The sequence below is a fragment of the Vibrio sp. VPAP30 genome (assembly GCF_001188205.1).
GTDB lineage: Bacteria > Pseudomonadota > Gammaproteobacteria > Enterobacterales > Vibrionaceae > Vibrio > Vibrio bivalvicida.
Window position 1 is genome coordinate 288,357 of the sequence record NZ_LBLS01000026.1, and the last position, 57,671, is coordinate 346,027.

The 57,671-nt window shown below is 44.3% G+C and carries 49 protein-coding genes (2 of these 49 cut by a window edge); 23 read left to right on the forward strand and 26 right to left on the reverse strand.

The window, feature by feature from the left end:
• The 6 genes from ZX61_RS11750 to deoD all read right to left on the reverse strand — a co-directional run.
• Positions 1-578 carry the 5' portion of an HlyD family secretion protein gene (locus ZX61_RS11750; protein WP_049844807.1) on the reverse strand. 553 nt of this gene lie to the left of the window's left edge, so the window shows 578 of its 1,131 coding nt (coding positions 1-578); the start codon lies at positions 576-578; the stop codon falls past the left edge of the window.
• On the reverse strand, positions 578-967 hold the full coding sequence (locus tag ZX61_RS11755; protein ID WP_049844808.1) for a DUF3302 domain-containing protein: 390 nt from the start codon (positions 965-967) through the stop codon (positions 578-580). Before ZX61_RS11755 ends, ZX61_RS11750 begins: the two co-directional genes overlap by 1 nt.
• Positions 968-1,188: 221 nt before the next feature.
• Entirely contained in the window at positions 1,189-2,769 is a 1,581-nt protein-coding gene (locus ZX61_RS11760; protein ID WP_049844809.1) for a GGDEF domain-containing protein, read from the reverse strand.
• Complete coding sequence (locus ZX61_RS11765; RefSeq protein WP_049844810.1) at positions 2,750-4,237, reverse strand: hypothetical protein; 1,488 nt, start codon at positions 4,235-4,237, stop codon at positions 2,750-2,752. Before ZX61_RS11765 ends, ZX61_RS11760 begins: the two co-directional genes overlap by 20 nt.
• Positions 4,238-4,372: 135 nt before the next feature.
• Complete coding sequence (locus tag ZX61_RS11770; RefSeq protein ID WP_049844811.1) at positions 4,373-5,842, reverse strand: lactate dehydrogenase; 1,470 nt, start codon at positions 5,840-5,842, stop codon at positions 4,373-4,375.
• 61 nt (positions 5,843-5,903) lie between these two features.
• Positions 5,904-6,614, reverse strand: a complete 711-nt coding sequence (gene deoD, locus ZX61_RS11775; RefSeq protein WP_049844812.1) for a purine-nucleoside phosphorylase — start codon at positions 6,612-6,614, stop codon at positions 5,904-5,906.
• Positions 6,615-6,964: 350 nt separating this feature from the next.
• On the opposite strand from deoD, the gene ZX61_RS11780 reads away from it, so the two are divergent.
• From ZX61_RS11780 to ZX61_RS11795, 4 genes are read left to right on the forward strand one after another with little or no spacing between them, the layout of a single operon-like run.
• On the forward strand, positions 6,965-7,918 hold the full coding sequence (locus ZX61_RS11780; protein WP_049844813.1) for a YbgA family protein: 954 nt from the start codon (positions 6,965-6,967) through the stop codon (positions 7,916-7,918).
• Positions 7,908-8,696, forward strand: coding sequence for a MerR family transcriptional regulator (locus ZX61_RS11785; RefSeq protein ID WP_049844814.1), 789 nt, complete (start codon positions 7,908-7,910; stop codon positions 8,694-8,696). Before ZX61_RS11780 ends, ZX61_RS11785 begins: the two co-directional genes overlap by 11 nt.
• 9 nt (positions 8,697-8,705) lie before the next feature.
• Positions 8,706-10,121 carry a deoxyribodipyrimidine photo-lyase gene (phrB, locus tag ZX61_RS11790; RefSeq protein WP_049844815.1) on the forward strand — a complete coding sequence of 472 codons (1,416 nt, stop codon included), beginning with the start codon at positions 8,706-8,708 and terminating at the stop codon, positions 10,119-10,121.
• Positions 10,122-11,027 carry a L,D-transpeptidase family protein gene (locus ZX61_RS11795; protein WP_049844816.1) on the forward strand — a complete coding sequence of 302 codons (906 nt, stop codon included), beginning with the start codon at positions 10,122-10,124 and terminating at the stop codon, positions 11,025-11,027.
• A 49-nt stretch (positions 11,028-11,076) separates the two neighbouring features.
• On the opposite strand, the gene ZX61_RS11800 is transcribed toward ZX61_RS11795, so the two are convergent.
• Complete coding sequence (locus ZX61_RS11800; protein ID WP_049844817.1) at positions 11,077-11,325, reverse strand: Lpp/OprI family alanine-zipper lipoprotein; 249 nt, start codon at positions 11,323-11,325, stop codon at positions 11,077-11,079.
• A gap of 345 nt (positions 11,326-11,670) precedes the next feature.
• Here ZX61_RS11800 and ZX61_RS11805 point away from each other — a divergent pair, with 345 nt between their 5' ends.
• Entirely contained in the window at positions 11,671-13,014 is a 1,344-nt protein-coding gene (locus ZX61_RS11805) for a DEAD/DEAH box helicase (protein WP_049844818.1), read from the forward strand.
• Positions 13,015-13,141: 127 nt separating this feature from the next.
• Here the strand turns inward: ZX61_RS11805 and ZX61_RS11810 are convergent, their stop codons facing one another.
• Positions 13,142-15,079 carry a DEAD/DEAH box helicase gene (locus tag ZX61_RS11810; protein ID WP_049844819.1) on the reverse strand — a complete coding sequence of 646 codons (1,938 nt, stop codon included), beginning with the start codon at positions 15,077-15,079 and terminating at the stop codon, positions 13,142-13,144.
• 475 nt (positions 15,080-15,554) lie between these two features.
• Between ZX61_RS11810 and rnb the strand changes: the two genes are divergently transcribed.
• Both rnb and ZX61_RS11820 read left to right on the forward strand, forming a co-directional pair.
• A complete protein-coding gene (gene rnb / locus ZX61_RS11815; RefSeq protein ID WP_049844820.1) occupies positions 15,555-17,558 on the forward strand; it encodes an exoribonuclease II in 2,004 nt (667 codons plus the stop codon).
• 216 nt (positions 17,559-17,774) lie between these two features.
• Positions 17,775-18,389 carry a porin family protein gene (locus ZX61_RS11820; protein WP_049844821.1) on the forward strand — a complete coding sequence of 205 codons (615 nt, stop codon included), beginning with the start codon at positions 17,775-17,777 and terminating at the stop codon, positions 18,387-18,389.
• Positions 18,390-18,424: 35 nt separating this feature from the next.
• Here ZX61_RS11820 and ZX61_RS11825 read toward each other — a convergent pair whose 3' ends face one another.
• Positions 18,425-18,778: a DUF3024 domain-containing protein gene (locus ZX61_RS11825; RefSeq protein WP_049844822.1), complete on the reverse strand. Its 354-nt coding sequence runs from the start codon at positions 18,776-18,778 to the stop codon at positions 18,425-18,427.
• A 186-nt stretch (positions 18,779-18,964) separates the two neighbouring features.
• On the opposite strand from ZX61_RS11825, the gene ZX61_RS11830 reads away from it, so the two are divergent.
• The 3 genes from ZX61_RS11830 to ZX61_RS11840 all read left to right on the forward strand — a co-directional run bounded on the left by ZX61_RS11830 (position 18,965) and on the right by ZX61_RS11840 (position 22,044).
• On the forward strand, positions 18,965-19,783 hold the full coding sequence (locus tag ZX61_RS11830; protein ID WP_049844823.1) for a phosphate ABC transporter substrate-binding protein: 819 nt from the start codon (positions 18,965-18,967) through the stop codon (positions 19,781-19,783).
• Positions 19,784-19,907: 124 nt separating this feature from the next.
• Entirely contained in the window at positions 19,908-21,278 is a 1,371-nt protein-coding gene (locus ZX61_RS11835) for an NfeD family protein (protein ID WP_049844824.1), read from the forward strand.
• A complete protein-coding gene (locus tag ZX61_RS11840; RefSeq protein WP_049844825.1) occupies positions 21,256-22,044 on the forward strand; it encodes a slipin family protein in 789 nt (262 codons plus the stop codon). The genes ZX61_RS11835 and ZX61_RS11840 overlap by 23 nt, the downstream gene beginning before the upstream one ends.
• A gap of 56 nt (positions 22,045-22,100) precedes the next feature.
• Here ZX61_RS11840 and ZX61_RS11845 read toward each other — a convergent pair whose 3' ends face one another.
• The 3 genes from ZX61_RS11845 to ZX61_RS11855 all read right to left on the reverse strand — a co-directional run bounded on the left by ZX61_RS11845 (position 22,101) and on the right by ZX61_RS11855 (position 27,252).
• Positions 22,101-24,311 carry a hypothetical protein gene (locus ZX61_RS11845; protein ID WP_049844826.1) on the reverse strand — a complete coding sequence of 737 codons (2,211 nt, stop codon included), beginning with the start codon at positions 24,309-24,311 and terminating at the stop codon, positions 22,101-22,103.
• A 75-nt stretch (positions 24,312-24,386) separates the two neighbouring features.
• On the reverse strand, positions 24,387-25,814 hold the full coding sequence (gene melB / locus ZX61_RS11850; protein ID WP_049844827.1) for a melibiose:sodium transporter MelB: 1,428 nt from the start codon (positions 25,812-25,814) through the stop codon (positions 24,387-24,389).
• A 79-nt stretch (positions 25,815-25,893) separates the two neighbouring features.
• Complete coding sequence (locus ZX61_RS11855) at positions 25,894-27,252, reverse strand: alpha-glucosidase/alpha-galactosidase (RefSeq protein WP_049844828.1); 1,359 nt, start codon at positions 27,250-27,252, stop codon at positions 25,894-25,896.
• 305 nt (positions 27,253-27,557) lie between these two features.
• On the opposite strand from ZX61_RS11855, the gene melR reads away from it, so the two are divergent.
• Entirely contained in the window at positions 27,558-28,568 is a 1,011-nt protein-coding gene (melR, locus tag ZX61_RS11860; protein ID WP_049844829.1) for a transcriptional regulator MelR, read from the forward strand.
• A 43-nt stretch (positions 28,569-28,611) separates the two neighbouring features.
• On the opposite strand, the gene malK is transcribed toward melR, so the two are convergent.
• On the reverse strand, positions 28,612-29,730 hold the full coding sequence (gene malK, locus ZX61_RS11865) for a maltose/maltodextrin ABC transporter ATP-binding protein MalK (protein WP_049844830.1): 1,119 nt from the start codon (positions 29,728-29,730) through the stop codon (positions 28,612-28,614).
• Positions 29,731-30,393: 663 nt separating this feature from the next.
• Between malK and malE the strand changes: the two genes are divergently transcribed.
• From malE to malG, 3 genes are all read left to right on the forward strand, one after another.
• The gene (malE, locus tag ZX61_RS11870) at positions 30,394-31,575 is read left to right on the forward strand and encodes a maltose/maltodextrin ABC transporter substrate-binding protein MalE (protein ID WP_049844831.1); all 1,182 of its coding nucleotides are present in this window, start codon (positions 30,394-30,396) and stop codon (positions 31,573-31,575) included.
• Between the two features lie 75 nt (positions 31,576-31,650).
• A complete protein-coding gene (malF, locus tag ZX61_RS11875) occupies positions 31,651-33,225 on the forward strand; it encodes a maltose ABC transporter permease MalF (RefSeq protein WP_049844832.1) in 1,575 nt (524 codons plus the stop codon).
• Between the two features lie 13 nt (positions 33,226-33,238).
• A complete protein-coding gene (malG, locus tag ZX61_RS11880; protein WP_049844833.1) occupies positions 33,239-34,129 on the forward strand; it encodes a maltose ABC transporter permease MalG in 891 nt (296 codons plus the stop codon).
• Positions 34,130-34,466: 337 nt separating this feature from the next.
• On the opposite strand, the gene ZX61_RS11885 is transcribed toward malG, so the two are convergent.
• From ZX61_RS11885 to ZX61_RS11910, 6 genes are all read right to left on the reverse strand, one after another.
• The gene (locus ZX61_RS11885; RefSeq protein ID WP_049844927.1) at positions 34,467-34,712 is read right to left on the reverse strand and encodes a hypothetical protein; all 246 of its coding nucleotides are present in this window, start codon (positions 34,710-34,712) and stop codon (positions 34,467-34,469) included.
• 141 nt (positions 34,713-34,853) lie between these two features.
• Positions 34,854-35,339 carry an acyl-CoA thioesterase gene (locus ZX61_RS11890; RefSeq protein WP_049844834.1) on the reverse strand — a complete coding sequence of 162 codons (486 nt, stop codon included), beginning with the start codon at positions 35,337-35,339 and terminating at the stop codon, positions 34,854-34,856.
• 138 nt (positions 35,340-35,477) lie between these two features.
• Positions 35,478-35,684 carry a hypothetical protein gene (locus ZX61_RS11895; protein WP_049844835.1) on the reverse strand — a complete coding sequence of 69 codons (207 nt, stop codon included), beginning with the start codon at positions 35,682-35,684 and terminating at the stop codon, positions 35,478-35,480.
• A gap of 236 nt (positions 35,685-35,920) precedes the next feature.
• The gene (locus ZX61_RS11900) at positions 35,921-37,357 is read right to left on the reverse strand and encodes a glyceraldehyde-3-phosphate dehydrogenase (protein WP_049844836.1); all 1,437 of its coding nucleotides are present in this window, start codon (positions 37,355-37,357) and stop codon (positions 35,921-35,923) included.
• A 328-nt stretch (positions 37,358-37,685) separates the two neighbouring features.
• On the reverse strand, positions 37,686-38,762 hold the full coding sequence (locus tag ZX61_RS11905; protein WP_049844837.1) for a sulfate ABC transporter permease: 1,077 nt from the start codon (positions 38,760-38,762) through the stop codon (positions 37,686-37,688).
• A complete protein-coding gene (locus tag ZX61_RS11910; RefSeq protein WP_049844838.1) occupies positions 38,737-39,159 on the reverse strand; it encodes a hypothetical protein in 423 nt (140 codons plus the stop codon). Before ZX61_RS11910 ends, ZX61_RS11905 begins: the two co-directional genes overlap by 26 nt.
• Positions 39,160-39,321: 162 nt before the next feature.
• On the opposite strand from ZX61_RS11910, the gene ZX61_RS11915 reads away from it, so the two are divergent.
• On the forward strand, positions 39,322-41,958 hold the full coding sequence (locus ZX61_RS11915) for a hybrid sensor histidine kinase/response regulator (RefSeq protein WP_049844839.1): 2,637 nt from the start codon (positions 39,322-39,324) through the stop codon (positions 41,956-41,958).
• Here ZX61_RS11915 and ZX61_RS11920 read toward each other — a convergent pair.
• From ZX61_RS11920 to ZX61_RS11940, 5 genes are all read right to left on the reverse strand, one after another.
• The gene (locus ZX61_RS11920) at positions 41,955-42,416 is read right to left on the reverse strand and encodes a dCMP deaminase family protein (protein ID WP_049844840.1); all 462 of its coding nucleotides are present in this window, start codon (positions 42,414-42,416) and stop codon (positions 41,955-41,957) included. The genes ZX61_RS11915 and ZX61_RS11920 overlap by 4 nt on opposite strands.
• Before the next feature lie 899 nt (positions 42,417-43,315).
• Positions 43,316-44,593 (reverse strand): cytosine deaminase, encoded by a 1,278-nt coding sequence (locus tag ZX61_RS11925; protein ID WP_049844841.1) that lies wholly within the window; start codon positions 44,591-44,593, stop codon positions 43,316-43,318.
• Between the two features lie 9 nt (positions 44,594-44,602).
• Complete coding sequence (gene codB, locus ZX61_RS11930) at positions 44,603-45,841, reverse strand: cytosine permease (RefSeq protein ID WP_049844842.1); 1,239 nt, start codon at positions 45,839-45,841, stop codon at positions 44,603-44,605.
• A gap of 929 nt (positions 45,842-46,770) precedes the next feature.
• Positions 46,771-47,994 carry an HlyD family secretion protein gene (locus tag ZX61_RS11935; RefSeq protein WP_049844843.1) on the reverse strand — a complete coding sequence of 408 codons (1,224 nt, stop codon included), beginning with the start codon at positions 47,992-47,994 and terminating at the stop codon, positions 46,771-46,773.
• On the reverse strand, positions 47,994-48,317 hold the full coding sequence (locus tag ZX61_RS11940; RefSeq protein WP_049844844.1) for a hypothetical protein: 324 nt from the start codon (positions 48,315-48,317) through the stop codon (positions 47,994-47,996). The genes ZX61_RS11935 and ZX61_RS11940 overlap by 1 nt, the downstream gene beginning before the upstream one ends.
• 108 nt (positions 48,318-48,425) lie before the next feature.
• On the opposite strand from ZX61_RS11940, the gene ZX61_RS11945 reads away from it, so the two are divergent.
• The gene (locus ZX61_RS11945; RefSeq protein WP_200904235.1) at positions 48,426-49,436 is read left to right on the forward strand and encodes an AraC family transcriptional regulator; all 1,011 of its coding nucleotides are present in this window, start codon (positions 48,426-48,428) and stop codon (positions 49,434-49,436) included.
• Positions 49,437-49,444: 8 nt separating this feature from the next.
• Here ZX61_RS11945 and ZX61_RS11950 read toward each other — a convergent pair whose 3' ends face one another.
• On the reverse strand, positions 49,445-50,110 hold the full coding sequence (locus ZX61_RS11950; protein WP_049844846.1) for a pyridoxamine 5'-phosphate oxidase family protein: 666 nt from the start codon (positions 50,108-50,110) through the stop codon (positions 49,445-49,447).
• A gap of 95 nt (positions 50,111-50,205) precedes the next feature.
• On the opposite strand from ZX61_RS11950, the gene pdxR reads away from it, so the two are divergent.
• The 3 genes from pdxR (at position 50,206) to ZX61_RS11965 (ending at position 53,372) form a co-directional block, all read left to right on the forward strand.
• A complete protein-coding gene (pdxR, locus tag ZX61_RS11955) occupies positions 50,206-51,630 on the forward strand; it encodes a MocR-like pyridoxine biosynthesis transcription factor PdxR (protein WP_049844847.1) in 1,425 nt (474 codons plus the stop codon).
• Between the two features lie 41 nt (positions 51,631-51,671).
• A complete protein-coding gene (locus ZX61_RS11960; protein ID WP_049844848.1) occupies positions 51,672-52,430 on the forward strand; it encodes a class II glutamine amidotransferase in 759 nt (252 codons plus the stop codon).
• A gap of 195 nt (positions 52,431-52,625) precedes the next feature.
• On the forward strand, positions 52,626-53,372 hold the full coding sequence (locus tag ZX61_RS11965; RefSeq protein WP_049844849.1) for a substrate-binding periplasmic protein: 747 nt from the start codon (positions 52,626-52,628) through the stop codon (positions 53,370-53,372).
• A 2-nt stretch (positions 53,373-53,374) separates the two neighbouring features.
• Here the strand turns inward: ZX61_RS11965 and yjeH are convergent, their stop codons facing one another.
• Positions 53,375-54,634 (reverse strand): L-methionine/branched-chain amino acid transporter, encoded by a 1,260-nt coding sequence (gene yjeH / locus ZX61_RS11970; protein WP_049844850.1) that lies wholly within the window; start codon positions 54,632-54,634, stop codon positions 53,375-53,377.
• A gap of 204 nt (positions 54,635-54,838) precedes the next feature.
• Between yjeH and ZX61_RS11975 the strand changes: the two genes are divergently transcribed.
• From ZX61_RS11975 to ZX61_RS11990, 4 genes are all read left to right on the forward strand, one after another.
• Positions 54,839-55,285 carry an Lrp/AsnC family transcriptional regulator gene (locus tag ZX61_RS11975; protein WP_049844851.1) on the forward strand — a complete coding sequence of 149 codons (447 nt, stop codon included), beginning with the start codon at positions 54,839-54,841 and terminating at the stop codon, positions 55,283-55,285.
• 10 nt (positions 55,286-55,295) lie between these two features.
• A complete protein-coding gene (locus tag ZX61_RS11980) occupies positions 55,296-56,216 on the forward strand; it encodes a LysR family transcriptional regulator (RefSeq protein WP_049844852.1) in 921 nt (306 codons plus the stop codon).
• A 104-nt stretch (positions 56,217-56,320) separates the two neighbouring features.
• Positions 56,321-56,935 carry a LysE family translocator gene (locus ZX61_RS11985; RefSeq protein ID WP_049844853.1) on the forward strand — a complete coding sequence of 205 codons (615 nt, stop codon included), beginning with the start codon at positions 56,321-56,323 and terminating at the stop codon, positions 56,933-56,935.
• Positions 56,936-57,036: 101 nt separating this feature from the next.
• Positions 57,037-57,671 carry the 5' portion of a Gfo/Idh/MocA family protein gene (locus tag ZX61_RS11990; protein WP_049844854.1) on the forward strand. It continues 367 nt past the right edge of the window, so 635 of the gene's 1,002 nt are visible here — the first part of the coding sequence; it begins with the start codon at positions 57,037-57,039; the stop codon falls past the right edge of the window.

Sequence of the window (57,671 nt, forward strand, 5' to 3'; positions counted from 1 at the left end):
TCTGAGTCGAGGGCTAATTGAGCTTGTTCGACCTTTGCATTCGCCACATTGACTGAAGATTCCGCCGCTTTGTAGGCTTGACGTCTAGTATCTAGTTGCTGCTCAGTAAACGCGCCCTTGTCAAAACCACGTTGGTAACGATCAAACTCTCGCTTAGCTTTATCTCTTTCAGCAACGGCTTTGTTTTTTGCTGCTAAGGCTTCTTGAAGAGAAGAGTCTAACCCGAGTGCACCTTGACTGGCTTCTTTGATTTGTGCTTTTTTCTTAGCGACCTCGGCTTGATAAGGGATAGGGTCGATGGCAAACAGCACATCGCCTTGCTTAAGTTGTTTGTTCGCCTCAACCGGAACTTCAATCACTCGCCCTCGAACTCCCGAAACAATCGGAGTAGTTGAGTAAACCTGATTGCCGATCTGAGTAAATGGGTGGTTGTAGTTCATTAAAAGAATCAGGGTGCCTATCAGAACGACACCGCCTAACACTGCGGTAGGAACTGTCCATTTATTCAAAGGAATATTGAAGATTTTAAACACAGTAATACACAACGCCGCGTAAGTCAGGATGAGTAGTAAGTCCATTATTGCTCCTCCTCATTACGATCTGTGTGTAGATGGATACTTTGCTGCGAGCTAGCGTACTGCTTTAGGTCCGAAACTTCTCTTTGCAGTCGGGTGACTTGATCGATGAGTTCATCGACACGGTGATGGATATCATGTTGTTCTTCTTCAAGTCTTTTGAATCCCCAGCCTCGCTCTTTGCGCCATAAGGTGGCCCATATCCATAAAAATGGCCAAATAGCATGGAGAGTGAACAGGCTTACCCAACCCGCATAATGTATTGCATCTTGATGAGGATGCTCGCGGTCTTTGGCGATTTCATAAGGGATATCGTGAATCACGATAATGCCGTAAAAGATAACGAGTGCGACAAAGATCAACAGACCAAGTGCGAAATAATCGAGAAACATACCAACAATCCTTGTTCATTGTATTTTATACAGATAATGGTGCAGTTCTATTCAGTATAGAAATAAAATCAAACAATTAGGTTTCTTTTGCTTGATCTGGCTAGCAATAATGGCAAGGCTCGAAAATCATGGGTGAGGTCAATAGCCATCTTCACGATATAGCATAAATAAAAAACGCCTAGAGCTTAGGGCAATAGGCGTTTCAATTATCTCTTGGTGCTTTATTCAGTACAGACTTGATTTCGCCCGTTGGCTTTAGCTCGATAGAGGGCTTTGTCTGCACGATAAAATGTTCTTTGCGTATTCTCACCTTCACGGTGCAGTGTAATTCCGATACTGACCGTCAGCCCTCGTTCTCCGAGAATATTCTGCCAGCCAAATTTGAAAATTCGTTCGCGATAGTTCTCGGCGTGCATTTCGGCTTGTTCAAGTGTTGCGCGCTCGATAATGACCAAAAACTCCTCGCCACCAAATCGTACACATGACGCACCACGGAATTTAAAATAGGCGGCGAGTTCGTGAGATACATTGACGATAGCTTTGTCTCCCACTAGGTGACTAAGTTCGTCATTGATAGATTTAAAGTGATCGATATCGACGACCATCAGAGCAAATGGCACGTCGTGAAGTAATAAATCTTTCAGTTTTACATCGAGCCAACGGCGGTTATGCAGCGAAGTTAGTGGATCGGTGAATACATCTTGCTGAAGTTGGGCTACAGCATGCTTTTGGCTTTCTGTTGTTTCTTTTAGTTCACGGTTTTCTTGCTCGGATAGGATTAGCTTTAATTGCAATTCGAAGCGTGAAAGCCTGCGTAATTGGCTAGCGCCTAACTCACCTATTGGAATCTTTTTCATCAGATCGCTTTCAATGCGGTAGGCGCTCTTTTGATATTCGAGTGCCCCTTTGAAGTTGCCTTTTTGCTCACAGATTTCGGCGAGAGAATTGCAAAGTTTTAGGTTGAGAATCGGAGAGGCGTAAAGCTTGATTCGACGACGAGCAGACTCCAAAACCCAGTTAGCAATATGGGGTTTGTTTTGTTCGCTCAGGCAGGCCGCAAGTTCCAAGCGGATCATGTTTGATAACCACGAAGAGTGAATATTTCCTGCTGCATACTGAACATTGCCAAGGCACTGCATGGCCAATTCCATTTGCTTGTTCTGGCGGTAGAGTTTGGCTTGATAAAGCAAAATTTGCCCCGATAGCACCTTGTCACTGACCAGAATACTCAGTTCATCACACTCTTTGATTAAGTCGTTCGCCGCAGTAGTACGCTTTAGCTCAATATAGCAGGAGAGCATATAGAGTTTGTAACGTAGCCGTAGCGAGCGGCTACTAATAGCATGATCGATACTGTCTATTTTCTGATAGTACCTTAACGCACGATTGTGATCGCCATATGCATCACACAGGTTGCCCATGCCCAATACTGCAAGTACGTAAGCGTCAATGTACCCATTGTCTACGGCAATGGTTGATGAGCGAATGTATTCCGTTAACGCGCCATGAAAATCACCATTCTCAACCAACCTATCGGCAAGTCCATTTCTTACTTCTAGGATTAGTTCGGCGTCTTCAGGTAGTGTCAGGTGGCCTAGCGCCTCTTTCAATTCGTCAATACTGGTTTGGAGTTGCTTTAACTCAACGCGGAATTCGGCACTAATGATGAGGCATTGAGCAACTTCCTGAGGGGACGTCGCAACGTGTTGGCGGACGTGGTTCCAAAAGATTATCGCCTCTTCGCCAGACACAGAAGAGGGATCTAAGCCAGAGTCAGAAATTTTATTGAGTAAGACTTCCATGCTGCTGTTCCTGTCGCTGACTATCTTCTAATTGTTCTAAAGTAAATGGGAAGGTAAGAATATCTTGGAAGATGACTTTAGGTAGCACATCATCCAGTCCTTTCCTATGCCAAGGGTATATTTCAATCATCTTGGCTAATACGTGGAATACGTTAACGGCTTCATCCCCTTTGTCGGCAAGCAATATCCCGAGTCGTTCGCTACTCAGGCGAGACAGCATATCGCGCTTATTACACAATGAATGTGCGAGTTCAGTGCATACTTCGAGGTAGTTAGCGTCGCTGTGTTGAATGACGATAACTGCATGGTTAGAACGTTTTAGCTCGGTTTTAAATAGAACAAGCTGTTCCCACCAATAGGTTTCCGACACCATTTGACTCAATTGTTTTTCTGGATCGAACTCATGTTGACCACGAATGCGGTTGATCAGTTTTCTCGCTCGTTGCTCAAGTTGGCGTTTGGAAGCTCGCGCTTTATCATTGCTTACTCGAGCGGTCTGCTCTCTGAGCATGTTAGTGGAGTGACTTCGATACTTTCGGAATGCTTCGAGCGCAGTTTTATAATCCCCGGACTCTTCAGCTACCCGAGATTGTTGAAAGCAGATCTGAGACAATAACTCGCCGTTGTCGAAGGTAACCGCTGATTGTTCCGCATGAATGAGTAACTCTGCTGCTTTTTGTGGTCGTTTGCGGAGCAGTTCAACACGAGCTCGGCTGATAAAAGAGTGTGCTTTCATCCACACTAAGTCGTGCCGCATCGCCAGTTCGTGGGCTTTACTTGTCGCTTCTTCAGCGTCTTCAATACGCTCTAATCCTAACAAAGCTAAGCCTCTAAAATCCCACACTTCCGCTTGCCACGTGTTGTCGCAATGATCTTTTAGGGCTTCGACGGCGCCATCAAGCACAGAGAGCATTTCTACATAGTTGTTCAGTAGGTAATGATCCCACGCAAGCAAGATACGCGCTTTTCCTTCAAGCCAGTTAATACGAGCATTGTTTGCGACAATGACCGCTAATTCGTGTGTTGATTTCGCTAGATGGTACTCGTGAGTAATACGCCAAACATTGCCCAAGCCAATTAGAGACTCTAGTTGAATCTCGACTTCATCAACCAATGCGGATTGTTCTAATGCGTTGATCCAGTACTGTTGAGCGGAGTAGTATCTAGCTTGTCCCCAATACTGAAGCGCATGGATATGAAGGATTTCGGGGAGAAGGTCGTCGGTGTCTAATACATTAAGTTTGCTGTGTGCCTCTTTGATGTACTTGAGACCCTTGCGGTACTCCATCATACACCATGCACAGCGAGACATGATAATGAGACACTGAATCTCCCCTTCGGGATAGAGAATTTGCGCAGCACGTGCTGCACACTGCTCAGCGATTGCCCAAACTTTTTCGGGCTCCGATTCGACCTTGCTTTTTAGCTGATCTATTTCGACCTCGAGAAGTCGCTGGCTTTTATCCAATGAGTCAATCCTTTAACGGTATTACTGCTGAGCACACAACTTAGTATATTTCATTATATGAATAGCGATACGCTAAACTCCACTAAAAGTACTAAAACGCGTGTTGATTAACGGTGCCCGTCACAATACTAATAATTATGAAAGTAGCTCGCGCAGAGTCAAAGGTGATTGAGTAATCTCTAAATTCTGGGCGGCTGTCTTTCCCGTTTTATCTTGGTAGCACAAATTATGCCAAGCGCGGAAAATATCTAGCATTGGCATTAGGCCCCCAGGGCGCAGTTTGCGTCTAGGCTCATTGACAAAGCTTTCGAATAAGGTTTGAAATCGCGCCTGATAAAACTGAGTGCGTCGGATAGAAGCGCTGCGTAACCATTGTTTTGGTTGGTTATTTTTACCTGCAAGATAGCAGATGCCCTTTGAAGAATTGTTGGCAGAAGCAATGGCCCAGCGATCTCGCCACCAGCCCATATGAACTATATCGACCTTGTCGATGGCATTGTCTTCGTTCCATTCGTAATCTTCTTCCACATACATAAGGTCGATATTTTGACGCAAAATGCGCGGCAAACAGACACTAAGCGCTGCAGAACGCAAAACAGGATCTTGCGGCAAATAGATCGACACTTGACGTTCGTCTTGGCATAAATCGAGTACATGCAGGAAGTGCGCGTATGAGGTGTATGGTGGGCGAATCAAAGCACCTTTGGACGGATAGTTAAATACCGTAAGGTTGCCCATAGGGTCTTCAACATTTCCCCGAGCAAGAATCGTTTGGTATTGCTGATCGATTCGTTCCCTTAAAATGGGCGAGGGTGTCGGAGCGGGCATATTTGCTTCAGAAGAGTGATCGCGGGAGACAAAGCGAGCCGGATATTGATAAGGGTCGTGATCGGTATCGCCTTTAGGTTCTTCTGTTGCTGAGTAGTTCACATGCTGGCAAAGAATGTAGCCACTATGTGCTTCACCCGTAGCCATCCATAACACGCCATTATTGCTCTTTGGTTGCAAAGGAACATAAAACGAAGCCAGTTCATAACTCGCCGCATGGTTGACCCAGCGAGCGTCAAACATGGCAAGTTTACGACGGCAACGACTCGCAATATGATCAAGGTGATCATAAAACGTCTTTGGGTTGATTTCTAATTTGCGGCATATCTCGCGTACTGAGTAGCCCATAAAAAGCAAACCAAGGAGGTTTTCTTGAAATTGTAATTTTTTGTTGGCACCAGACCATTTGTCGACGAACGTAGATTGGCAGCATTTGCAGCGGTAGCGCTGACGATCGCCGCTGTATCCGAACGCATGATAGAGGTGTTTGTGGGTGTGGACAGATAAACCAAAATTATCGCATTCGTCATTACGACAAGCAGGAAGGCCATCACTGTGAAGTTGACGAAGTCGGTGAAGCTCATTGAGAACTTCTTGGTTATTAAGTAAGGGGGGGAAAGCGCCACATTCCCGACATACCATCGCAGGTCGCTTAGGGTTAGCATGCTGCACAACGTAACGATGTGCATCACTCAATCCAAAGTTGTCACACGCCAATGTTTTACAAAAGTTGAGCTGTAACCCGTTCGCTTCTTTTGGCAGTTGGCCGGCTGTCACTATCTCCCCCTCGGGATTATTCGGGCCACCAAACCTAGGTTCAGTGGCTAAAAGAATGGAATTAGATGTTGATTGCAGTTTCTAGTGCTACTTTCATCATGTCATTAAATGACTTCTGGCGCTCTTCAGAGCTTAGTTTCTCACCACGAATGATATGGTCAGATACCGTTAGGATCGTCAGTGCTTTAGCGCCAAGATCGGCCGCTACACCATAGATACCTGCTGCTTCCATGTCTACGCCTAGGATGCCGAGCTTTTCCATTTTCTCAAAGATGTCTGCTTCAGGAGTGTAGAAAAGGTCAGCAGAGAATACGTTCCCCACTTTTACCGGAACTTCTTGAGCGCGCGCTTGGCTAACAGCCTCTTCTAGTAGGCCGTAGTCAGCGATTGCTGCGAAGTCGTGATTGTTGAAACGGATACGGTTTACTTTAGAGTCAGTAGAAGCACCCATACCGATAACAACGTCCATTAGTTTTACGTCGTCACGTACTGCCCCACAACTACCTACACGAATCACGTTTTTCACACCGTATTCAGCAATTAGCTCGTGAACGTAGATGCAGCATGAAGGAATACCCATACCGTGGCCCATAACAGACACTTTCTTACCCTTGTAAGTACCTGTGTAGCCGAACATATTGCGAACGTCACATACTTGCTTCACATCATCTAGGAAAGTTTCCGCGATGTATTTAGCGCGTAGTGGGTCACCTGGCATAAGTACTGTTTCAGCGAAATCACCTGGTTGTGCATTAATGTGTGGGGTTGCCATAGTTATTACTCCAAAAAATATTAGTAATTCAAACTGCTGATTACTAATTATGTTGATTTTGAAAAATCTGTTGAGGCAATACTAGCTATATCTGCCAATGCTCCGTGAGAAGTATGTCACAAAAGGTGGGTATTTGATGCTTTTGTTGCTCATTGATAACTAAATTTGTTGAAAGTGGTTGAGCAATCGATTTGTAAAAACGTTTGCTTCATTCAGTGAACCAAAATGCCTTTAATCTCGTAAGTCTTTTACACGTTATACAAACGATTTATTTGTATATCATTCGAGTATTGTGCTAATTCTTATACAACAAATACTTTTGTACAGCATGGCTGGATGAGGAACTTAAAATGAAGCGACAGCAGATTAAAATTGGGATCAGTTCTTGTGTTTTAGGCGAGCGTGTTCGCTTTGACTCAGGCCACAAGATCAGCAAGTTTGTTACCAAGGAGTTGACTCCCTACTTTGAATTTGTCCCTGTTTGTCCTGAAGTGGGCTCGGGAATGCCTGTACCAAGACCAACCATACGATTGATGTCTAATGAGGACCGAATCGCTTTGGTTGAAACTAAAGACCAAACCAAAGAGCATACCCAGACTGTGGTCGACTACTCGAAGCATAAAGTCGCAGAGCTGGAGCGTGAGGAATTATGTGGTTATATCGTATGTGCTAAATCCCCAACGTGTGGCATGGAGCGGGTGAAAGTATACAGAAAGAACAGCGCAGAGAATGTAGGTGTAGGCTTGTATACCAATGAGCTGATCAAAGCAATGCCTTGGCTCCCTGTAGAGGAGGATGGCAGGCTGAACGATCCCGTGCTGAAAGAGAACTTTATTACTCGTATTTATACACTCAGAGATTTTTACGATTCTATCGGTGATGAACCAACTCGAGGAAAAATCGTTGCATTTCATTCTCGCTATAAATTGACCCTAATGGCCCATCATCCTGCATCTTATAAAGAGCTTGGTCAGTTGGTCGCCAACGCGAAGAAACACCATATAAAAGATTTCTATTTTCTCTATAGAGAAGGCTTGATGGAGGCGATAAGTTATAGAGCAAACCGAAAAAACAACACCAATGTACTGATGCACATTCAAGGTTACTTCAAGCGCGATTTAGATAAGACTCAAAAGCAAGAGTTGAGACAAATCATCGATGATTACCGCGTCGGCCTTCTTCCTCTGCTTGCACCATTAACACTTATAAAGCACTATTTGTCAGCTCATCCGGATAGTTATCTGGCTAAGCAAGCCTATTTAGAACCATACCCACAGGAGTTACGTTTAAGATATGGGCTGTGAGAAAAAACTATATGCCATCCGGGAAGTTTCAGAGATTACTGGCATTAAACCTGTCACCTTAAGGGCATGGCAGCGTCGATACAATTTGGTTCAACCACAGCGAACTGAGAAAGGCCATCGTTTGTATTCTGATGAAGATATTGCGTTGATTGGTGAGATACAAGGGTGGCTGAGTAAAGGTGTTCCAATCGGCAAGGTAAAAGGCGTACTAGAGTCTAATGAGCTGAGTAAAGGGGATATATACCTTGCCACCGAACAATTAGTCGAAGTGAATGCGTTCTTACAAGCGCTGGCTGATCTAAATAAAGGTAAAGCTGACTCCATTGTCGCGACTGTTTTTAAAGAGTATCCATTGGATATTGTACAAACGCAGTTTGTTAGGCCAGTAGAGAAAGCATTATCCGTTGTACGAATTGGTCTTCGTGCCTTGCAAAAGGGGTTAATGAATTCGATATTCGTCGCGAAAATCAATTCGATTATTGAGGCTGAAAATAAGGCGACTAAAGCCGGGAAATGCCTATTTATAAACTACGATAATGTTAGCGACGTTCATGCACGCCTTTGGGCATTAAAACTATCGGAATCAGATAATAAACTAGTCATTATCGATGGAGTAGAAGACCTATCTGGCTTAGTCGAGAATGAAGGGTTAGCTGCTTACACTGCGATCGCTATCTATAGTTCACGTCCAGCTACCACAGGGCAAGCAGCCATAATTGAAAGAGTAAAATCATCATTCTCTGGACAAGTGCTGCTTTCAGATTTGGTCGAAGAGTAAAATTTAGCCATGAAAATTGTCTGGTTGCGAAGGGATTTACGTGTTGAAGACAACACAGCCCTGATTCAAGCCTGTAAGAGTGGTGCACCGGTTGTCGCACTCTACGTCGCTACTCCACAGACCTGGAAGGAACAATCACTAGCACCAATTCAAGCTGACTTTATTTATCGCCGTTTGTTTGAGTTACAAATTGACTTAAACAAAAACAGTATTCCCCTTTATTACACGCAAACCGATTCGTTTAAAGACGCTGCCCGATTAGTGGCTGCCGTAGCAGTTAAAGAAGGTGCGAGTAGCGTATATTACAATAAAGAGTATCAAGTGAATGAACGCTCGAGAGATACTTTATTGTCTGAACTTCTTCAACTAGAGGGGATAGCGTATAAAAGCTTTGACGATAAATGCTTACTTAAGCCTGGTAGTGTGATTAACAAACAAGATACCTACTTTAAGGTCTTTACACCGTTTAAACGTGCCTACCTAAAGCAAATGTATCACCAATCTGTTTCGGTAGATAAAGTCACTCCGATGGGCTCAACAGGAAAGTTAGAATCGGGACTAGTAACTGAGTTTTCAAGTCAGTGCCGATTTGACTATCCAAGATTATCGAGCAATAGATACACAGTGGAAACCGAGAAAATAATCCATGCTTTAAGAGACTTTAGCCGTACTAAGGCTGACGATTATCACTCCAATCGAGATTTCCCTGCGATTGATGGGACAAGCGTACTATCACCCTTTTTGGCAATTGGAGCGCTTTCAGTAAGACAGTGTATGGCGAGATTGATATATGCCCAACCCCTTCCTCTAACTGGAGGACGGGAAGTTTGGCAAAGTGAATTGATTTGGCGAGAATTCTATCAGCACCTTTCTTATTTCGAGCCAAAACTCTCGAAAGGGAAGAGTTTCATTCCTTGGGGAGACAATTTAACTTGGGTAAACGCCATCGAAGCTATTGAGGCTTGGAAGAGCGGTAACACAGGTTACCCGATCATAGATGCGGCAATGCGCCAACTCAATGAGACTGGTTGGATGCACAACCGTCTGAGAATGATAGTAGCGAGCTTTTTGATCAAAGATCTGCACGTTGACTGGCGGATTGGTGAACAATATTTCATGTCCAAACTTGTTGATGGGGACTATCCTGCCAATAATGGTGGCTGGCAGTGGTGTGCGTCTACGGGGTGTGACGGTCAACCTTATTTTAGAATCTTTAATCCCATAACCCAAGGGAAAAGGTTTGACCCTGACGGGGTGTTTGTTCTTCGGTGGATTCCAGAGCTCAAAGATGTACCTAGCCAGTTTATCCATCAACCTTGGAAGTGGAGCTATGCTAAAGCTTTGTCATATCCTGAACCGATAGTTGATCACCAGACCGAAAGAGCGATAACCTTAAGTTTATATAAAGAAGCCAAGGAAGTTTAAATGGTGCGTAAGTTTCTCGCATTTCTGTGTTGTGTTAGTTCACCTCTGTTTGCCGCAACCTATGAGTTGCCAGTTGAAGAAAGCAGCATTGTTGGTCGAACCCAGTATCATCAGGTACAAGAAGGGGAGACACTCGCTAACATTGCAAAGCAATATGATGTTGGCTTTCTGTCACTTATGGCGGCAAACAAAGGCGTGGACCCCTTTTTGCCACAAACGGACTATGTGCTGACTATTCCGACTCAAATCATACTACCTAATGTTGAGCGCGAGGGTATTGTGATTAATTTAGCAGAGCTACGGCTCTACTATTTTGAACCCGAATTGAACAAAGTTCATATTTTCCCTGTTGGGATTGGTCGGGTAGGGCGAGATACACCCGAAATGGAAACCACTATTAGCCAAAAGCGCCCAAACCCAACATGGACTCCGCCTGTTTCTATCCGTAAAGATTACCTAGCGAAAGGTATTGAGCTACCTGCCGTGGTGCCAGCCGGGCCTGAGAATCCACTGGGTGAATACGCACTGCGTTTGGCCCACGGGGTAGGGGATTATCTTATCCATGGCACGAACAAAGATTTTGGGATCGGTCTGCGGGTCAGCTCTGGGTGTATTCGCATGGAACCAAAAGACATTGAGTGGTTGTTCCCACAGGTTAAGCTTGGTGAAAAAGTCACTGTAATCAATGAGCCAATTAAGGTTGCTCTCGAACCTGATCGTAGCGTGTTCCTAGAAGCACACGAACCATTAACTCGTAGCGATGGTGTAAAGAAGCAACTAGAGATGCCACTAGAACTGAGTTGGTGGCTAGAGGAGTTCGACCAATCAGATGTAAAAGCAAGGGCTGCTATATTGGCGCAGAATGGTGTGCCAGTTGAAATTGTTGCTCCGACACTAGTCAATTAAGAATAAAAGAAAGGGTCTGCATGCAGACCCTTTCTTTTAGAAGACGTGATTACTTAGTGTAAGACTGAGCAATGTTGTCGATACGTTCGTTGGCGCGAGCTGCTTCTTCTTGTGCTGCCATTGCAGAATCACCAGACTTACGTACTTCTGATTGTAGTGCTTGAACGTCTTGGCTTAGTTGGCTTACTTGATTGCTTAGCTCATCCATTTTTGCCGTAGTCGCTGCATCTGGACCAGACGCACAACCCGCTAGTAGAAGCACAGAAGATGCTGCAGCTGCGATCAACATTTTGTTCATGTTAGAACTCCTTACATAAATAAGTATCAATAATATGTCCTATACCTTTTTATCGTATAGTGACGTCAATCAGTGTAGCCCTAATTTTGTACTTGCTAAAGCAGGCAAAAGTCAAAAAAACCCAAGAATTTAAGTAATTATCAAATTAGTTGAGCTACGTCTCATTGGTGAGAGCAATGGATGTAAGCGCTGTATTGTAGTCACTCTATCTAATGGAGGAGGCATAAGAATATTTTCTGTGATCTCTATCCTCTTTGGGTGAATCCAGTTATCATAGCCTGTTTTTATTATAATTTGTGTTGTTCGGCATAATCGAAAGCCGGATCAACTACGCTGTGTGACCCATTGGAGAATACTTTGCACTTTAAAGATTTAGGTTTAGACAATCGCTTACTTAAGAACTTGAAGCATTTTGACTTTAAGAAGGCGACAGAAATCCAGCAACGCGCCATTCCGGTCGCCATTGCTGGCAAAGATCTGTTGGCTTCTTCTAAAACAGGTTCTGGTAAAACGCTCGCTTTTGTTTTGCCTATGCTGCACAAGTCACTAAAAAACAAAGCATTTTCTGCAAAAGATCCGCGTGCTGTCATCCTAGCACCGACTCGTGAACTTGCTAAGCAAGTCTATGGTGAGTTGCGTTCAATGCTCGGCGGTTTAACTTATGATGCGACACTGATTGTTGGAGGAGAGAACTTCAATGATCAAGTGAAAGCATTGCGCCGCTACCCTAAATTTATCGTGGCGACTCCGGGTCGTTTAGCCGATCACTTAGAGCATCGCTCGTTATTCCTTGATGGCTTAGAGACGTTAGTGCTAGATGAAGCCGATCGCATGCTTGATCTTGGTTTTGCTCCTGAACTGCGTCGTATTCACAATGCAGCAAAACACCGTCGTCGCCAAACTCTAATGTTTTCGGCAACGCTAGATCATGCTGAAGTGAATGACATAGCATTTGAAATGCTTGATGCGCCAAAACGTATTGCAATTGGTGCAGCAAGTGAAGAACACAAAGACATCACTCAGAAATTCTATTTGTGTGATCACCTTGATCATAAAGAAGCGATTCTAGAACGTATCCTAGAAGAAGCAGAATACAAGCAGTTGATCATCTTTACCGCAACGCGTGTTGATACGGAGCGCTTAACTGAAAAGCTTAATGAGAAGAAGCTAAAAGCGATTGCTCTAAGTGGTAGCTTAAACCAAGCTCAACGCAACACCATCATGAGTCAGTTTGAGCGTGCAGTGTTCAAAATCTTGGTCACAACGGATATTGCATCACGTGGTCTCGACATTGCTAATGTGACTCACGTTGTTAACTTTGACATGCCTAAGCACACTGAAGAGTATGTTCACCGTGTAGGCCGTACGGGCCGAGCAGGAAATAAAGGTGACGCGGCTTCTTTAGTTGGTCCAAAAGACTGGGATAGTTTCAAGCGCGTTGAGGCATATTTACAGCAAGACCTTAGCTTCTCAGAGCTTGAAGGTTTAAAAGGTAAGTTCAAAGGTTTGAAGCCGCGTAAACCGGACTACCGCAATAAAGGCAATGCAGAGCAAAAAGCTAAGCCTAAAGCGAAGAAGGTGGCAAAGAAACCAGTCAAGCGTGATAAGAGTTTCCACCAGAATGTTGCCGTAGGTGATAGCGTATTTATTCCTAAGAAGAAGACGCCGCCTAAACCTGATAGCGAATAGTCAAATAATACGAAAACCACTTGGTTCGCCAAGTGGTTTTTTTGTACCTGAGACTGATATATCAGATGCAACAAAAAAGGAGCCGAGTTGGCTCCTTAATTATTCTTAATATCGCTTAGCGTTGTGATTAACCTTCGCTGTGGTTACCACGACCATGACCACGTTCGCCACGGTAGTTACCACGGTGATCACCACCACGGTTGCGATCAAAGCGACGCTCGCCGTCACGACGGCCACGGCCACCTTCACGGTTTCCATCACGGCCGCCTTCGCGATTACCTCGGTATCCGCCTTCACGATTGCCGTTACCTTCACGGTTTCCACGGTAACCACCTTCACGACGAGCACCATCGCGACCACGGCCACGACCGCCATCACGACCACCACTACGACGCGGTTCACGGAAATCATTGAAGTCACAAACTACTGCATCAACTTGTTTCTGACGAATACGTAGCTTACGAAGTTTACCAGCCGTCTCAGAAGACATCGCTTTTGGTAATTGAACGTAAGTCTCGCCTTGTGCAAGTTTGATTGCACCGATAGAGCCTTTAGTTAAACCTAGCTCGTTAGCTAGTGCGCCAACAATGTCTTTTACCTGAACGCCTTGCTCACGACCAACCTGAAGTTGGTATGTATCCCAGTCCTGGCTGTTAAAGTCACGGCGAGCTCCACCATCACGGCCATTTTCACGACGTTCTTTACGACGTTGCTTGTCACGCTCAATCGCTTCAATCATTGGATCTTCGCCAATGTAGAATAGCGGGCGCTTACCTTGTTGGCGCTTAAGCAAGATAGCAGCAAGTGTCGCTGCGTCTAGCTCTAGTGACTCTTGTAGTTTCTCAACCAACCCAGAGAATTTCTCTAGTGATTTGTGTTCTTTCTCTGTTTCTAGCTCAGCGCCTAGTTTCTCTAGACGAGCTTCTGCTACCTTGTCACGGTGCGGAAGTTGGATCTCTTCCATTGATGATTTAGTAACGCGCTCAATAGTGCGAAGCATACGAAGTTGGTTAGTACGAACCAAAAGGATCGCTTTACCTTTGCGCCCTGCACGGCCAGTACGGCCAATACGGTGGATGTATGACTCAACATCGAAAGGAATATCGTAGTTAAATACGTGTGTAATGCGTGGAACGTCAAGTCCACGTGCTACAACGTCAGTTGCAACTAGGATGTCGATAACACCTTGTTTGATGTGATCAACTGTACGCTCACGTAGAGACTGTGGAATGTCGCCATGCAGTGCAGATGCTTTAAAGCCACGTGCGCTTAACCAATCGGCTAGACGTTCTGTGTCTTGACGAGTACGTACGAATACGATTGAAGCGTCTGTCTCTTCAGTTTCAAGCATACGAGACATGGCTTCGTCTTTTTCTACGCCTTTAACAACCCAGAACTGCTGCTCTACTTTGTCTACTGTGTGGTTTTTTCCTGCAACGTCAACCGTTTCTGGATCACGCAGGAAACGCTCAACAATGCTTTTCAGCATAGGAGGCATAGTTGCAGAGAATAGAACGCGTTGTGCTGATTCAGGAGCGTGCTCCATGATCTCAGTTACGTCATCAACGAAGCCCATATTTAGCATTTCATCGGCTTCATCAAGAACAAAGGTATGTACTTCGTCAAGGTGTAGACGGTCACGGTTGATAAGATCTTGAACACGGCCAGGTGTACCAACAACAATGTGAGCACCGCTCTTAAGAGCACGCATTTGATCAACGATAGATGCACCACCGTAGATTTCAAGAACTTTTAGGCCCGAGATGTTCTTACCAAGGTTTTTGACTTCAGCGGCTACTTGAATTGCTAATTCGCGAGTTGGCGCCAGAACAATTGCTTGAGGCTTACGTTGTGCAAGGTCAAGCTTGTTAAGAAGAGGTAGAGAGAAAGCTGCTGTTTTACCAGTACCAGTCTGAGCTTTACCTAGTGCGTCTTTACCAGCCAATAGGTGCGGGATAGCAGCAGCCTGAATTGGAGTTGGTGAAACAAAACCCATACCATCAAGAGCTGAAAGGATAGAGTCGTTAAGCGCTAGATCGCTAAACTGAATTACAGAATCTGTCATTGGGATCCTACTATATAATGTCAACAAAAGGTCCCACGAGCTCTACCAATTCCAATACCAATCCAGTTGAGAGCTGATTCCGTTCAGATGCGGAAAAGTCGTAAATCGCATCAAGCCACTAGGGACGTAAGAATATCGATGCCGCTAACTATTTGCTCATTATGGCAGTGCATGTCAATAAACACATAGTTAGTAGCATCAATATAAGGGTGCGGATTATTCCCTAAAGGCACAAAAAAAGCTAGAAAAAATTGAATTTCATCACAATTTTTTCCTGATGTGAGAATTTTTGTCTACATCTCGTTCACCTAAGCGCTTGGTTAGGGTGAATTATGGTCAATTTCTTTTATTGCTAACTGTTTGAATTGTTCATGAAACACCAGATTGTCATGCTTCTAAGCTAGCAGGGGCATGGGCTGAATGGTATAGTAGGCGCAATTTTTCGGTTAGTGACTTACTCGGTAAAACAAGATAAATGTTTCAAGATAACCCTCTACTGGCTCAACTTAAGCAGCAAATCCAAGAAACTTTGCCTAAAAAAGAAGGCACGATCAAAGCTACTGAAAAAGGCTTTGGTTTTTTAGAAGTCGATAGCAAGACAAGCTACTTTATTCCGCCTCCGTACATGAAAAAATGTATGCATGGTGACAAAGTGAAAGCGATCATCCGTACAGAGAAAGAGCGCGAGCAAGCAGAGCCAGAAGAGCTATTGGAACAAGGTGTTCACCGTTTTATCGGTCGCGTTAAGCTGTTTAAAGGCAAGTTAAACGTGGCACCAGATCACCCTCAACTTAAAAAGTTATCTTTGAAGGCGAAGACGCGCAAAGGGATCAAGAGCGATGATCTAAAAGAAGGCGATTGGGTTGTTGCTCATCTTACGCAGCACCCATTAAAGGGTGATAACGGCTTCTTGGTTGAGATTAGCGAAAAAATCACAGATACCGATGATAAGATCGCGCCTTGGTGGGTAACACTGGCTCAAAATGATTTACCTAACAGCGAACCTGCGGGTATCGATAACTGGGAAATCAAAGATGATGCGGATCTAGAACGTGTTGATATGACGCATGTTCCATTCGTAACCATCGATGGTGCATCAACCAAAGATATGGATGATGCACTGTACGCTAAGAAAACAGAATCTGGTGATTTTGAGCTGACGATTGCGATTGCTGATCCAACGGCTTACATCACACCAGATAGCGAAATGGATAAAGTGGCGCGTGAACGTGGCTTTACGATTTACCTACCAGGTCGCAACATCCCTATGCTGCCTCGTGACCTAGCGGATGAGCTGTGCTCGCTGATGCAAGACGAAGTGCGCCCAGCGCTTTGCTGCACGGTAACAGTGGCTAAAGACGGCGTTATCGCTGATGACATCAAGTTCTTCGCTGCGAACATTAAATCACACGCTCGTCTTGTTTATGATCACGTGTCAGATTGGCTAGAAAATGGCGAATCAACCGAGTGGCAACCAAACGAAGAAATCGCACAAATCGTTCGTGACCTATATGACTTCTCTTTAGCGCGTGCCGATTGGCGTGAACAGAACGCGGTGGTGTTCCCAGATCGCCCAGACTACCGTTTTGAACTGAGTGAAGACAATGATGTTGTCGCGATTCACTCTGATATGCGTCGCAGTGCTAACCGTCTTGTAGAAGAAGCAATGATCACCGCGAATATTTGTGCTGGCCGTACTCTACAGTCGACGTTTAACTCAGGTGTATTCAACACGCACCTTGGTTTTAAAGCAGAGAAAATCGCCGATGTACTGGGCTTTGTTAACCCAGAAGGTGAGTTGCCGTTCACTGCTGAATCTGTCGCAACACTGGAAGGCTTCGCTGAGCTGCGTCGCTGGTTAGGTAAGCAAGAGTCAAGCTACCTTGATAATCGTATTCGTAAATTCCAAGCGTACAGTGAAATTGGTAACCAACCATTGCCACACTATGCGATGGGTCTTGATATTTACGCAACGTGGACTTCGCCAATTCGTAAGTATGGTGACATGATCAACCACCGTATGCTCAAAGCGCACATCCTAGGTAAAGAGCCTATTCAAACCGCTGATGAGACGGTTGGCGAAGAGCTGGCAATTCACCGTAAGCACCACAAGATTGCAGAGCGTAATGTAGGTGATTGGTTATACGCGCGTACTCTGGCTGAAGAGCCTGCGAAAGAGACCAAGTTCAACGGTGAGATCTTTGATATTAACCGTGCAGGCATGCGTATTCGCCTAATTGAGAACGGTGCCGCTGCGTTTGTCCCAGGTACGCTTATTCTAGCTAACAAAGAGCGTCTTGAGTGTAACGGTGAAAGTGGGACAGTCTCTATCGACAAAGAAGTGACTTACCGTTTGGGTGACGTACTCGAAGTGGTACTAACGGATGTTAATCAAGAAACACGTAGTTTAGTTGCCAAACCGACTCAAATCTTTGAAGACGTTAAAATCGTAGAAGAAGCGGCGACACCAACTGAATAGTATGTTTCGATAAGAACTTAAAGGCGCCATCAGAGCGCCTTTTTTAATACCTGGTTAATGAGGGTGATTGATTAAGTAAATAATGAGTTGGTGAAATATATACATTGCCAATTACAAAGCGCGGACAATTCCGTACATTTATTGTAAAGACCCTTATTGAGTATTCCTATAGTTTTGTAGTCGATTCAATCCACTAAGGAATATTAGGTAAGATTTATGAAAAAGGTTATTTTGCTGGCAGCTCTTATTTCACTCCCAACTTATGCCGCACAGAAGGTTGAAGGGTTTTATATCGGTGCAGGTATTGGTGATACAAGTTACGACGATGATGGATTTGGTAAAAGTGTTACTAATGGGACAACTTCAACCGAGACAGATGGTGCTTCGTTTAAACTGATTGGTGGCTACCAGTTTAACCAAATTGCGGCGATTGAAACACAGTATACAAAATACGGCACAGCAAACACTAAATTGTCTAACACCAAAGCTCTAACGATGGACAGTGAATCTCTCATGGTTGCGGCTAACTTAGGTTACACCTTTGATAATGGTCTAAGACCTTATGGCGTTATCGGTGCTGGTATTGTTAGCTGGGATGTGCGAAATGCCGGTGCGACAAACTATTTGGTTAACAAATCTTCAAGTACTTTTGCCGTTCGTGCAGGGTTAGGCCTTGAGTACGCACCTGCGATGTTTGACGGTTGGGCAGTTCGAGCAGGCTACGAAGTGGATGCATTTGAAGCGGAAGTAGAAGATTCATTAACCAAGAAGACAAGTTCACACACACTTGGAATGGGTTCTTTCTATGTAGGGTCGACCTATAAGTTTTAAGCAAGAGCACTACCACTAGGAGGGGGATCACTCTCCTAGTCTTGCCAAAACATCTCTTTAGGATCTTTATCAATTTCGCGCATGATCGCGGTTAGATCGCTGCTTTGTGCAAGATAAGGATATGGGATCCATTGCTCAGTACTTGAGTCTTGCTGTATGAACAACTGCCACTGATTTAGCTCACTGTTCCACGAGACCTTCGCGATAGGGTTCATGTAATCGCAGTGGCTCGAATCAAGCAGAAAGTGTTGCTTGATAAAAATTACCCCATTGTTCATGGTTTCAAAACTTGCCTTGCCTAATTCTGCGGGCATGCTTTGATTACGTTGCTTACATATTAGCTGCGCTCGGCTCTCGACTTGACGCTGTAGTAGACTCACTAGCCCCATGATGTTCCCACTTCACAATATGAGTATCTGTGTAACAGGTTACACTCCCCTAACCTAAGCATAGTATGTCCAAGATATTTCATTGTCTGCATAGGTTTTCACAAAAATGTCATCTAACCGCAATAACATAGCGCTGTATATTTATTTAGATATTTGACCAGTCGTCGTATCAGTTGGGAGTTTATTATGGTTCGTGTCGCTTTGGCTGCACTTTTGTCTACATCACTGCTTTCATTGCCAGTATTGTCAAAAGAAGTGAATGTTTCTGGTTCAACTTCGGTGGCTCGCGTCATGGATGTTCTAGCTGAAGATTACAACAGTAGTCACCCTGAAGGTTTTGTAGCGGTGCAGGGAGTGGGTTCTACTGCAGGGATAACCTTGGTTAAAAAAGGAGTTGCGGATCTAGGGATGAGCTCACGTTACTTAACTGAAAGTGAGCAAGATGAGTCTCTGACGGTAAAGCCTATTGCGTTTGATGGATTAGCGGTAGTGGTTAACAAATCTAACCCGATACAAAATGTGACGCGTGAGCAGTTGTTTGACATTTACAAAGGCAAAATTACCAATTGGAAGCAACTCGGGGGGCACGATCAGAAGATTGCCGTTGTGACGCGTGAAGCATCCTCGGGATCGCGATACAGCTTTGAAAGCTTGATGGGATTGACAAAAATCATCAATAGTCGCTTAGTGTCTGACATCAACCCAGATAACTTAGTGGTAAATAGCAACAGCATGGTGAAAACGATTGTTAACCACAATAAGCAAGCGATTGGCTTTGTTTCAACGGGTTCCGTTGACCACTCTATCAAAGCGATCCAATTTGACGGAGTTGAAGCCAGTAAGAAGACCATAGCAAGTGGGCAATACCAGCTGTCTCGCCCATTTCTAGTGCTGTACGAGACTGAAAAAATGAATGAAGATTTAAAGTCATTCATCAACTACCTAAATAGTGGTCACGCGAAGGCGCTGATTGAAGAGTATGGCTATGCGCCAGTTAAGCATTAACATAAATGCAAGATAAGAGGAGGGCTGCGGTCCTCCTTTTTGTTTTAGCTGTATCCCAAGTGTCAGTATAAGAAGGGAAAATATAGTCTAAACTCATAGAAGACCTAGCCAACTGGAAAGTTAGATGTCCTCATGGGTTACCAAAGTGCTTGTGTTTTGCCTTGCACTGTTTTCTGGACCATCAGTTTTGAGCTCAAGTGAGCCCACGCATAATGCGACCAAGGTGGTTCCTGTGGTCAAGATCAGTGGAGCAATCGGCCCTGCTGTGGGTGACTACGTCATCGAAGAAATTAAACTTGCTAATCAAACAATCAATACGTCTGCCCTGATCATTACTCTTGATACGCCTGGTGGGTTAGTGAGTAGCCTAAGAGACATCAATCAAGCGATACTCGCTTCCCAAGTGCCTATCTTGTGTCTGGTGCACCCTCAGGGGGCACGTGCAGCGAGTGCGGGCACTTTTCTCCTGTATGCATGTCATATCGCCGCAATGGCACCCGCAACCACACTAGGTGCTGCGACCCCGGTCAGTATTGGTGGAGGATCAAGCCCACAGCCAACAGATGAGTCACCGAAAGAGCCTTCGGCCATGGAGAAGAAAATGCTAAACGACTCGATTGCTTATATTCGTTCATTGGCCCAATTGCGTGGCAGAAACGCCGAATGGGCAGAAAAGGCGGTTCGTGAGGCGGCGACTCTCTCATCTAGTGAAGCATTAGAGCAAAACGTGATAAACATGATTGCCGACACGCCAGAACAATTACTCATCAAGTCTGATGGGCTGATGGTTAACTTAAACGATGAGGACACCCCGCTAACAACTGCGGAGGCGGAGCTTGCATATAAGACACCCGATTGGCGTCATCAATTTCTCTCTACCATTACAGATCCAAATATCGCCTATATATTGATGATGATAGGTATCTATGGCCTATTGCTAGAGTTCTACAGCCCAGGGTTCGGCGTGGCTGGCGTGACCGGAGCTATTTCTCTACTGATCGCGACTTATGCTTTTCAAATGTTACCAGTCAACTACGTTGGAATTGGCTTAATCTTACTTGGTATCGGACTGCTCGTTGCTGAGTCATTAATACCTAGCTTTGGTATTTTCGGTTTCGGTGGAGTTATTGCCTTTGTGCTGGGTTCTATATTTCTTATCGACAGCGATCTCCCCGAGTTGCAGGTTTCGCTAAATCTAATCTACTCCATTGCATTGATTTCAGCTGCACTTGTCGTATTTGTACTGCGTAGAATAATGCAACTAAGAAAAAGTCAGGTTGTCAGCGGGATAGAGAACCTTATTGGTCGGCAGGCGGTAGTTGATAGTCACTTTACCACAGACGGATATATCCTTGTTGAAGGGGAGCGTTGGGCCGCGCATGGTGATGGTCAGTTTTGTCAGGGAGAGGTTGTGATTGTGGAGGCCATTGATGGCCTAATTTTAAAAATTAAGAAACAGCAAGGAAGTGACTATGATGGAACAAATAATCACTAGTGGCATGCTGACTCCAGTACTGATTGTGGTACTGGTGTTTATGGTCGCGTTCAGCATGTTCCACGTGTTGCGAGAATACGAGCGTGGCGTCATTTTTTTCCTCGGACGCTTTCAAATGGTCAAAGGCCCCGGGTTGATCATTGTTATCCCCGTAATTCAACAAATCGTTAAAGTTGATATGCGGACAGTGGTGATGGATGTACCTAGCCAAGATGTTATTAGCCGTGACAACGTATCTGTTCGTGTCAACGCTGTCATCTATTTTCGAGTGGTTGACGCTCAAAAGGCGATCATCAACGTCGAGGATTATTTAGCGGCGACGTCTCAACTTGCACAAACGACATTGCGTTCTGTCCTTGGGCAGCATGAGTTAGATGAGATGCTAGCGAATAGAGATATGCTTAATACCGATATTCAGACCATACTCGATACCCGTTCTGATGGATGGGGGATTAAGGTATCGGACGTGGAGATTAAACACGTCGATCTCAATGAAAATATGATTCGTGCAATAGCAAAACAAGCAGAAGCAGAGCGCGCGCGAAGAGCGAAAGTGATACACGCGTCAGGTGAGATGGAAGCGTCAGAAAAGTTAGTAGAGGCCGCTAGTAAGATGGCGACCCAGCCTAATGCAATGTTACTACGTTACTTGCAAACTTTGACGGAAATTGCAGGAGAGAAGAGCTCTACCATCGCTTTTCCACTGCCTATGGAGTTAATGGAAGGATTGTTTAAACGAAGTGGCAGTAGTGACAAAAAAGAATAGCCTGAAAAACAGCAAAAATTGGCTCTCTAATCAAAAGAGAGCCGCGTTTGCATGGGTTATTTAGAGACAGTTCTGAGTTGATGCCCCTCTACATTAACAACGACATAGCTAACCAACTGCCCGTTGATGTCTTTTTGGTTAGTTGCCGTTGGTTGTCCATCAACTTTTAACGACGAGTAATCACCATAGAACCAAGCTTCCCACTCAAGAGGATTAGCTGAAGTGTTGGTCACACTTGTTTGATCAAGCCCCTCATGTCGAATGGTAAGCTCATGCTCGCCCATGATTAAGTGTTTAGCTTCTAGCCACTCAATGTCTTCTGTTAGGTGTGAAGCAGTAACGATTCGATCTTCAGATGCATTTGGCTTAATACCCATTAGTCCTTCAATGGTGTTGGAAATAAAGGTGAATGATAGCTCAGGATAGTCTCCGTTCGTTCCTTGAGTCGGACGTTCGTGCGGCTCGTCCTTGTTGTCCATGATGTATTGCATCCACTTCCAAGCTTCTTCATTGCGATTATAAGGGAAGTACGTCTCAGGGATGTAGGTATAGGCTTCGATGTTGTTCGGTGCTTCAGGAGTAGAGCCGATACCATCGCCAAGGTTAGCAGCGATAAAGTCGAGATATCTGTCATTGCGCTCACCCGGATTAGTAATGCGTTTCATCGGCATAAACCAGCTGTTTTCTTTACCAAAGTCATTTAGACGCAAACCGTCTTTTTGCACAATGTTGACGTAGTTCCCTAGTGGCTCGTTGGAATCTGCTATACTCCATTCTTGATTAAAATAGGTTTTAAGCTGTTGCGCTTTTTCACTCCAAACCGCCGCTTGACTGTATTCTTGGCGAGCTTCAAGCATTTTTGAGTAGGCTAGGGTAGCTTGATATTGAGAGCCAATAGCGTCGCCGGCTTCAATTGGAAATTCACCACGTTCATTATAGGTTGCCGAACCCTCGAATATCCCCCCATACCCCTCCGCGATACCATTGGGGTCTTGGTCGTCGTGAAGAGCGATATAGTCAGTTAGCACTTTTGTATAGAATTGCCAAAGATCTGAATCTTTGATGTAGCGTTTGTCACCTGTCCAAAGGTATTGCTGCCAAGCTTTTTCTACAAACTCGAATTGGGCTGGTACTTCTCTTACAAACCAAGAATCGTCGACGTAATCGATAGTGTGGGGTGTGCCATCAAAGTTCACTGCCCAAAGTGTGTACCATTTTCTTGACTCTGTAGAGTGCTTGGCAAAGGTCTTAAACATTGAGAAGTTCTCAGTATCGAGACCCGCCAACTTAGCTCCACTTGCCTGATGCAAGAAGTCGCGCGAGTAAAAAGCAGTTCGATCAAAATATCCCGCCCAATAAGAAGGGATGTAATCAGCTGTTCCGGTACCATCGTTATTGTTTTCATCTCGGTTCACTAGGTCGTGTTGCCCTGTCATTACAAACCGTTCAGTTTTATCCATGGCCCACGAAAAAGAGTCTTGTAGTTTTACATTCGAAGAGGTGACAACGAGTTGCTTGGGTTTTTCCATGGCGATAAGTACCCAGTTTTCTGGCTTGTGGCCCTCTGCAGTTAGCTTGACTTTAATAGGGTGAGTAAAGTCGAGAGTGTCTCCCTCTTTGATTGAAGTAACGCTACCGTCTGATATTTTAAGGTTGCTGATAGTAAGTTGGGTCAAGTCTGTCCCGTATGGCACCTGAAACTCAATGCGTTTGTTGTTTCGGTTGACGTTTGTCAGGCCTGATTGCTCTCTTGCATTGAATTGTACGATTTGATTGAAGCTTAATGGTTTGTTTTTGTTACTTTTAGCTAAGCTTACGTTGTCGACACTCACGCCGCCTTTGTCAGATCCAGTTAGTGAGACTTTTATCTGTTCGCCTCGCTCTAACGCGATATGTTTAAGCGTATTCAGCTTATATTTTTTGCTTTTCTTTACGGGTTTACTGAATAAGACTTCATCGTAAAGGTTTATAATTGATATTGTGGCATCAGTGGAAGGGCTGACTACGTAGGCAGACAGGTCATAATATCCTGTTTCTAAGATGGTGATTGTTTGGCTGATGTTATGACTGGTTCCCATTGCGATTCTGCCGTGGTATTGACCTTGGTAAGCCGAGTCATTTTTGATATTGGCGAACCAATAATCCCAGCCAAGCCCCTTGTTTTCAAAGCTAGGATTCGTGATTAGGTTGACGTTATGTTTGGCATAAGCAACGCCAGACGCAGCAATCGTACAGGCGATAGCGTAGGTTAATAGGTTGCGTTTCATAAACTTCTCGTTATTGATTTATTAGAGGTAGGGAAGGTTTGTATATTAAAAAGCGGGCATTACCCCGCTTATTTACTATGTAGCTTGCGCAGGACTGACGGCTTTTGGTTTGCCGATTGTTTCTGATTCGCTGTCCGTAACATGCTGGTACTTTTCGGTAAGCTGGTCTTGGATGTTTTGGTGGAACTGACCGTTTAATTTGTAGAAGCGGAAGTAAACAACCAATGCTATCGCGAAGAAGAGTGCGGGTAAGCCAACCATGATGCATTGCATGCCAAATACTGTCTCTGGGCTTTGCTCAACGTTCGGCACATAGTCGACGGCAGTAAGCGCAATACCAATAAAGAATGCGGCGAAAGCTGACCCTGCTTTTACAACCAAAGTTTGAACAGAGTAAGCGATACTTTCACAACGTTGGCCGAGTTTGAATTCGCCATAGTCTACCGTGTCCGCCACCATGATAACGTTCAGTACCCAGAACAGAGCGGTTCCGATTTGTAGCAGAACACCTGCTGCGGAAATTAAAAGGATACTTTGTTTATCGTACATACCCACATAGATAAGCACCGCACTACCCAAAATTGGCAGAGTTGAGGCGCACGCCCACAAGACTCGGCGAGAAAACAGTTGTGCGAGTTTAGGGAACAAAACAAGTGTTATCAGGTTTGCAATGCCAGCATATGCCATGTAGTAAGGAAATAGATCCTCGTTACCGACCACATAGGTAAAGTAGTAAACTGCAAATGCGGTAATGATGTTGGTTGCGAGGTTATATGACAGTGCCATACACAAAACGCTTGTTAGCTGGTCATTTTTGTAGATGAGCTTAAGGAGTTTATTTAATGTAACTTTTTCTTCGGGTTGACTATGGTCGAGCTTGCCAGTTGAGTAGCGCTCTTTAACATTTCTCAATGTGATATAGGTTGAGATAACAAAACAACCAATAAGTAGCAGGGTGAATACTTGGAAACCGTAGCCTTTATCTTCGCCTCCCACATAGTTTACAAACGGTATTGCGATGGCTGCGGTGACAAGCCAAGCAAGGCTAGCAAAAAATCTAGGGTAAGGGACGAGATCTTCTCGTTCTCGTTTATCTAAGGTCAGAGTAGGGACTAAAGACCAGAAAGGAATGTCCATTAAGGTGTAGGTCATACCCCACAATATATAGGTAACAGCTGCATAAGCAATAAGCCATGGGCCTTCTATATGGTGGGCGCTAAACAGCATAAACAGCACGATTGAGTTGGTAATCGTACCAATTAAAATCCAGGGTTTGAATTTACCCCATCGACTACGAGTATTGTTTACAACCCACCCCATAATTGGGTCATTGACGGCATCCCAAATTCGGGCGACGAGAAAGATGGTACCAACCGTAGCAGCAGAGATGCCGACTACGTCTGTGTAGTAAAACATCAGGTACATGTAGACAATGGTAATGGCAAAGTCCTTACCAAATGCCCCAAAGCCGTAACTCAGCTTTGTGTTCATTGAAATGCTCATGGGTGCTCCTTACGCCTCCTATACAGAAGGCGTATCTTGTTCACGTTATATTGTTATTAAAATAATTTGTTATTAGAAGTTAAGCTTGCGGGTAAACCCAATCTGGCAGCCAACCTCGATGTGCTTCGATTAAGTCATCAACCAATGCATAGATCTCTTCCAAGCCTAAGACTGCTGCTGTATGAGGGTCGAGCATGGCTGCGTGATAAATTCGGTCACGGTTTTCGGTCAAAATTGCTTCTGTGAGTAGCGTTTGTACATTAATGTTGGTTTGCATTAATGCTGCAAGGTGGTTTGGCAGACGGCCTGCTTTGATTGGCTGAACTCCATTTGCATCCACAAGACAGGCGACTTCAACACAACACCCGTGAGGTAAGTTGTCGATTAGAGCCTCGTTCTTGACGTTGCCATAGATGACGCTCGGCGCACCTGTCCAAATAGAGTTCATTATGGTACTTGCATACTCATGAGATTCATTGACCGTAATTTCATCCGCATTTTTAAACGCTTGCAAATCGTTCTTCCAGTCAGCAATTTGTTCTACACAACGTTTTGGATATTCATCAAGAGGCACTTTATAACGTTCAATTAAATCCGGACGATTGGGTTTAATAAAATATGGAGTGTATTCAGAAAAATGTTCGGATGATTCAGTGACAAAATAGCCGAGCTTCTTAAACATTTCGTATCTAACTAGGTTAGTGCAGCGACCGTTATGATGAAGACCAGGTTTAGGCGCTTGACCGCTTTCAAAAGCGGCGAGTAAATCCGGGTAAATGTCGACATAGTCACCTTGCTCTGTTTTTTTCTCTAGAGTTAAGTAGTACGCCATGTGGTTGATTCCAGCACAGGTATAACGTAGATCTTGGTAGTCTAGTTCAAGATCGCGAGCTAACTCTTCTGCTGTGCCTTGTACGGAGTGGCATAGGCCAACCTGTTTGATGTTTGGGTATTTCTCATACATCGCCCAGGTATTCATAGCCATTGGGTTGACATAGTTGAGCATAGTTGCGTGAGGGCACACTTCACTCATGTCTTCACATACTTTCCACAGATGGGGAATAGTACGTAGAGAACGCATGATACCGCCAGGGCCAAGAGTATCCGCGATGGTTTGTTCCAAACCGTGTTTCTTGCACACCTCAAAATCCGTCACAGTACATGGCTCGTATCCCCCAATTTGGAAGGCAATTACGACGAAATCTGCGCTATCGAGTGCTTCTTTTTGGTCGAGGTGACAGCTTATAGAGCCGGTCGCTCCAGCGGATTGCATTAACTTACTTACAACAAGGTAAGATTCTTCTAAACGAGTACCGTCTATGTCCATTAGCGCAATATGGGCGTTCTTCAATGCAGGCTTATGGAACACGTCGCCAAGAATGTTTTTGACAAAAATGGTCGAACCAGCACCGATAAAAGTGATCTTAGGGCTATTCATTATCTTGTTCCTTATTTATCACGTATTTGATTGAATAAGTACACATTACCTGCGCAAGCCGCACCGATTCGTCTCACTTAAAAACCGCAAACTCCTATTTCCTAATATTTATCCTCCCTGTTTCGTTAATCTTATTTTTTGGGACACATTGAAGATAAACCGGGACGGAAAACTAAGTTATTGATCATGAGAATGGTTGTCGGTTAGAAGGTGGTTTGACAGTATGGTTTAGCATGATCGCGGTCTGCGTATTTTATTGATAGGTTTGCTACAAGTACGTCATAGATGATTTAAAGGAACGGGCAATGGGTGACGACAATAGCGATGCGACGCATATAGTGACTCAAAACGAGTACACGGAAGATAATATGTTGGTGAGTCCGCTTTCTCTATACTCATCTTATGAAAAGATAGACGTTGAGTTTCGAGCTCCCCATTCAATGCCGGGTTATCATTGGCATGGTCAAGTTGAGGTCAATATCCCGTTTGGTGATGATGTCGAATATATCGTTAATGGTACACCAGTAGTAATAGAAAATGGTGCTATTGGCCTATTCTGGGCTTCAGTGCCACACCGACTAACCAATCCTGGTAGCAGCCACAATATGGGTATAATCAATATCCCCATTCATCAGTTTATGTCTTGGCCATTGAGTCGCGATCTCGTCAATCAAATCACTCATGGTTGCGTTTTACAATCGGACTCTAAAACACTTATCAGTGAATTTGAGTTGGAGCGTTGGGCAAGGGAAATGAGCGATAATTCAGAAAGCAGGAGGCAACTTGCCACTGATGAAATCGGCTTGATGCTTAGACGAGTTTGCATCGACGGTTGGAAGCAGTTGGTGTCGACCCAAGCGGATAAATCGGCAAAAAAAGGCGTTTCCAAGCATTCTCAGTTTTATGTCAGCCAGATGCTCGAATATATAGCGACTCATCATAATATGCCGCTAACGACAAAGAAAATTGCCGAGCATGTAGGGCTTCACGCCAATTATGCGATGAATGTATTTCAACGAACGATGCAGATGACGATTAAGCAGTACATCACAGCGATGCGAATCAATCATGCAAGGGCATTGTTGAGCGATACGGACAGAACTATTTTGGATATAGCTCTGACGGTGGGGTTTAATTCTAGCAGCAGATTCTACGAAACTTTTCAAACCTATATAGGCGTCACACCTACTCAATATCGCAAGCTCGCTAGAGAAGAGCACCGCTGGAGTCTTCATGGCAGCAATCCTTTGTATGATCTTGAGAAAGGGGCATGTGATGGCAAACGACCCGTTGGTGTGGCAAGCAACAGCAGATAATAAAAAAGCTCCTCGAAAGGAGCTTTTTCAATCAAGCGGGTAATTACTCGAAGCTAAGGCCAGCTTCTTTGTACAAGCGGCGACATGCTTTGCCATCGCTATGGAATAGATGGCAACGGTGAGCTGGAATGCCAACAGCGAGTTTGTCACCCGGCTCAACATCTAACGTGTCTGGTTGGCGATAGATCATGTCAGCATCAGCGGCATCGATATGTAGGTAGGCTTGAGTTTCGTTACCAAGCTTCTCAACAATGTTGACTTCACCTTCGATGGTTGCATCACCTTCGTTTGCAGGTAGTAAGTGCTCAGGGCGAATACCTAGCGACATGCGCTCACCGCGAGTTACGGTAGTGCCATCAACAGGAATCCAGAAAGCTGTACCGTTGGCAAGTTGAACCATCACGCGATCTTTTTCTGCTGCTTCAATGAAGACACTCATAAAGTTCATCTTAGGTGAACCAATGAAGCCCGCAACAAAACGATTTTCAGGGTAATGGTATAACTCTAGCGGGCGACCAACTTGAGAAACAAAACCAGCGTCAAGAACCACGATTTTGTCTGCCATTGTCATCGCTTCTACCTGATCGTGCGTTACGTAGATCATGGTACAACCAAGTTTGCGCTGCAATTTAGTAATTTCAGAGCGCATTTGTACACGTAGCGCCGCATCAAGGTTTGAAAGCGGTTCATCAAGTAGGAATACGTTAGGCTGAGAAACTAGTGTACGGCCGATAGCAACACGCTGACGTTGACCACCGGACAGTGCTTTAGGTTGACGCTCAAGCAAGTGGCTAAGCTGAAGAATTTCAGCAGCGTGTTCAACACGTTTGCTGATTTCACCCTTGTCAGCTTTAGCTAACTTCAGACCAAAAGACATATTATCGTAAAGGTTTAGGTGCGGGTAAAGTGCGTATGACTGGAACACCATGCCAACACCACGTTTTGAAGGTTCAACCTCATTCATGCGTTCATCACCAATGTAGAGATCACCCGAAGTGATATCTTCTAGACCAGCGATACAACGTAGCAATGTTGATTTACCACAACCTGATGGGCCAACAAAGACGACAAATTCGCCTTCTTGGATATCTAAGTCAACATTCTTGGAAATCAGTACGTCACCGTAAGCTTTACATACATTTTTTAACGTGACACTCGCCATCTAGCTCGTCCTCGATCAATTTTTTATATTTTACTGCCTAACATTATATGAATTATGGAGTAGGCAATAATAGTAGGAATTTGGTAAGGAATGGATTCTATATAATATAATGTAAGAAAATATGGGTGAAGGAGTTCCTCACATCACCCACCAAGCCAAATTCAGGTTTGCTTTCCCCCGTGTGACACAAGCTTCTCCCCCGAACGAATCAGTTTCCTGAATACCTACGTGACTTGTGCACTCATTTGCAAACCCTAGCGGCATTGTAACCAGTCACCATGAATCACGTGTTACTGGAAAGGGTTCTTACCATCCACTCTTGGATGTCTGTAGTTTGCGTAATTCACCCTTCAACTGCATCCTCCCAAGCCAAGTTTTTGTAGGGGTAGTAGGAGGGGAGGAGGTATGAAAGGGTATTGAAGATGTTGCGAGATCGAGTTCAAATATTTCCGTTCGGTTACATTGAAATCGATCACACAAAGAGATGGTTTTGAGACTTTGGTCACCAACCTGTGACGATGGCGATCACGAAAATAGTCCATAATAGCTAGGGCGTAGGGAGTAGGAGGATGAGCCTTTTGTCAGTTTGGCTGAAAATAAGTGCTGAAATACGGCGAAACCTCTGGTGGAGCCCTACAACACAAATATAAAAAGGATATGAACATGAAAAATGCCCTAAGCACAGTAGCACTTGGAACTCTTGTTGCTCTTGGCTCTTTTGGTGCAAATGCTGCTATCGAAGAAGGTCAATTAACAATCTGGATCAACGGCGATAAAGGCTATAACGGACTTGCTGAAGTAGGTAAACAGTTTGAAGAAGACACAGGTATTAAAGTGACAGTGGCTCACCCTGATGCGCTTCAAGATAAGTTCCCTCAAACAGCGGCGACTGGTGACGGTCCTGATATTGTGTTCTGGGCTCACGATCGCTTTGGTGGTTACGCAGAAGCGGGTCTACTGGCTGAGATCACTCCTTCTAAAGATCTTAAAGAAGGCATCGTAGATTTCGCATGGGATGCAGTGAAATACAACGGCAAAATCATTGGCTACCCAGTAGCGGTTGAGTCTCTATCTCTTATTTACAACAAAGACCTAGTGCCAAACCCACCTAAGAGCTGGGAAGAAGTAGCTACGATTGATGCAAAACTTAAGAAAGACGGCAAGTCTGCAATTATGTGGAACCTTAAAGAACCGTACTTCACTTGGCCACTAATGGCTGCTGATGGTGGTTACGCGTTCAAATACGGTGCTGCAGGTTACGACGTGAAAGATGCGGGTATCGCAAACGACGGTGTTAAAGATGCAATGAACTTTGTTAAAGGTCTTGTAGACAAGGGCGTTATCTCTTCAGACATGGATTACTCAGTTTCTGAGTCTGCGTTTAACCAAGGTAAGACTGCGATGACAATCAACGGCCCTTGGGCATGGGGTAACATCGAGAAGTCTGGTATCAACTACGGTGTAACAACGCTACCGAAGTTTAACGGTCAGTCCTCTAAGCCATTCGTTGGTGTACTAACCGCTGGTATCAGCACGGCTTCTCCAAACAAAGATCTAGCAGTTGAGTTCATCGAAAACTACCTACTGACTAACGATGGTCTACGTAAAGTTAATGACGATAAGCCACTAGGAGCTGTTGCTCTTAACTCTTTCCAGCGTGAACTAGATGCTGACAAGCGTATCGCAGCGACAATGGACAACGCGATGAACGGCGAAATTATGCCAAATATCCCTCAAATGAACGCATTCTGGGGCAGCGCGAAAAATGCAATCATCAACATCGTTGATGGCCGTCAAACTGTAGATGCAGCACTTGCAGATGCAGAAAAACAAATGACTAAATAATTCAGTTTTACCTTTTTAAGGAGGGGGTAACCCCTCCTTCATTTTCAAGTTTTATTATCGCTAGCAGGTTCTTTTATGCAGTCAGTTCAAGGTACAGATGCGATGTCGTCTACAACAACGAGCTTGCCATCAAGTAAAAGTGTATTCATCAAATGGGGCTTACTGGGCTCTGTAGGTATCATTAATGGATACGCAACGATTCTAATGTATTCTCGCGGTGAGTTGGCCTTTGCCCTACTTACCCTAATCCTAACCGCACTCGCGTTATTCATTTTCGGTAGTAAAAAGACCTACGCACATCGTTATATTTACCCAGGTATTGCAGGCATGATTTTGTTCATCCTGTTCCCACTTGCGTACACCGTTGGTCTTGCTTTCACAAACTACAGTGCGAAAAACCAGCTTTCCTATGAACGTGCTCAATCGGTTCTAATGGACCGCACTTTCCAAAGCGGTGACAGCTATCCATTTACGTTATATAAAACAGACGAAGGTCACCGCCTTGCTGTTAAGAAAGGTGATCAGCTTCTAGCAACCGATACGTTCAATCTTGCGACGCTATCTACTTCAGGTATGGATCTCTCTGTTGTAGATTCAGTGGCGGGTGAGAAAGAAAAAATCAAAACCATTATTAAGAACAAGTCGCTGCTCGGTAGCCTAGATCTCCATTTACCATCAGGTGAAGATATCCGCATGAGTGGCTTGCGTAAGTTTGCAGCAGTCGTGCCTCTTTACACCCTACAAGATGATGGCGAAACACTACTTAACAACCGAACTCAAGAGTATCTACGCCCAAATATGGAAGTAGGATTCTATCAACCAGTAGATGAAAATGGTCAGTTTGTTGGTTCAACCGTATCACCAGGCTTTATCGTTGATATCGGTACGCACAACTTCGAGCGTGTATGGAAAGATGATGGTATCAAAGAACCTTTCATCAGTATCTTTATCTGGACAGTACTCTTTTCAGCACTGACTGTTGGTCTAACAGTAGTGATTGGCTTGGTGTTGGCGAGTGTCGTACAGTGGGAAGAGCTGAAGGGCCGAGCAATTTACCGTGTTCTGCTAATCCTTCCGTATGCGGTACCTGCGTTTATTTCGATTCTGATCTTCAAAGGTTTGTTCAACCAGAGCTTTGGTGAGATCAATATGGTGCTTGAAGCCCTGTTTGGTATTAGCCCTGCTTGGTTCTCTGACCCTATTATGGCTAAGAGCATGGTGCTGGTTGTTAACGTATGGCTTGGCTTCCCTTACATGATGATTCTGTGTATGGGTCTGCTAAAAGCGATTCCAGAAGATTTGTTTGAAGCGTCTGCGATTGACGGTGCTAACTTTATCGACAACTTCCGTAAAATCACCATGCCGTTGATGATTAAACCGCTAACGCCGCTGTTAATCGCAAGTTTCGCATTCAACTTCAACAACTTCGTATTGATTCAGCTTCTGACTCAAGGTGGTCCAAACATGATTGGTACCTCAGAGCCAGCCGGTTATACAGACCTTCTAGTAAGCTACACCTACCGTATCGCGTTTGAAGGTGCTGGTGGTCAAGACTTCGGTCTAGCGAGTGCAATTGCGACGCTTATCTTCCTATTAGTAGGTGGATTGGCACTACTCAACCTACGTTTCACTAAGCTGTCTCAAGATTAAGGAGTACCGGATAATGGCAATGGTACAAGGTAAATCACTTAAATACCGTGTATGGGCGACACATGCAGCCCTATGGATTTTTCTTTCGGCGATAATCTTCCCATTATTAATGGTTATTGCGATTTCCTTCCGTGAAGGTAACTTTGCGACGGGTAGTATTATTCCTGAGAACCCATCTCTAGAGCACTGGAAACTGGCGCTTGGTTTCTCGGTAACCAATGCAGATGGTAGTGTTACACCACCTCCATTCCCAGTGCTACTGTGGCTATGGAACTCGGTCAAAGTGGCGGGCATCACTTCAATTCTAATCGTTGCTCTATCTACAACCTCAGCATATGCGTTTGCTCGTATGCGTTTTAAAGGTAAAGAGACCATCCTTAAGGCGATGATGATCTTCCAGATGTTCCCTGCAGTACTAGCGCTCGTGGCACTTTATGCCCTATTCGATAAGCTAGGTCAGTACATTCCGTTCCTTGGTTTGAATACACATGGTGGTCTGATTTTCTCTTACTTGGGTGGTATTGCTCTGCACGTATGGACGATTAAAGGCTACTTTGAAACGATTGATAACTCGTTAGAAGAAGCGGCTGCGCTTGATGGCGCAACACCATGGCAAGCATTCAAATTGGTACTACTACCATTGTCGGTGCCTATCCTTGCGGTTGTATTCATTCTGTCGTTCATTGGTGTGGTTGGTGAAGTTCCGGTAGCATCTTTACTACTTTCTGATGTAAACTCATATACATTAGCGGTTGGTATGCAGCAGTATCTATATCCACAGAACTATCTATGGGGTGATTTTGCAGCAGCAGCAGTGTTATCTGCACTACCAATTACCGTCGTATTCTTACTTGCACAGCGCTGGTTGGTCGGAGGATTGACCGCTGGTGGTGTGAAAGGTTAATAAGAACGATAAGGGCGACCGCGAGGTCGCCCATTTTGTGTCTCCGCTCAACAATTTTGGTTTGGCCGCCGATCAGTTAAGTAGAGAGCAGAACTGGCGTTACGCATAGCTGGCTGTTAGCTAGATTCCTTACTATTTCACTACTAACAGTTTTTGTAACCAAAACCCGGCTTTGTCCCGGGTTTTTTTGTACCTAAATAACGCTAAAACAGGGGCAGTATAAAGTGCTTACTTTGGAATGAAATCGCCAGGGTGAGTCGGTGCGACTGGGTATAGGTTCTGGTTTGTAATGATGGGTGTTGTTGCATTTACTTGCGGTGAGCAACACGCTGTTTGTTTAGAGTTCTCGGTTAGAAGGAGCGCATCCAAGGTATTGAAGTAGTACGTAGATGCTCTCTTGAGATAGTGCCACTTTTCTGAATAGGTCTGCGAAGGTATCGTCGCCACCAAAGCAGGTGCGGATATAATGGTTGATCTCATCTTCACCGTAACCTTCGACATACATGGTACGAACCCATTGGTATTCAACAGCTTTTAAGTTTGATAGTGTAGTTTCACTCAAGGTGGTTTCACTGAGTTCCAATAGAGGTTCCTTCATCCGCGATCTTTGTTTTAGTCAGCGGATTTAATCAAATCAAGATGAAGGAAAAATGACAGAAATGTGGCGTTGTGGTTACGGGTATTAGAATGGAGGCGCAAGGCCCCCAACTTGGAAGAAAGTTCACTATTTTAGGTACTTAACGTGTGCTTCCATCTCTTCACCAATCTCTTTACGCATATTCATTAAGCGGATTGCTGAGTCGCGTAATTCGATATCTTCTGGTGTTTCTGGTACCCACTCAGGCACTGAGGTCGGTGTTCCATTCTCGTCTACTGCAACCATGATGACGATGCAGTGGGTAGTTAGACGATTGTTCATTTCTTTAGGATCACTCGCTTGCACGTCAATGGCAATATGCATTGAGCTACGACCTGTATAGATGACTTTGGCGCTCACTTCGACAAGGTTGCCCACATGTATTGGCGCAACAAAGCGGATTCCACCTGCATAGGCAGTGATACAGTACTTACCACTCCAAGCCGCAGCATTGGCGTAGGCTGCCAAATCGATCCATTTCATCACGGCTCCACCGTGAACTTTGCCTCCAAAATTCACATCTCCTGGTTCAGCAAGAAACCGTAACGTAATATCGCGTTGACCTTTGCTCATCCGTTAGTCCTTAGTTGTTATTATGTTGCGTGTTCCATCTTTAATAACAAACTGATTAACTATCTGCAACAATTATTGACATTAAGTGTCTCCATAGCCGCGAGGGATAAAGGCCAAGCAGATATCAACGCTTCATATTTACTTTGATACGTCTTCATATTCTCCCTCTAGTACCGAGCGATCATTTTGCTGCGAAGAAGCAGAGCGATTCATCTTAAGCGATTTCTCGATCTTTTTACCTGTGATGACCGTTGCAATGGTCAATGGAATCACCATGATCAAGCTAAACAGAAGGGTGAATACACCAATAAACAATGCCAGAATACCAGAAATGACTCTATTCATAATTATTACCTCTCAATTACATGGCTAGATTAACCTAGGGTAAATGAATCAAACATGAACAGGTACACAAATTAAGGTGAATACAAAAAAGCCACTTTCTAACAAGAAAGTGGCAACTACGGGGGATTATTATAGGTATAGTGTTGTGGAGTTTTGCCCCAGAAGCTCCGGGGCGATATTCTTATGATTAATCTGAGAAGCCCAAATCGCTTACCCAAATTAATGAATCCCTGAGCTTATTTTGTTGGGTAAGTCTTGTAACGAACGCCCATCATTTGTTCCATACAGTGAACAACCTGACAGCTGTAGCCAAACTCATTGTCATACCAGATGTATAGCACGCAGCGGCTGTCTTGAGCGATGGTCGCAGCACCATCAACAACACCAGCAAAGCGAGAGCCCACTAGGTCAGTTGATACAATTTCAGTCGATTCTGTGTAGTCAATTTGCGCAGATAGTTCAGACGTCAGTGCCATTTCACGTAGGTAGTTATTTAGCTCTTCTTTATCTGTGCCTTGTTTAAGATTCAGATTAGCAATCGCCATTGATACGTTTGGCGTTGGTACACGGATAGCGTTACCTGTTAACTTGCCTGCAAGCTCTGGTAGGGCTTTCGCTACCGCTTTCGCCGCGCCCGTCTCGGTTAGAACCATGTTCAAAGAAGCACTACGACCGCGACGCTCGCCAGAGTGGAAGTTATCAATCAAGTTTTGGTCATTGGTAAACGAGTGAACCGTTTCAATGTGGCCAGAAATTACACCAAACTTGTCGTTGATTGCCTTAAGTACAGGGGTAATCGCATTGGTGGTACAGCTTGCTGCAGAGACGATGGCGTCTTCAGGTTGGATAACGCTGTCGTTAACTCCAAATACCACGTTCTTAATGTCGCCTTTACCTGGAGCTGTAAGCAGAACTTTTTCCGCTCCTTTACATTCTAGGTGCTGTGCTAAACCTTCGGCATCACGCCATACACCTGTGTTATCTACGACCAGAGCGTGGTTGATCCCGTAGCTGGTGTAATCGACTTCTTCAGGCTTATTTGCGTAAATAAACTGAATGTAGTTACCGTTGGCAATGATGGCTTTGCGCTCTTCATCAACAATAATGCTGCCGTTGAATTGACCATGTACAGAGTCTCGGCGCAGCAGGCTAGCGCGTTTTTCTAAGTCACCTTTCTTGCCACCGCGAACAACAACTGCACGCAGGCGAAGTGGGTAACCTGGACCTGATTTTTCAACCAGAAGGCGAGTCAAAAGGCGACCAATGCGACCAAAACCGTACAATACAACGTCACGTGGCTCTGTCACGGTCTCGCCATTCATAGCGCCTAGTAGAGATGAGTGAAGGAAGTCTTTAACACCGTGTTCATCATCACGACTTTGCCAGAATTCATGGGCAAGCTGGCCAATGTCGATACGGCATGGAGAAAGTTCCATTTCAGCAAGCGCTTTGATGAGAGGAAGAGTTTGCTCTGGAGTAAGAGCAGTACCTGTATAGCGACGTGCTAAACGGTGAGTTTTAATGATGTCGATGGTCGCTGCATTAACCAGTGTTTTACCAAAGAGTAGAACTTCGACGCCTTTGTGACGGTAAAGTTGACCTAGAAGTGGAGAAATAGTTTCCGCAATCGTTTGGCTCATTTGCCAATCTAAGAGGTGTTTCTCTGGACTCATTGTTTGTATGGACCTTTCACGTTTTTTGGGGACTGACTCTATTTCACCTGTAGGGGAGTGAATAGAGGAAATGTATTAATTTTGTAATTTTTATGCGGCAGGATTGTAAGGCCTAACATCTTATTCTGCTAGTAAAATTAATTCAGGTTATTTTGGCTGTGATGGTACTCACTTGTGGCGAATTTTACTATAAATTGTAGGTGGTAGTGTCTGTTGACATTTTAAAACAAGCAATCTTAATTTGTACTAAAAAATACTAGAAGCACATAATTTATGTAATACGATCTAATAAAAATCTTTTCAATTAGATCTGTGTCACTCTATCTACTTAAAAGGTAAACGATAAACCAATAGAGAACAGATCGACTTTGGTACTAAAGGGTTTAGTCGGATCTTGCGGCACGGTGAAGTGTCCACTGATCACGTTTTCTCTACCGTAGAAACGTTGCCATTCGATTGACGTGTTTAATTGGGGTGTCCAATCGTAGCGGAACCCCACTAAATAGCTTTCTGTATCATGTGTCAGTCGCGCCTGCCCGTACTGAATATATGGCGTAAGGTTTTCGAGTTGATAGTCAACACTAATGTACCAGTCTGAGCTGAAGTTCTGTGAAAGCATAGTCTCTGCTTGAAAATGGAGTTGTCCGAAATAGTGGCTAATACCAAGTGAGAATACGTCAAGGTCGTAAGACTTTGGGACTGTGCGTAATCCTGTAAGAGTTGCTCCAAGGTTGACATAGGCAATGTGTAGTAAGCTATCGCCGTACAAAAATTCAGAGCTAAAACCAAGGGCTCTGGAAATTTCTAACGAAAACGGTGCGCCATATTGGTTAACTTGTTCTTCGCGTGGGATAGCGATATAAGGAGAGAATACAATTTGATTACCATTATCAAATGCATGCAACATGTCTACAGAAACTCCTTCATAGTAAGTCAGCCCAAGGCTATTGCCGTATACTTCTGGCGGTAAGCGTATCCACGGGTACGCGCTAGAAACATAGTAGTACTCAGACATAATAAACATCGGAGTTCGTAATCGGCCAACTTTTGCTCGGAATGACTCTGTACTGTATTCAATCAATGCTCTTTCAAGTTCAGGAGAGGAAAACGTATCCTCTGGTCTTTTAACTACTTGAACCGTAGTACGAAGTTTCGAAGAGATTCGCCAATCGGCTTGAACACCTAAGGTAGTATCACAATCAAAACACCATTCATCGGTAATGTTTCGTCCAGAAAGAATGGGGAGTTGATTGTCACTCTTCGCAGCAGCAAATGTCCCAAACCCACTAAGCTGAATATTATCTGAAAGCGTTACCTGAGCCAGGCTGAGTGTAGGAATACCCCAAAGCATAACAATGGTTAACAACAGATAGCTATAATTAGTCCGCAAGCTGATATATGACATAGGCGTCCTCTGGAAGCAGTTCTTTAGGAACATACGCGATACCATTTGCGTTGTTCTCTAGCCAATGGAGAATGAGTTCGAGTGATTCATCAGGAAGTTCTACCGGGACAATCGCTTTACCTGAGAAAGATAATTTGGCCCAAATTGCAGACATTTGAGTCGGAGATTTATTGAGGAGTTTGCGGTAGAAGTATTCACGATTTTCGGAATCACGGGGAAGATCAAGGAGACGAACAGGAATACCATTTATGTGCGAAACGCGGCCACGATAAAGTAATTTGACTTGATTTGAGCGTAAAGCCTTAAGGTCTGGGTTGAGCGTAATAACAGCAAAGCTATTCGCACTGGCTTGAAAAGCGAACCAAAACAAAAGAGTTGAGAGTATTAGCCTGATCAAAATATCCTTTTCTTTCTGACGTTGATGGTTAATTAAAATGTTTTTTACTTGTCTGGTAGTCAGTCAGCCTTATTGTTTGTTGTTATTTCTTACGCCCCTGATTGAATAATCAACTAGACTTAGATTTCTATAGTCTTAAATTGATTCAAGGAATGAATCCGGATGTTACTGACTAATATGTCTATTAAAAGTAGACTATTTATTCTGTGTCTGATACCTACACTTGTCATCATCGCTTTCAGTGCTAACTTAGCTAAGGACTTTCAAGACAGGCTACATAGCTATCAATTAGTCGATGAGAAGAATGAGACCATCACACTATTGGCTGAGTTTTCTCATCACCTGTATGTCGCTCTGAATCAACGTTTAGCTGGCCAAAACGCGAATGCATCAATAAATCGCGCTCAGCAAACAATGGCGTTAATTGCCAAAACAGCACATACCTCAGATCATGTCCATCACGGGATTCAAACTCCAAATCAAGCCAGCAGTTTTATTGAAGAGTTGCAGTATTTGTTACCTGAATTGGTCAACTCTGACTCAGCTTCAACGATAGAGTTGGGCCAATTGATCTATACCATCTATCACGATTTACTTGTGGAAGTGCATAGTTTAGAAAGTCATGGCACTTCTCTCAGTGTTCATCATCTTGATTTGGTTTTGTCGGATCTAAGTTGGCTGTATTTTTGGATGGAAAGGGAAGCGTGGCTAACTCAAGAAATCCGATGGTTGGAATGGCAATATTCGGATTATGCAGAGGAATACTTTCGTATCAGAGAAAGGCAACAGCTTTACCTCGATAAGTTTGTCAGTTTGGGTGCGGATTCTCAACAGGTTCAGGTGCTTCTTGATCTCTTCGCGAGTCGAGAATTTCAGCGCGGTACATTGGCGAAAGAAGTTTTGTTGAGCCGTTCTGGAGAGAATATATCGCCATCAGAATTCGTTGAGATAATTAATACAAGGAATAAAGCTGTTGAAAAAAGACTCATCACCTTTTCCCTTAGCCTACGAGATCAGATTGCGGTTAGTATTCGCAATGCAGAAAAAGGATTATGGTTAATCGGAATCTCCGGCTGTTCAGTATTTATCATCATGTTTGCTTGGGGAGCAAGTACCGTTTATAGGATCAATTCTAAACTTGCCAAGATCATTTTGGTAATGGGGCATATGAAAGAGAAAGATGGTGCAGAGAAAATACCGATAGACGGCAACGACGAGTTCTCTTCATTTGCCAAACGATTGAACCAGATTATCGAGCAACAAAATGAATATGAGCGAAACTTGGTACAGGCAAAAGAGCGTGCTGAGGCGGCCAATAAAGCCAAGAGCATTTTTCTTGCCAATATGTCTCACGAAATTCGTACACCGCTTAATGGTATTATCGGAATGACAGAGATACTTTCTGATAGTCACTTGACCACGGCTCAAAGAGAGATATTGGCCGACGTTGATATCTCGTCACATGCGTTGTTACTGTTGATCAATGATATTCTTGATTTGTCCAAGATAGAGTCAGGGAACTTGGTGTTAGCCCCCCACAGTGTTGATCTAAGAGAAACCGTGTATGAAACCATAAATATGGTGTCAGCAAATGCACTCAAGCAACAGGTAGAAGTCCAAGTCTCTTTTTCTCTCCACCTACCTTCATTTATTGATGTAGATGACTTTCGTTTCCAGCAAGTGCTGATGAACTTATTAAGTAACGCGATCAAGTTTACCCGCAATGGCGTAGTAGCGATCGAACTTACTGCTGAATCACAACAACTCGTATGCCATGTCATTGATAATGGTATCGGGATTTCTCATGACAAGTTAAGTGAAATCTTCAAACCGTTTACCCAGGAGGATGGGAGTATTACTCGACGTTATGGTGGTACAGGACTTGGGTTGGCGATATGTCGTCAGTTAGCCGAACTAATGGGCGGCAAGATTGAGGTAAACTCAACTACTGGGGTTGGCAGTCGCTTTTCATTGACCATTCCGTTAACTATTAGCGAGAAGCAGCCAGAACCCATTAATTTGGCAGCACATGGCATTCTCGTTAGCAATGACTCCAATTACCTTCAGTTAATCAAGGTGGAAAGTGCCCGGCTTGGTGTTCAACTTGAGGTATACAACACAGTTGAAGACATCCCTTTGAAGGGTGATGAGGTGCCATTCATTCTCTATTGCACGGAACGCAGTCGAAGTGCAAGAAAAGATGTCACTAAGCTAAGAACCTATTACCCTTCGGCGGAAGTCATCGGCTTGAGTCATCATCTATTTACCAAGCCAGAATTAGATGTATTGCTTGGCGGTTCAATCGCGTTACCAATTCTAGGGCACCGATTTGAGTTTGTTCTGGAAGCAGCATTAAGCAAGCATCAACTAAAAGACATCTCGGAGACAAGCTTTGAACCAGATATTCACTTATCGGGAGTAAAGAAAGTTCTGATTGTTGAAGACAATCTAATGAACCAAAAAATCGCCTCATTTTTTCTTAATAAAATTGGCATTGAATACGTGATAGCAAGTAACGGACTAGATGCGCTTAACGCAGTTAAAACGGGTGAAAGCTTTTGTGCAATTCTGATGGATTGCATGATGCCGATTATGGATGGGCTAACTGCAACAAAGGAGATTCGTCGATGGGAGGCGGATAAAGGTAAACAGAAAGTGCCGATTATCGCCTTAACGGCGAGTGTCTTGCCTGAAGAAATTCAAAGCTGTTTCGAAGCAGGTATGGATGCGTACCTTCCTAAACCCTATAAATCTCAACAGCTATTCGACACTTTTGAGCGTTTAAAGGTTACCCTTTAATTTGCATGGTCTATCTGTTCCAAATCATCAAGCGGTAGCCAGTTAACTTTTACACCAGCTTGAAGGAACATTTCTTGGCTTACTTTGATCTTATCTCCCCATCGGGAAAGGAAGTCTTGTGTTTGCTCTGGACAGTGAACCGCTGAAATACCGGTCTGAATGATCTTAGCCGCACAATTAGGACAAGGAAAATGGGTGACCCAAATCTCACACCCGTCTAAGTCACGCTTTGCAAAAAGGATGGCATTCTCCTCTGCATGAAGTGTTTTCAAATACTTCATTTCGCGATCATCGGTCATCGCACTGTCTGAAATACCGTGTGGGTAACCATTGAAGCCTACAGAGACGATACGGTTTTGCTTCGTTATTACAGCGCCGACTTGAGTGGAGGGATCTTTACTCCAAGAGCCAACTAGTTCTGCCATTTGGTAAAAGCGTTGTGCCCATTTTGAAATCATTCAATCTTCCTCTAGGAGATAGTTAATGGATAGACCGGGTAGGTTTATCGCGAGTATTCAACGTTGTGTGATATGGATCTGCTTATAATATCCTAGTTTAACGTCGTATAGTCCAGAAAAAACCGCTGGTAAGTGAAGTTACCATCTGATGAGCCAAATGATAGTGGGATTTTGGTCACCTTTTGTCAATTGTAGAAGGTCTGTTTATATCGGATATTCCCCCGGGTTCGTGTGCGAGATCTCTTACAAAGGCGTGAGTAATGTGAGAAGCGATCACTGAGAAATTGGGCGCGTTGAGTTGTAACGTCATGAATAATAAAAGTATGTATATTTATTGAACTGCAGGCGGGGTGTGGGAAAATGAATAACAGCGTTGTGAAAACAGTAGCGAAGCCATAATCTTAAGTTGTCAGCAGGGAGCAGACACGGAACAGGAAAGACCCAAGGATTGGTCATCTTCAGGACGAAGATTCGATTATTCAGGACGAATAATTGGCATGGAAAGCGAAGGACATTGGCTGGACGCTAGTAACTAGGATGGTTACAAAAGGATAGACAATGGACGCTTAACGGACTAAGGCAATATCTATCAGGATGATAGAGTCAGGGACACCGCTTATGGATAAAGCGATGAGAGTTAGCGAGGATAGCTAACGGGCTGGATTGCCAAGGACACCGCTAGGATGGCGATGATAAGGAAAGTGCTGAAGGATTCAGCGTACTATCAAGGAATAGATGCAGGGAGCACCTATTAGTAGCCGGATTGCTGCGAGTAAGAATAGAACCCCACTAGGCGAGAGCTTAGTGGGGTTTTCTTTTGTCTAGATAAAACATGACTCATTCTAGAATAAAAAAGGGAAGCAGCCACTTCCCTTTATGCATTTCACACTAATGTCCTTTTAGCGTTTGAACGTCACTTCTTCTTGGCTATCAAGATGGATATGAGTCTTTGCTGGTTGTGTTTCAGCGATCACCTTACCGTTACGAACAGAGTAACGCACAGGTACTTGGCGACGTACTGCATCAAAGCCATTCTCTGCCGGTAGGATAAGTAAGCTACCTGGCTTGCCTTGCTCAATACCGTGTTTGTCTTGGATGTTTAACGTGCGCGCTGAATTAGTGCTGATTAAATCCAAACCATTGTTGACCTGATCGTAACCCATGACCTGAGTAACATGTAAACCCATATGCAGTACTTGTAACATGTTTGCTGTACCTAATGGATACCAAGGGTCAAACACGTCGTCATGACCAAAGCAGACATTGATACCAGCGTTTAGCATTTCTTTCACACGAGTCACGCCACGGCGTTTCGGATAATCGTCAAAACGGCCTTGTAGGTGAATGTTCACTAACGGGTTAGCGACAAAGCTGATGCCTGACATCTTTAACAGTCGGAACAAGCGGGATGCATACGCGCCGTTGTATGACCCCATTGCTGTAGTGTGGCTCGCTGTCACTCGGTCGCCCATTTCATATTTGTGTGCTAGTGCGGCAACAGTTTCAACGAAGCGTGATTGCTCATCATCAATTTCGTCACAGTGAATATCGATCAGGCGGTCGTACTTACGAGCGAGTTCGAACACATAATGAAGTGACTCGACACCATACTCGCGGGTAAATTCGAAGTGAGGAATCGCACCGATAACATCAGCGCCTAATTGCACCGCTTCTTCTAGCAGTTCTTTGCCATTTGGGTAAGAGAGAATACCTTCTTGCGGGAAAGCGACAATTTGAATGTCGACCCAGTCTTTCATCTCTTCTTTAACCTCAAGCATTGCTTTCAACGCGATTAAGGTTGGATCAGAAACGTCTACATGAGTACGAACATGTTGGACACCGTTAGCGATTTGCCACTTTAGGGTTTGTTTCGCGCGGCTTTTGACATCTTCAATTGAGAGTAGCTCTTTGCGCTCCGCCCAACGTTCGATACCTTCAAATAAGGTACCCGAGATATTCCAGCTAGGCTCACCTGCCGTTTGAGTGGTATCTAAGTGAATGTGCGGTTCACAGAAAGGTGCGACAGCTAAGCCGCCCTCGGCATCTAGAATATTACCGTCAAAAGCAAGGTCTGCATCGTTGTCGAGAATCTGCTTGAATTGACCGTCTTCAATAAGAATCTGCTTCAGACCTTCTTGATTGCGTAGCATTGCGTTTTTGATCAATAACTTTGTCATGATGCTTCCTTACGCTGTTTGTGTTTTCAGCGCGTGTTTGTTGAGTAATGGATTGAGAATTGCGTAGCAAAGTGAACCGCCTAGCACAGCGTTCAGGGGGACAACTCCAGGAATAAACTTGCCTGCAGCAACGCCGATTGCGACCGCAATAATGCCTGCCCAATTAATAGTTTGGAACTGCGCGTTTGCAAAATCTTTGTAACGTTTACGGTTGATTAGGAAGTCTGCGATGATAACGCCACCAATCGGTGGAATTGCCGTCGAAAGAAATGTCAGCCAACCGACAAAGTTATTGTAAAGCCATAGCGCGAAGATGGTGCCAATGATGCCGTTCATGATCGACATAGTGGTACTAGAACGACCTGTAATGTTCGAGAGTCCAAGGCCAGAGGCATACAGCGCGTTCTCGTTAGTTGTCCAGATATTCAAGCCAAGCACAATGATAGCCGGTAGTAACAGGCCCTGAGCGATCATGACGTCAGAGATGTCCGCTTGACCCGTTGCTGCGGCACCTGCTGCGCCGAACATGAACATCAGCGAATTACCGATAAAGAATGCCACCATAGTGACTAATACGGCGCTGGTCGGTTTTCTACCAAATCGCACGAAGTCGGCGGTTAGTGTGCCCGCACTAACGAATGAACCAACAACCATAGCTAGAGCGACTGAAAAGTCTATTGGAGTTTCAGGTTGAATTTGTTTGAGTTGTTCAAAGCCGCCAACACTATCGACTGCAATCGATACAGAGTAGCTGCCAAGAATTGCAATCGCAGGTACGGCAATCGCTGACAAGACCATTAGAGCCTTAATACCGAAGTAGACCGTGGCTGTCATCAGTAAACCAGACACAACAATTAGTGTATTGGTATCTATACCTGTCGCTTTTTGCACTGGGATGGCGAACATCGCAACACCGACGCCAAACCAACCGACTTGAGTACCACCTAATAGAGCTGAAGGGAGCCAAGAGCCTTTTGTACCAAAAGAGAAGCGCGCAAGAAGATGAGTAGAAAGACCAGTAGAAGCGCCAATGTAACCAAGAAAAGAAGTGTAGATACCTAGAATGAGGTTACCGACGAGAACAGCGAGGAAGAAATCATTAAAGGAGAGGCTAGTGCCGAGGGAGCCGCCTGTCCACATACTAGCGGAGAAAAAAGTGAGTCCAAGCATTACCATGGTAAGTGAAGCGACTCCTTTCCTTGCCGTTGTCGGCACGGGTCCAAGACTGTAGTTATTGTCCGCAGCCATTTATAACCTCCGCAAATAGATTATCAATACAAATTGTAGGTAGAAAATAGTTAAACGGCGCGTATTATGGTGATATAAATAATAGAGTCAATGATTTATTGATTATTTAATCGATTGCTTGGGGTGTTTACTTAATAAATATGTTAATTACCAATGTGTTATGAATTGTTAGGATGAATAAAAAGCTATCTTTATTTGTGTTTTTCAGTATAACTAGCGTCAATTGATTGGTGAATCTATGGTTATCTTTTTGAACTTGATGTATATGTAGTACTGTTTATGTTGCGCCAGTCAAAAGAGAGGGATTGTGAGTCTTTATAGCGATTTTTATGTCTGAATGACTATGGTTGAGTAGATTGACAGATATAAAATGGCATTTATGATGCTTTAACTCCTATATTGGTTTAGAAAGGCTATTTTACTACGTTATCTAGTTGTTGACCTTTGTCATTCTATAGACCGACGAAGGAAGGAGTATGAAGTGTTGTGTCTGGCTACTCAGAATAGGAAGTTGCCAACTCTTTTGGTTGCATGCTCTGTAAGTGATATATATGGGAACAATAGTGCGATGAGCTGATAGGTGATTCACCTAACCCATAAAAAGAAAAGGCCAACCTCAAGAAGTGAGATTGGCCGATATATGTGTGAACAAATGGGTTCACTAACAACGTCAGTTGGCTAGGTGACCCTCGGCTTAATTAAGGGTCACTATTACCATTGCACTATATGTGCCAACTTTTATAGCACCAAATTGCGTTAAAATTGAGCGCTTTTGTGACGTTTTTACCATTACATTTGCATATCGAAATTGCAAAATGCAAATAACCTTAAAAATGCTAATCATATAATTGTAACTAAAGGGTGGGTTCAAGCACAGTTAGGCTCACAGTTCTACCTAAAACCTAAGCCAACCATTGTTGCGCTTAGTACTAAATAGAATAGAAGAAATAAAGCTGGGACTTCATGCGAATGATAATTCCGCGAATCGCATCTAAGAATGCCATAAAGCCAATCGGTTTGTCGCCACTGATCCAAGCTAAACCCACAGAGCCGACGGGAATGTCATAGTCGTCAGTTTCTTCGATTTTCAATCTAACAAAGTGATGCTTGTTTTGTAGGTTTTGACCCGTCGTTGTACGCACTGGTTGATCAAATCCAAGTAAGTTACCCTGAGATTCTCCGGTCGCCTCAACGATGCCTTCAACCTGAGCAGAGAAGATCTTGCCCGGGTAAACAGAAGAAGCAAACTCAGCCGCATGACCCGGTTTAACATTTCGAATTGCCTGATGATTCACACGCATCAGCACATATTTCTCATCGGTATACATCTGAAGTCTTGGCATCATAGAGACACGTTGTCCTTCACGAAGTATAAAGTTAGTGACAAACCCATCAGCCGGAGCGTATACCTTGGTACTGTCCAAGTCCCATTGTTCTTTAGCTAGCTTCTCGCGAGCAGCCTTCCAATCGGCTTGTTTACTTTTTACGGTCAGCTTGGCCTTAGTGATGGCGAGTTTGGCTTTATCGGCATCCACTATTTTGGTACTTAGCTCAGATTCAATGGTTGAAATATTGTGTTGTGCTTTCTCGACAGCTGTCTCTTGTTTGTCGATATCACTCGCGGTGATGGTATTTTCCACGACACGGTTTTGCTCTTGATAACGCTTAAGCATTTTAACTTGCAGTTTGTGATCGACTTTTGCTGCTGCTAAACGGCTTTCTGTGGTCTTCACCTCTTGCTGCATAGATTGATATGTTGCTCGAGCAATCGCGATATCTTCTTTTGCTACTTGGTAAGCCACGTCTGCTGATTCTTCTGCAACTTGCGCTTGATTGAGCGAAATCTGGTATTGGGTAGGATCGATTTCGTAAATGAGCTGACCTTTTGAAACTTGCTGGTTTGGCTCAATATAGATTTTGTCCACTTTGCCTGTCACATTCGGAGAATCAGGACGCAGTTGTATGTGCGGCGACTGAACCACGGAACCACCAGAGAGATCCATTGGGGTAAAGTTGATCAGGCCAACCCAAACAAACATTAGCCAAGAGGCGCCACCTAGGTAAGCGAATGACTTAGTCGCTTTGTTCCAAGGCATACCAATAAGGCGAAGCAAATAAATAAACAGTGCCCAGACGGCTAAACCTTCTAACATTACGCTTCTCCTTCAGTGTTGTTACTTTTCGGGGCATGACGCCAGGTATCGCGCAGGTTGATGATGGCTTTTTCCATATCAACGAAGGCGAGAATAACGGCGACAACCCAAACCCAGTGCCAGATGAAACCAATCCATGTGAGTGCCGTTATCAATCCAATTTGATGATGATCTTTGCTATGGGCTTTATTGATTGGTAGTTCGTGGAATTTCCAAAATCCAAATAATGCAGCACCAACGGTGGCAACAAGAACAACCGCTGCGACGACGTGCAAAATTGTATCGGCATTTGTTCCGACGAACGGGACACTTAGTAAACTCATTCAAGGCTCCAAAGTTATAACAGAGCTTGATTGTGATCTAGAATTGAAAAAGTCGATGGGTTGTGACAGATTAAATCACATGACGCAAGATATTGAGTTGATCTGTATATGGATAAAGTGAGATTTATGCGAGCCATAGGTATTTACAATATGCACCTAGAAGCTCACAAGCGTTATGATTTGGAGCAAGGCTCTCTTGGGATACCGGATGAGGTTTTTCACAATCCGATGACGCTTATTCCCCTTTCGGAAGTTAATCAGTGGTTTGCCAAACTTGAACACAAGACTGGCAATCCGGATATTGTGCTTGAACTGATGCAAGACAATGACATTGCGCGAATAGGGTCAATCAGTCACTGGTTATTGTCAGGCTTTGACTTTGCGTCAACGATACGGCGTATGAACTATGGCCTCAATAGTTTACAAAATGGTGCGTTTTTATCGGCTGCTTTAAGTGGCTCCATCATTAAGTGGACATACCGAAACCCACATGTCAAACCTCAAGTCAAAGTCCACGATAGCGTTCGCATGGCAGTCGCGCTGGTTAAAGTGATGAGGCTCTATCTTGGCTCGAGTTATTCCCCTTTAAGAGTACGTTTATCAGGGACTCGCAAGAACATAGAGAAGTATCGAGCGTTTTTTGGGTGCGATATTGACTGGAGCCATTCAAGTACTGAGATTTGGTTTCACTCCGAGGTTCGTTTAGCCACCAAGCAACAGTCCAGTATCCGTAAGGGGCGACTCGCGATGAATTTCTCTGACTTGGATGAACTGCTCAATATGCCGGATCCAGAAGATGAAGTTAAAGTAATTTATGAAGTACTTAACTACAGTCGTTTTCATGGTTTACCGACACTTGAGCACGTCAGCAGCTTATTGGGTATGTCGACACAGCAGTTTCAGCGAGCACTGCGCAAGCTTGGAATGAACTTCTCGACCGTCTGCGGATATGTGCTGAGTAACATTGCTGTCTCTATGTTGACCAAAGGCGTCGCTATTGATGAGATCGCGCGTCGGCTTGGCTATCAGAACACTGCAAGCTTCAATCGAATGTTTAAGAAAAATAGAGGACTAACGCCCATCCAATATGTTCAGCATTACTGCTTAGATGAGCGTTAAGTGTGATGTTACTTGCCTTGTTGGTCGTGCCAGCGTGAACCATATGCTTGGCTGTAGTCTGGCGTTTGGCTGTGTTTGGAATCTGGCATTGCCTTCAGAGGACCAACAACGGTTCGATATGGTAGGAAGCCAGCAAAAGCGGTTAGGTCCATATCGCCTAGATCATCATTGACGTCTCCTTTGCTTACTTTTACTGAAGCTTCGGTTAGAGGAATGGCGAGCAACATCGTGCTGTTTAGCTCTCGCTCGCTGCTGAGCCTCACATCATTGGTTCTTCCAGGTGCGATTTGCTCAACAAAATGATTCAGCAATCGATTTTTTTCGTGCTTATCTTCTATCGTTGTGAACTGACCAAGTACAACTGCACTTCGATAATGAGCGCTATGATGGAACGCGCTTCTTGCCAAAACCCAGCCATCGAACAAGGTGAATGTTAAACAGGTCTTGGTCCCACTTTTTAAATTGCGCATCAGTCGGCTGTTGTTTGCACCGTGAATATAGACGGTATCTTCTACTCGCCATGCCAGCATCGGGATGACATAGGGTTGCTCACTGTCCGAGATAGCGATGTGTGCCACTAATGACTCGTCAATAATGTCGTACAACGCTTGTTGCTCGGTAACCGCTTTATGAGCCCCTTTCTTAAGTTCAGTTCTTTTGGTTGCTGATAACATTGCCTTGCCTCCTGCAAATATTTGATTTGCAGAAAATGTACCTTTAAATTGGTACTAAATTTAGAGCCACTTCTATTTAATGGATGGATCCACTTATGGCATTGATCGATATTGGCGATCTTCAATTAAGTATTGAGAGTTGCACCAAGCAAGAGGCGTTGTTCAACGCTGTTAGGGATAAAATCGTAGGTCAGTTATGGGGAAAGGGGCTAAAACTTCCGTCAACACGCAAATTGGCAGAGGAGCTTAACCTAAGCCGAAATACGGTGATCCATGCGTATGAACAGTTGCATGCTGAAGGTTATTTGGAGAGCCGAGCTGGCTCTGGCTACTTTGTTGCGCTTGAACTGCCAGACCAGTTCGTGACCACGGCTTATCAGTCCATTGAACCAAGCCGCCCGGTTAAATCTGCTGATTACAGTCGCGCGTTTTCGCCTGGTGTTCCGGACCTCGGCGAATTTCCAATCCAGAAATGGCAAAGATTGCTGTCCCGCCATATCAGCCGAGTAACCCTACTAGGTGGGCAAGATATTCAAGGTGACGGCAGCCTTCGACAAGCACTTGCAAGCTACTTGGCTACGAGCCGTTCAGTGGTCTGCGATCCGGATCGAGTAGTCATTACGTCGGGAGCACAGCAAGCATTGACGATAGCGGCTTTACTGACCTTGAAAGAGGATCACAGCATATTGATGGAGCAGCCAGGCTATGCGCAGATGGCTAAAGTTCTCAACTTGCTTAATTGTGATTGGAGCCCTGCGGTCGTTGTCCCTAAATCGGGTTTGGATTTAAACCTAGTTGAAAGCAGCAGTAGCAAGGTGATTTACGTCACCCCAAGTAACCAATATCCGCTTGGCACGACCTTAGACATTAATCAGCGTTTAAGGCTGATTGAATGGGTGAAAAACCGTAATGGCTGGATCATTGAGGATGATTACGACAGTGAATTTCAGTTTGCTCACCGTCCATATCCAAGTCTTCAAGGCTTAGCGGCTAAAACAGGTCATGATCAACACGTCATTTACGTAGGTTCACTAAGTAAAGTGATGTTCAATGGCTTACGACTAGGTTATCTGGTTTTACCTAAATCCATGGTTGAACAAGCGCTAAGTATAAAAGATGCGCTAAGTGGCGACTCTCCAAGTCATACTCAAGCTGCTCTAGCGGATTTTATTGCCGAAGGCGACTTGGTTCGTCATATTAGAAAGATGCGTCGTTTGTACAAACAAAAACATCAAATGATGCTGACTATGATAGAACGATACTTTCAAGGGAGTTTGGAGGTGATCAGCCAAGCGGCAGGGCTGCATGTCACGGTGAGGTGGCGAGGACATATTTCTGAAACCGACTTGGCTGCACGTGCGAGCTCTTGTGGCGTTGTGATTCGCCCTTTTTCTTATTACGAGCAGCATGAAGGCGGAATGCAACGTGATTGGTTTGGCGCTGTCTTAGGCTTTGGTAATGTCGGTCTAGATGAAATAGAGCCAAGTATCCGTACCCTTGCCGAAATCTTCAATTCATGATGTTATTGATTAAGGTGTAACTAGAGGGAGGAAGGGTTCGTATGTGTCGATGGTTAGCCTATCAAGGAGAGTCAATTTATCTCGATGAGTTGATTTATGAACCTGAACATTCATTGGTTCATCAGAGCTTAGAGGCGCGCAAGGCAGTCACAAGAGTCAATGCTGACGGTTTTGGGTTAGGGTGGTACACAGAGCGAGATACACCAGGGCAATTTCACGAGGTCCTTCCTGCATGGGGAGATGAAAACCTTCGCTCTCTCACTCATCATATTCGTTCTCATCGATTTATGGCGCATGTGCGTTCATCAACGGGCACACAAGTCTCACGGTCCAATTGCCATCCCTTTATCAGTGAAAACTGGATGTTTCTCCACAATGGCCAGATTGGTGGTTTTGAGCAGGTTAAGTTTGAGTTGGAACGCCAGTTATGTGAATCGCTGTTTTTGAAACGTATGGGTACGACAGACAGTGAGTTAATCTTTCTGCTTATGTTACAAAATGGCTTAAAGCAGAATCCTGTCGAAGCGATTAGAAACACCTTATCAATGATCTGTAAGTTGATGGCTGACAAGCACATTGAGGAGCCGTTAAAAGCCTCCATTTGTATCTCGGATGGCAATCAGTTTTGGGCTGTGCGTTATAGCTCAGATCAAGAAGCACCAACGGTTTTTATCAAACAAGATGGCGCGAATATTGTCTTGGCTTCAGAGCCGTTAGAAAAGAGTCCTGAATGGAAAAAAGTGAGCCCTCAGACCATTCTAAATATCTGCTCAGACAAAGTGGATTCATACGCTATTTAAGCAGCTGGCAATGTTCAGTTTCTGCCCAATTAATCTGAGAATCGAGAGAAACACAGAACAGCCTAGCCAATTTAAGTCAAAACGGCCTTGAGCTAATTGTTAGCAGACCAATTTACCATGCTCTACTATTGATAGAGTAGATACCTAATCAGTGAGATCAGTTGGTTAGGTATTTTGTCAGGTGGGGGGCGATGTATGGTACGAAGGTTATGGGTTTTGTCTTTGTGTATATTGAGTTTTTTTTCCTACGGGAAAGAGACGCTGAGAATTGTCTATTATGACTCGTTTCCCCCATATTCATATACCAATGCAGCGGGCGAGATGGAAGGGATATTAGTAGACATAGCAAAAGAGGTTCTGGAAAAGCAAATGAGCCTTGATGTGTCACACGAAGGATATCCATGGAGTCGAGCACAAAGAATGGTGTTCAACGGGCAAGCTGACGCGTTTATAACGGTACCAACACCTGAAAGGCTTAAATACGTCAATGCAGCGAAAGAGCCTGTATTTAGGACGCCAATTAACTTGTTTACCTACAAAAATCACCTGCATCTGAATAAGCTAGAACAAGTGTCTAGCATAGAAGACTTGAAGGAATTCGTGATTCTAGATTATGTCGGAAATGGTTGGGGAAACGAAAATTTCCCCCAAGAGTCTTACACTAGGATCATCGAGTCTGATCTCTCTGTCGCATTACAAATGCTTGCCAAGAAAAAAGGAGATGTTGTAGCCGTTGACAAAGTCGTGGCCGAGTTTCTCTTATCTAAGCATGATCGACGTAACTTGATTACTGAGCTTCCCGTTACTTTGACTGTTGTCCCTTTTGCGCTGTGTATTTCTAAAGCATCTGAGTTCGCTACGATACTAGAGGAGTTTTCCGAGCAAGTGCTGGCATTTCGTCAACAAGGTGGAGAAAGAGAAATACTGGCCAAGTATAAGTAACGTCATACACTATTTGATCCGCTGGCTGCGCGTGACTTTTTCCATGGTAGGCTGAGTAGTGCAAAGACGGTGACAGCATAGAGCATCGACCAACCAAGGCAAACAAATACAGCCGAGCATAGAATCAAAGAAACGGCAGCAAGGTATCGACTCAAGCCTGAGAGTAGCTTGTAGGCCGCAAGCATTGCTAGAAGGTAGACCAATACAAAAATGCCATTGGCGAGCTTGAGGAAGAATTCCAAATCCAATCCTGACAACTCTCCCGCGACACAAGAAAGCAGAGCAACGCCGCCGACAGCAAAGGTGGCATTGGCTGGCACGCCACGAATCGATAGCCTAGCGAGTGCGCTATTTGGACTGTATTCCGTAGCTTGAGCCCATACCATGCGAGATAAGCTTTGAGTATAGAGATTGACACTGGCAAAGCATGCCCCAAACCCCACGATACTTATTAAGGCTTTGAACTCTGGACCAAACAGATTTTCAGATATCCAAGGAATCGATGTGCTATCGAAAACGGGTGACCCGTAAGCGCCCATCTTTAACACTATGATTGAACAGATCCAGTATGTTGCTCCCGCAATAAAACAGCCAATCACAATCGCAATGGGAAAGTCTCTTTGAGGATTTTTAAACTCTTCTCCCATATGGGCAAAAGCTTCTATACCTACAAAACACCAGAACATGACACCTAATGCTAGCCCGACAGACCAGAAGTTATCACTACTAAAGGGGGGCAGTATCAAATCCTGAGAACTAAAGCCGCCTTTCCACCAGAAAGCCGCGATAAGAGCAAAAATAGATAATGCAATTATGGTTTGTAACCTTCCAGAAGATCTGGCTCCAGCGAGATTAACTCCGATAAGCAAAGCCACGGTCAGTAATTGGGCAAACAGAGCAGAGTTGATACTTTCGGGCATTAGCTGCTGTAAAAATCCAGCCGCTAACGCAATGGCGGCAGGTACACCGACAGGAACGACACTAAGAAACAACCATGCGACGCTTTTCTCAAGCTTAGTATTAAATGCCTTACGGACAAAATAAGCGGTACCGCCAGCACTTGGGTAACGTTTTCCAAGTTGGGCGAAAGTGAGCGCAATAGGGCAAATTGCAATAAATAGGATTAACCATGCCCAAAGAGACGCTTGCCCTGCGATACCTGCTGCGATTGCTGGCACCATAAATAGCCCAGTCCCTAACAGCGTTGTCGATAATTGGCCGATACCAGATAGCAATGTTATCTCTTTTTTCAGCTCACTCATTATGCTCTCCCTGCATCGTGTTCAGTTTTAAAACAAGGTTATCGTAAGCGGCTTAGGTATGCATTAGTCAATTCGTCACCGATAGCGGTCACATTGACTGTTTGTGGTTTTAGAACTGTCAATTTGACTGCTTTCATCTCTGGCAATTTTGTGTCACATTGCAATCAACCAACAGGATAAGTTGGCGTAAACGGGAATTAAAACATGGACAAATTTGATCGGCAAATCATAGATATTCTGAAACTTAACGCTAGGGAGAGTGTGAGTGATATCGCTCGAAAGGTGAACCTCTCACGTACCGCAGTAACGGCGAGAATTCAAAAGCTCGAACATGAAAAAGTGATCCTTGGTTATCATGCAGATGTGGCGAAAACCGAGAACAAAGAACTTATCAAAGCGTATCTTGCCCTTAAGTTTGATATGTCGAGTTCGACTCAGTACTGTGAAACCTATGCCGATCTGATTTATCAGATTGATGGCGTAAAATGGTGCCATGCGATTAGCGGAGAAACTGACATGATGCTGTACGTCGAAGTTGGTTCAATGACTCGACTTAATGTTATTCGCGATGAGTTACAAAAGATTCCAGAACTGCGCCATCTCATGACTCACACGGTACTCAATGAATTTTTTAATACGTTAAACACGTGACCTTCAAAATATGCTTAACAATCTTAATCTCAATTTGCTCCGCTCTTTGCATGTGTTGCTCGAAGAGTGCCATGTTAGTAGAGCGGCAGAGCGCCTGCATGTCACTCAGTCTGCAATGAGTAGGCAATTGTCACAGCTGCGTGAAATATGTGGTGATCCTTTACTGGTTAGGGATGGAAACCAACTGATACCGACACCACGTGCGCTGGAGATGAAAGATAAACTGTGCGAGCTACTTGGCGAGTTTGACGCCTTGCTTGCAGATAAGCCATTTGATCCTCAAGTTTGGCAGCAAGAGTTTGTCCTATCTTCAAGTGACTATGTCGCTCAATACATAGTGCCTGATGTCGTTTCTGTGGTTGTAGATCAAGCGCCTAAAGTCAATATTGCCTATCGATTATGGCAGCCCAATTTTTTAAGTCAGTTTGAGTCAACGGGTATTCATTTAGCTTCAACCATGTTGGCAGAGAAGCCAGAAAACCTAAGTAGTATAAAGATAGGTCAAGACAAGTCTGTATGCTTGATGAGAACAGATCATCTTCTTAGTGATGCAGAGAGTATTTCCTGTGAAGAGTTAGTCTCTTACCCCCATTTGAAAGTGACGGGTGGAGGAGACAAAGACTCCAATGCAGACATTGCCTTGAATAAGCTTGGCTTTCGTCGCCGGATTGCGCTTAAAGTGCCGTTTTTCTCAGCAGCAGTCAATGCGTTAAGCAGTAGTGACTATCTTATGGTAGTGCCGGAACACATAGCACGAAATCTAGCCAAAGAAGCCCAACTTGTGTACAAGCCTTTGCCTTTTGATACCGAAGCTCATCACTATTGGTTAATGTGGCACCCGAAATACGACCAGGATAAGGCGCACCAATGGATGCGAGAAAAAGTACTTCATGCGATGCAAACTTCGCCATATTCTATTGGTATGATTTGAAATCATGAGTGCCATGATTAACTTTGATTTCAATTCATTAATTGCATGCTTTAACGTGGCTGTTATTCAGTAGTAATGAAACATTTGATCTAAAGGATTCTGGTATGACGTTCACGGTATGGTTATCTCTATTCACTATTTGTATTCTCGGAGCCATGTCTCCTGGGCCGAGTCTTGCCATGGTTGCAAAACATAGCCTCGCCGGAGGGCGACTGAATGGTTTAGCTGCGGCTTGGGCACATGCAATCGGTATTGGCATTTATGCGTTCATCACCTTAATTGGCTTGGCGGTGGTGCTTCAGCAATCTCCTTTATTGTTCAAAACCATTAGCTATGCCGGTGCTGCTTATTTGGCTTATCTTGGTTACAATGCTTTGCGCTCGAAAGGTGGCGTAGCGGCAAGGCTTGAGTCAGGTGAGCAAACGAGTATCTGGCAGTCTGCCAAAGAAGGTTTTTTGATTTCTTTACTTAGCCCAAAGATCGCGCTTTTCTTTATTGCTTTGTTTAGTCAGTTTGTGGCAGTGGGTGATAGTGTTGCCGCTAAAGGACTGATTGTCATGACCCCTTTAGTCGTAGATGGCTTATGGTACACCCTGATTACATTTTTGCTTTCCAGTCCGCGATTAATTGATAAAATCCGCTCAAAAGCTTTGTTAATAGACCGACTGTCAGGCGCGGTTTTGATTTTGCTTGCTGTACGCGTAATCCTGACAGTTTAATTCCCAATATAACAAAGGCTAATGCTTCGAAGTTTGAATTCGATGTGATGGGTCTAGATTGGGTAGTCTGTTGGCAAAGTGTCGCAAAAGGAGAGTTAAGAATGATAAGACTGGCGATCATTGGTACTAACTGGATTACCGACCAATTTGTCGAAGCAGCTTTAAAGACAGGCGAATATCAGTTAAGCGCGGTGTATTCACGTTCGTTGGAGAGTGCAGAGCAGTTTGCTGAAAAGTACGCTTCACCTGTTTTGTTTGATGATTTAGATTTAATGGCGACATCACCGCTCTTTGATGTCGTATATATTGCAAGCCCTAACGTATTGCATTGTCCTCAAGCCATGCAAATGATGAAAGCGGGAAAACATGTAATTGTTGAAAAGCCAATGGCATCGAATCTCACCATGGCTAAGCAGATGTTTAAAGTGGCGGAAGAGAGTAATGTGCTGTTATTCGAAGCCTTTATGTCAGCGCATATTCCTAACTTCAAGCGCTTGAAAGATGAGCTGTCGTCGATTGGTCAGATCCGCAAGGGCTTTATCACTTACTGCCAATACTCTTCGCGCTATCCAAAGTACTTGGCGGGAGAAAACCCAAATACGTTTAATCCAGAATTTGCCAATGGTTCAATTATGGATATTGGCTTTTACTGTCTGAGTTCTGCGATTGAGCTGTTTGGCGAGCCGAAATCAGTTAAAGCTACCGCTCAGCTTCTTGATTCTGGCGTTGATGGTAG

What these genes read in the sequence shown, in the direction of transcription:
- ZX61_RS11760 (WP_049844809.1), bottom strand. Translation starts at nt 2,769, where the DNA reads ATGGAAGTCTTACTCAATAAAATTTCTGACTCTGGCTTAGATCCCTCT.
- ZX61_RS11965 (WP_049844849.1), top strand. Translation starts at nt 52,626, where the DNA reads ATGGTACGAAGGTTATGGGTTTTGTCTTTGTGTATATTGAGTTTTTTT.
- ZX61_RS11820 (WP_049844821.1), top strand. Translation starts at nt 17,775, where the DNA reads ATGAAAAAGGTTATTTTGCTGGCAGCTCTTATTTCACTCCCAACTTAT.
- ZX61_RS11900 (WP_049844836.1), bottom strand. Translation starts at nt 37,357, where the DNA reads ATGAGTCCAGAGAAACACCTCTTAGATTGGCAAATGAGCCAAACGATT.
- malE (WP_049844831.1), top strand. Translation starts at nt 30,394, where the DNA reads ATGAAAAATGCCCTAAGCACAGTAGCACTTGGAACTCTTGTTGCTCTT.
- yjeH (WP_049844850.1), bottom strand. Translation starts at nt 54,634, where the DNA reads ATGAGTGAGCTGAAAAAAGAGATAACATTGCTATCTGGTATCGGCCAA.
- melR (WP_049844829.1), top strand. Translation starts at nt 27,558, where the DNA reads ATGGGTGACGACAATAGCGATGCGACGCATATAGTGACTCAAAACGAG.
- ZX61_RS11830 (WP_049844823.1), top strand. Translation starts at nt 18,965, where the DNA reads ATGGTTCGTGTCGCTTTGGCTGCACTTTTGTCTACATCACTGCTTTCA.
- ZX61_RS11795 (WP_049844816.1), top strand. Translation starts at nt 10,122, where the DNA reads ATGGTGCGTAAGTTTCTCGCATTTCTGTGTTGTGTTAGTTCACCTCTG.
- ZX61_RS11855 (WP_049844828.1), bottom strand. Translation starts at nt 27,252, where the DNA reads ATGAATAGCCCTAAGATCACTTTTATCGGTGCTGGTTCGACCATTTTT.
- ZX61_RS11890 (WP_049844834.1), bottom strand. Translation starts at nt 35,339, where the DNA reads ATGAGCAAAGGTCAACGCGATATTACGTTACGGTTTCTTGCTGAACCA.
- malG (WP_049844833.1), top strand. Translation starts at nt 33,239, where the DNA reads ATGGCAATGGTACAAGGTAAATCACTTAAATACCGTGTATGGGCGACA.
- ZX61_RS11975 (WP_049844851.1), top strand. Translation starts at nt 54,839, where the DNA reads ATGGACAAATTTGATCGGCAAATCATAGATATTCTGAAACTTAACGCT.
- ZX61_RS11810 (WP_049844819.1), bottom strand. Translation starts at nt 15,079, where the DNA reads ATGACAGATTCTGTAATTCAGTTTAGCGATCTAGCGCTTAACGACTCT.
- ZX61_RS11945 (WP_200904235.1), top strand. Translation starts at nt 48,426, where the DNA reads ATGGATAAAGTGAGATTTATGCGAGCCATAGGTATTTACAATATGCAC.
- ZX61_RS11915 (WP_049844839.1), top strand. Translation starts at nt 39,322, where the DNA reads ATGTTACTGACTAATATGTCTATTAAAAGTAGACTATTTATTCTGTGT.
- malF (WP_049844832.1), top strand. Translation starts at nt 31,651, where the DNA reads ATGCAGTCAGTTCAAGGTACAGATGCGATGTCGTCTACAACAACGAGC.
- ZX61_RS11920 (WP_049844840.1), bottom strand. Translation starts at nt 42,416, where the DNA reads ATGATTTCAAAATGGGCACAACGCTTTTACCAAATGGCAGAACTAGTT.
- phrB (WP_049844815.1), top strand. Translation starts at nt 8,706, where the DNA reads ATGAAAATTGTCTGGTTGCGAAGGGATTTACGTGTTGAAGACAACACA.
- ZX61_RS11845 (WP_049844826.1), bottom strand. Translation starts at nt 24,311, where the DNA reads ATGAAACGCAACCTATTAACCTACGCTATCGCCTGTACGATTGCTGCG.
- deoD (WP_049844812.1), bottom strand. Translation starts at nt 6,614, where the DNA reads ATGGCAACCCCACACATTAATGCACAACCAGGTGATTTCGCTGAAACA.
- pdxR (WP_049844847.1), top strand. Translation starts at nt 50,206, where the DNA reads ATGGCATTGATCGATATTGGCGATCTTCAATTAAGTATTGAGAGTTGC.
- ZX61_RS11800 (WP_049844817.1), bottom strand. Translation starts at nt 11,325, where the DNA reads ATGAACAAAATGTTGATCGCAGCTGCAGCATCTTCTGTGCTTCTACTA.
- ZX61_RS11835 (WP_049844824.1), top strand. Translation starts at nt 19,908, where the DNA reads ATGTCCTCATGGGTTACCAAAGTGCTTGTGTTTTGCCTTGCACTGTTT.
- ZX61_RS11780 (WP_049844813.1), top strand. Translation starts at nt 6,965, where the DNA reads ATGAAGCGACAGCAGATTAAAATTGGGATCAGTTCTTGTGTTTTAGGC.
- ZX61_RS11940 (WP_049844844.1), bottom strand. Translation starts at nt 48,317, where the DNA reads ATGAGTTTACTAAGTGTCCCGTTCGTCGGAACAAATGCCGATACAATT.
- malK (WP_049844830.1), bottom strand. Translation starts at nt 29,730, where the DNA reads ATGGCGAGTGTCACGTTAAAAAATGTATGTAAAGCTTACGGTGACGTA.
- ZX61_RS11785 (WP_049844814.1), top strand. Translation starts at nt 7,908, where the DNA reads ATGGGCTGTGAGAAAAAACTATATGCCATCCGGGAAGTTTCAGAGATT.
- ZX61_RS11895 (WP_049844835.1), bottom strand. Translation starts at nt 35,684, where the DNA reads ATGAATAGAGTCATTTCTGGTATTCTGGCATTGTTTATTGGTGTATTC.
- ZX61_RS11905 (WP_049844837.1), bottom strand. Translation starts at nt 38,762, where the DNA reads ATGTCATATATCAGCTTGCGGACTAATTATAGCTATCTGTTGTTAACC.
- ZX61_RS11825 (WP_049844822.1), bottom strand. Translation starts at nt 18,778, where the DNA reads ATGGGGCTAGTGAGTCTACTACAGCGTCAAGTCGAGAGCCGAGCGCAG.
- melB (WP_049844827.1), bottom strand. Translation starts at nt 25,814, where the DNA reads ATGAGCATTTCAATGAACACAAAGCTGAGTTACGGCTTTGGGGCATTT.
- codB (WP_049844842.1), bottom strand. Translation starts at nt 45,841, where the DNA reads ATGGCTGCGGACAATAACTACAGTCTTGGACCCGTGCCGACAACGGCA.
- ZX61_RS11925 (WP_049844841.1), bottom strand. Translation starts at nt 44,593, where the DNA reads ATGACAAAGTTATTGATCAAAAACGCAATGCTACGCAATCAAGAAGGT.
- ZX61_RS11950 (WP_049844846.1), bottom strand. Translation starts at nt 50,110, where the DNA reads ATGTTATCAGCAACCAAAAGAACTGAACTTAAGAAAGGGGCTCATAAA.
- rnb (WP_049844820.1), top strand. Translation starts at nt 15,555, where the DNA reads ATGTTTCAAGATAACCCTCTACTGGCTCAACTTAAGCAGCAAATCCAA.
- ZX61_RS11980 (WP_049844852.1), top strand. Translation starts at nt 55,296, where the DNA reads ATGCTTAACAATCTTAATCTCAATTTGCTCCGCTCTTTGCATGTGTTG.
- ZX61_RS11985 (WP_049844853.1), top strand. Translation starts at nt 56,321, where the DNA reads ATGACGTTCACGGTATGGTTATCTCTATTCACTATTTGTATTCTCGGA.
- ZX61_RS11960 (WP_049844848.1), top strand. Translation starts at nt 51,672, where the DNA reads ATGTGTCGATGGTTAGCCTATCAAGGAGAGTCAATTTATCTCGATGAG.
- ZX61_RS11935 (WP_049844843.1), bottom strand. Translation starts at nt 47,994, where the DNA reads ATGTTAGAAGGTTTAGCCGTCTGGGCACTGTTTATTTATTTGCTTCGC.
- ZX61_RS11840 (WP_049844825.1), top strand. Translation starts at nt 21,256, where the DNA reads ATGATGGAACAAATAATCACTAGTGGCATGCTGACTCCAGTACTGATT.
- ZX61_RS11755 (WP_049844808.1), bottom strand. Translation starts at nt 967, where the DNA reads ATGTTTCTCGATTATTTCGCACTTGGTCTGTTGATCTTTGTCGCACTC.